Source organism: Streptomyces sp. NPDC057939, from assembly GCF_042887545.1.
Taxonomy (GTDB): domain Bacteria; phylum Actinomycetota; class Actinomycetes; order Streptomycetales; family Streptomycetaceae; genus Streptomyces.
The window spans coordinates 70,326-126,179 of record NZ_JBHVPG010000022.1 but is presented as its reverse complement, the minus strand read 5'-3'; the positions used below and the strand labels follow the sequence as shown (position 1 = coordinate 126,179).

Below are 55,854 nucleotides of genomic sequence, written 5' to 3'. Positions count from 1 at the left end.
GGACATGATCCACACAACCGTGGCCGACCTGGGCCCGGCCGGGCTGGCAGCTGCCCAGGGCACCCTGGTCGAGCTGTCCAAGGCGGTGGCGCAGGGACGGTTCGACGACGTGGAACCCCGGTTGGCTCCCGCGCTCGCCCGGGCGGCGAAGGACCTCGCGGACCGTCGACTCGCCGACCCCGAACTGTCCCCGGCGATGCTTGCGCGTGAACTCAACGTCTCCGTCCGTACGCTGCACCGGGCCTTCGCCGCCGTGGGTGAGCAGGTGACCACCTACATCCGCCACCGGCGACTGCACGAGGCCCGCCTCGCCCTTGCCGCGCCGTCAGGGCGCCTGAGCATTTCGGAACTCGCCGCACACTGGCAGTTCGCGGACGGCAGTCACTTCACCCGAGCCTTCAAGAAGCACTACGGTCAGACCCCCTCGGAATACGCCCGCTCGACCGGAGCAGCCTCACTCGCGCCGACCCGGAACCCGCCGGGCCACGGACCGACCGAAAGCGCGTGACCGGATCCGGGGCCGCAGCCCGGCGAGAGCTCGGCGAGCGCCGCGGGGCGGCCGCAGTCCGCCCGCGCGGTCCGGACACGACTTGCCCATCGGGAAAGTCAGGAGTAACTTTCCTCATGGGAAAGTAGTCGGGGTGGAGAGGGCGATGGCCATGAGCATGCCGGTGGATGCCGAACAGGCATGGAAGGATCTCCAGCGCATCCGGGTGCCGCAGGAGCGGGTGTACGACGAGTACGAGCGCTCGGCGTCCGGCGGGCGGGGCACGACCTACGGCACGGCCGCGCTCATGTGGGTGTTCCTTGCGGGCGTCGGCATGGACCTGCCCCAGTGGGGCGTCGGATTGTTCCTGGCCGTCTACATCGGCCTGTTGGGTGTGCTGATCGTGATGAGCGGCCGCAGGAGCCGGATGCAACTGCACCGCACCCGCTGTACCGGGCGCATGTGGGCCGTATTCGGTGCGGCGGGGGTGCTGGTAGGCGGGACGGTCGTGTTGGCGGACCATCTGACCGAGGGACTGGAGCCGATCCACGCCGGCCCCATCCAGGCCACCGCCGCGGTGGCCCTGTATCTGCTCTTCCTCGGCCCCGCCAACCGCTGGGCGGCCGACTCGGTGCGGACCACGGGTGCACCGGTGACCGACAAGGAGGCGGGCCGATGAGCACCCCCGCCGGCTTCGACGAACTGATCCACCCCGCCACCCGGCTGTCGGTGGTCGCGCTGCTCGCCGCCACCGAGTGGGCGGACTTCGCGTTCGTCCGCGACAGCCTCTCGCTCAGCGACTCCGCGCTCTCCAAGCAGCTGCACACCCTGGAGGGGGCCGGATACCTGGCGATCCAGAAGGAAGGCGGCGGCCGCAACCGCCGTACGAAGGTACGGCTGACCGACCGTGGCCGCACCGCCTTCGAGGGGCATGTGGCGGCACTCCGGGCCATCGTCGACAGCGCCGGCCTCGCGACGGGGGCGGCACAACAGCACTCCCGCGCGGAGGCGGGAAGATGACGACGGTCGGGCACGCCGACGACCGGCCCGTGATCCGGGTACGCGATCTGACCATGGCGTACGGCGACATCGACGTCCTGCGCGGCGTCGACCTGGACATCCACCGCGGCGAGGTCTTCGCGCTGCTCGGGCCCAACGGCGCGGGGAAGACCACCACCGTCGAGATCCTGGAAGGCTTCCGGCAGCGCTCCGGCGGGGAGGTGAGCGTCCTCGGTACGGATCCCGACCGGGGCGGCGACGCGTGGCGAGCCCGGATCGGACTGGTCCTGCAGTCCTGGCGCGACCACCGCCGCTGGCGGGTCGCCGAGTTGCTGAACCACTTCGCGACCTACTACCCCGACCCGCGCGACCCGGCCGAACTGCTGTCCCTGGTCGGTCTCACCGACCAGGCCGGCAAACAGGTGGACCGCCTGTCCGGCGGTCAGCGCCGCCGCCTGGACGTCGCGCTCGGCATCATCGGCCGCCCCGAACTCCTTTTCCTCGACGAGCCGACCACCGGCTTCGACCCCCAGGCCAGACAGGAGTTCCATGCCCTGGTCGAACAGCTGGCCCATGACGAGGGCGTCACCGTCCTGATCACCACCCACGACCTGGCCGAGGCCGGGCGGCTCGCCGACCGGATCGCCATGCTGGTCGGCGGCCGCATCCGGGGCTGTGGCACGCCCGCGGAACTGGCGCGGCGAGCCGCCGCCCAGGCCGAGGTCCGCTGGACGGCCGACGACGGGACCCCGCGCCGTGAACGCACGGAGGACCCCTCACGGCTGGTCTGGGAACTGCACCGTCACGGGGGCGGCCCGATCGCCGACCTGGAGGTCCGCCGCCCGAGGCTGGAGGACACCTACCTGCACATGGTGCGCCGGGAGGCCGACGGCGCGGACGAAGCCGACGACGCGGACAGCGACGCGCACGAGGAGATACCGGCCGCATGAGGGGGACACACATGACCAACAGTTGGCGTGCCGGGCTCCAGCGCGGCGGAATCGAGCTCCGGCACCTCCTGCGCAACGGCAAGGAGATGTCCGGCCATCTGACCAACGTGGTCGTCGCGTTGCTCGTCGCCCTCTACATCAGCGACGACGTGCCCGGGACCCGAACCCCGATGACACATCTGGTGCTGGCGGGCTTCGCCGCCTACCAGCTCTTCCAGGTCGGGCTGATCAACCTCCCACAGATCCTCGTGACCGAGCGGGAGGAGGGCACCCTGCTGCGGCTGCGCGCCACGCCCGGCGGGATACCTGCCTATCTCGTCGCCAAGTGCCTGCTGGTGGTCGTCCTGGCGATCGGCAACCTGGCGCTGCTCCTGGTCGCCGGGGCGCTGCTCGTGGACGGCCCACTACCGCACGGGCCGGGCGCCTGGGTGACGCTGTTGTGGGTCACCGTACTCGGGCTGCTCGCCGTCGTACCCCTGGGCGCGGCCATAGGCGCCGTACTGCCCAACCCCCGCGAGGCCCTCGCGTTGATCATGCTGCCGACGATGGGGCTGCTGCTCATCTCGGGGGCGGTGTTCCCGATCACCGCGCTGCCCGTGCCGGTCCAGCAGGTGGCCTCGGTCTTTCCGCTCAAATGGATGGCGCAGGGACTGCGTTCGGCGCTGCTCCCGGACTCGGCACGGACCGCTGAGGCGGCCGGCTCCTGGGAACTGCCCATGGTCGCCATGGTCCTCACAGCCTGGGCGGTCCTCGGATTCCTCCTCGCGGTACCGCTCCTGCGCCGCGCCGCCCGCCGCGAGTCCGGCTCGCGGCTGACCGCCCGCCAACGCAAGGCCGCACAGAGCGGCGCACCGGCCGCGTAGCCGGACTCGCGCCTTTCCTCGGTGACCATCCATCGTGGACGGAGAGCCGGTGTCCCGAAGCGGGTTGTTCACCGGGCCTCGGCCGCTGATGGCAACTGCTTCGCGACCTTGTCCCCGAGTGCTTCGAACTCCGACCGCAGGAACGGCTCGGCGAATCTGGCCAGGCCCTTGAAACGCAGCGAAGCGGTGTACGTCATGTGGGTGGCGAGAGCCGATCGGGCCTCGAAACGCATGACGTCGGTGGAGGTCACGGTCTTGTTCACTCCGACGAACACCAGCTCGTGCGCATTCCTGGATTCGAGTCGGTAGACCAAGTCCGTGGTTCGCCCCCGGAAGCGGGAGGTGTTGTGCCAGCGGGCGCCCGGCTCCACCGGCCCGTCATCGATCCGGACACACCGCACGGTGCCGGGGTCCCATTCCTCGGCATGACCGAAGTCTTCCAGGTAGGTGATCAACTCGCCGAGCGGAAGTTCGACGAGGAAACTACGCTCCACCGTGATCACTGGCTCGCTCCTTCAGCTGTCGGAACCGGCCTGTGCCGCTCCCTCACCCCTTCTTCCGCCTCCCGACCGACAACGGATGCCCACACCTCGGCCGGCTTTGCGTCCGTGCGCCTGCCCCGTGACGAAACACCGGTCAGCGTGAGCCCCTGCGCAGTCCTGGCGCTGGGATAACGGGCAGGAGCGCACCGGGGGAGGGTTGGTGCAGCCGGCCGGGAGACCCCAACCGGCCGCTCCCGCAGGGAGGTCGTGATCCGGTCAGATCGTGACCGTGCCGTGGGCGGTGGCGAATTCGACCGAGACCAGGCCCGGTTCCTCATCCTCGACCCAGGTGACGTCGATCTGGTCGAGGGGGTGGTCGGCCGGTTCGCCGAGGAAATCGGCGATGGAGGCGGCGTCGCCGGCGATGGACACGCCGTGGATGGTGGTGGGAGTGCGGGGGTCGGCACTCGGGCGCTCTTCGCCAGGAACCAACCACTGGAGGAAGTAGGGGAGTTGCGGATCCTCCAGCAGTTCCAGCAGGCCGATCTGCTTCCACCTCAGGTCGAACCCGTCAGGGCGGACACGGTGGCCCTCGGCCGACGTGCGGCCGAGGCGGGCCTCGACCGGGGCGAGGTCGTCGACGGAGACCACCCAACCGAGCCAGCCGCCGCCCTCGGCGGCGCGACGCGCGACCGCTTGGCCGAAGGGCGCGCGGTCGGCGGCGGGATGGTCGAGTGTGGTGACGACCTCGACGAAGGTGCCGCCGCTCAGCGGGAGAATGAAATTGCGTGTGCCGAATCTGGGGTGCACGCCCCCGTCGACGAACCCGGCGCCGAGGGCCGATCCGATCCACTGGACGGTCGACACGAAGCTGTCGCGGGCCACTGCGTAGGACACGTGATCAAGTCTCACTGCGCGATCATCACCGGGGAACCCGTGCATATCCCGACGCCACGCCCGCCGCCCGGGGCGTCTCCGGCGTGGATTCAGCCGTGGAGCGGATCGATCGCCGTCATCCCGGCGGGGGAGGCCCCGGTAGAAGCCGCCTGTGGCGCTGTCCGGGCATGACCGTCGAGCTCATGGCGCAGCCATGCCATGAGCGGCGGCCCGGTCAACCGCATGCCAGTGGAACCGGGTGGTACGGGCCGGTGGCGACGGTCGGGGCAGGGGTGGTGGTGTGCGCCGAGTGGTGGAGGATCGGCTTGCCGGGGTCGGGACGCTGGTGAAGGATCAGATTATGGGATACGCCGCTGATATGCCGTCATCCGGTCATTTTCGGCGTGTCGTCCTTCAGCCTGTCTGCTCGACCTCATGAGGAGTGCCATGGAAGACAGCGCGCCGACCCGTCGACGGCTGTTGTGGGGTGCCGCCGGCGCGGCCGGTACGGCCTTGGCCGTTGTCGGGCTGCCCCGGCTGATGGGGCCCGAGGAGAAGGTGAAGGCCGCGCTGCCGAGCACCGTACGCAAGGCCCGCATTGCCGCCGGGCCGCCGGCCACCCCGCGCACGGACCCCTCGGTGGACTACGCCCCCGCCGTCTGGGTCGAAGCCTCCGAGTCCAACTACAGGACCTCCGACCGCCCCGAGACGTATCCCATCGACTACGTGGTCATCCACCTGACGACGGACCCCTTGCCGGTCATGTTCGACAAGTTCATGGACCCCCGGGAGAGGGTGTCGGCGCACTACGTGATCAGCGCGGCGGGCACGCGGATCGCCCAGTGCGTGCGCGAGCGCGACGTGGCCTGGCATTCGGGCAGTGTTTGGTACAACCACCGGAGCATCGGCATCGAGCACGAGGGCTGGACCGATCAGCCCTTCTACACCGACAAGATGTACGAGGCATCAGCCGTGCTCACGGCCACGATCTGCGCGAAGTACGACGTACCGGTCGACCGGGACCACATTCTCGGCCACGTCGAGATCCCGCTGTCCATGCACGAGGACCCCGGGGACGTATGGAACTGGGACACGTACATGAAGCTCGTCGAGGCCGCCCACCGGCGCATCAGCACCTGACACCGGGCCGGGGGCGACCCCGTCATGCGGGCTTGCCGTCCCCGTAGAGCCACGAGTCCCAGATCGAGTCGAGGTCCCGGCCGGCCTTGGCCTCCACGTACGCGGTGAAGTCCTTCGTGGAGGCGTGACCGTGGCGGTGGCGCAGGGCCCAGCCCCGCACCAGCGTGCGGAAGTCCTCGTCGCCCACGGCCTGGCGAATCCTGTGGATCACCATGGCGCCGCGTACGTACACCGGCTGGCCGGAGATGTCGGACGCGGTCGGCGGCTCGGCGGGCGGGAAATTCCACTCGTCGTCGTCCGCGGCCTTGGCGTGGTTGCGGTCGAAGTGGTCCTGGGCGCTCGGCCCACCGTGGTCCTCGGTCCACAGCCACTCCGCGTAGGTCGCGAAGCCCTCGTTGAGCCACATGTCCCGCCAGGTTCGCGGGGTGACGGAGTTGCCGAACCACTGGTGGGAGAGTTCGTGCACCACGTTGGTGGTGTGGAAGATGTCGGCCGGAATGGTCGGCCTCGTCTGGGTCTCCAGGGCGTAGGGCACATCGGCCGCCTGATCGACGATCAGCCCGGCGGCGGAGAAGGGATAGGGGCCGAACCTACCCTCGGCCCATTCCATGATCTCGGGGAACCGGCCGAGGACCGCCCCGTCCTCGTCGACGCTCGCCGTCGTGTCCATCGCCGACACGATCGGGACGCCCGATCGGGTACGGGACGTCTTGATGTCGTAGCTTCCGATGGCAACGGTCGCCACATGGCCGGCCATGGGTTCGACCTGGCGCCAGTGGAAGGTGGTGCGGTCGCCACTGGTGCGCCGGGCGTGCAGCCGCCCGTTGGAGATCGCCTGCACCCCCTTGGGCACCGTGACGGTGATGTCGTACGAGGCCTTGTCCGACGGGTGATGGTTGCCCGGGAACCAGGACATCGATCCCGTCGGCTCACCGAACGCGACCGCTCCGTTGTCCGTCCTCAGCCAGCCTTCGCGCCACCCGTGGTCATGCGTGATCGACTCCGGCACGCCCGCGTAGCGCACGACACTCCGGAAGACGGCGCCCTTCCTGAGGTGATCGCGCGGCCGCAGGGTCAGCTCCTGCCCGTCCCGCCGAACCTGTGCCTTGCCGCCGTCGACGGTGGCGCTCAGCACCTCCATCCCGAGTAGGTCGAGATTGAAGGCGCTGAGGTCCGCAGTGGCCTTGGCGGTGATCTCCGCAGTGCCGTCGAGGCGCCCGCTCCCCGGATCGTAAGCCAGGTCCAGGGCGTAGTGGGTGACGTCGTAGCCGCCATTGCCGAGCACCGGGAAGTACGGGTCACCGGCGCCTGCGGCACCGGGGCGCCCGCCCCGGAACACCGCGGCACCGGGTCCCGTACGAGCCGCGTCCGCGCCGGTACGGGCCCCCGCCCTCGCCTCCGCACCGGCACGGGCACTCGCTCCTCCGCCGTGGCCCTCGGACTCCGAGCACGCGGGGAGGACGACGAGCATGCCCGCCACCGCGAAGGCGGCCAGACGTCCGGAGGTCTTCACGCAGCCGATCATGACCCAGCCCCCGAGCACCCCGACCCCGCCACGCCGTGCCCGTGGCTCGACCGGCGGACACGACCCGGATCCCGCCGGCCACGTCGCGAAGCACCTCGCACGCGAGCAGGGACCGAGCTGCTACCCCAAGCCTTCGCTTCCCGGCGCGGTGGCGCTCGGCGACGGCCGCCTCCAGCGCGAGGACGCTGGATCGCACCGAGACGGCGGGAAGAGGGTTGGGCACTGCGGTGTCAGGTGAGACTGGCGACAGGCGGACTGAGCCGAAACGGGGGCGGGGCCGGCATGCGATGGGTGTTCCGGTGGATCGTAAGGGGATCGGGTGAGACCCGGATTCTGGACGTGTATGACATCGCGTTCCTGGCGGGCGGGGCCCGGCGGGTGGTGGATGCCGCGGTCATCGCGCTGAACCGACGCGGGCTGCTCGTGGTGCACGCCTCGCAGGTGCGTACTGTGGCTGTGGAAGAGCCCCTCCACGCCGTTGAGCGTGCTGTCGCCGCCTTCTGCGGGCGCACCAGGAGCATCGACGCCGTACGCGCCGGTTTGCAACGCTCCCCGGAGGTCGAAGCGATAGGCCGCGGGCTGGCCACCTGGGGCTTGGTGGCGGGCGCGGACCGTCAGGTGACCCGTGCGGGCCGCAGACACCTCCAGCAGGCCGAGTGCGACCCGAGCATGCCGGCGTACGTCTTCGTCGAAAGCAGCGCGCTAGGGGAGGCGCCCGTGCGACGCCCGACCGACCGCGCGCAGCCGGTCCAACCCGGTCGAGGCCCGACACCGGGGCGCGGGGGCCGGAGCAGGACGCCGCGGCGCCGGTTCCCGCGCTTCGACGTCGACTCCGATCCCGGGTCGGGTACGGGCAGCCACTCCGGCGGCGGTCACAGCTGCGGAGGCGGAGGAGGCGGCGGAGGAGGCGGCGAGTGAGGTCTGACAGTCCCTTCGCGCTGCGGGTCGGATTGCCCAGACTTCGATGTCACTGGACGTCTTCGCTCCGTGGGGCCGTCCGGCTCCCGGCCGCGTGTCCGCCCGTCTCGTCGGTGGCCGGGGCATGTTGCGGCACTGCTGTCGGCTGACCTTGCCGACGTCACCGGACCGACCAGGGCGTTGCGCTCCACTCGACACGCTCGCCATCGATGAACGCCGTCAACACCTCCACGGTTGCGTCGGGTTGCTCATCGGGAATGAAGTGTCCGGCCTGTGGGATGACGACACCTGTCGCGTTCTTGACCCACGGGCCGATGGAGGCGGCCATGTCGGGGATCGAGCCGTGGGAGCCGGAGATTCCCAGGACGGGGACCCTCAAGTGCCCCCGTTCGAGAGCGTCATGATTCCTGCGCGCTGATTCCGCTGCGTCGCGGTAGTAGGAGAGGGACGCTGAAAGCCCTCCCTCGGCCGCGATGGCGGCGGCGTAATGGTCGATCTCGGCGTCGTCGAAGGTGTCCGGGGACAGAGTCTTGACCTTCAAGAACCAGCCGACGTAGTCGCGCTCGCGGCCGGTGAGCAGGCTCTCGGGCAGTTCGGGCACCAAGTGGAAAGCGAAGTGCCAGGTCTTCCACGCTCGGTCGGGGTCCGTCGGGACGGATTCCGGGAGGGTGATTCCGGGAATGCCGGCGTCGAGCAGGGCGACACCGTGCAGGCGCTCTTCGCACTTCAGGGCCAGCGAGAAGGCGACCCATGCACCGATGTCGTGGGCGACGAGCCAGTACCTCTGCACGTCGAGTGCGGTCAGCGCGGCCTGGACGCGCGAAGCGACGGTGTGCGTGTCGTAGCTCCCTCGAGGGCGGTCGGAGTGACCCTGACCCGGCAGGTCGATCGCGATCACATGGAACCGCTCGGCAAGACCTGGCATCACCTTTCGCCAGGCCCACCAGGTCTGCGGGAATCCTGCGAGCAGAACGACGGTGGAACCATCCGGCCGTCCGCCTTCCACCGCATGGAGTCGGATCCCTTCTGCTTCGACCCAGCGGTGAGTGAAACCCACGAGGTCGTACAGCGGCAACCCGGGGACCGGGTTCTGGTCGCAGGAGCGGTTCGGAGCTGTCGCGTCGTCGGTCATGCGTCGAGCCTACGGCATCTTGAACTGATCAGTTCAAGATAAGGTGGGGCAGGAGCGGGGCCACGATCGGCTGGTACAAGAACGAGGTGCGTGCGTGATGGCCGGTAAGAAGCAGTTCGACGTGGGCATCGCGCTCGACGCGGCGATGGCCCGGTTCTGGCGGGCGGGATACGCCGACACGTCTCTCGACGACCTCTCCCGGGCGACCGGATTGAACCGCAGCTCCATCTACTCCTCGTTCGGCGACAAGGATTCGCTCTACCTGCGCTGCCTGGACCGCTACGCCGCACGGTACGGAATCAGGTACGACGAGGCGCTTTCATGCGCGTCCGAGGAACCGCTCCGAGCGGTACGGGCGTTCTTCGAGGTCACCCTGCAGCGCATCGCCGACCCTGACGTACCCGACGGATGCCTGGTCGCCCAGACCGCGATGGCGGCGCCGGCGCTCAGCCCCACCATCGCCGCACGTGCGATCGAAGCCCTTGACGCTCAGCATGCGCGGCTGCGGACCGCCCTGAGCGCCGCGCGGTTGGCCGAGGGCGATGCCGACGACTTCGCGGTTCACCTGACGGCCGTCAACCAGTCGCTGGCCGTGATGAGCAGGACCGGGTCGAGCCAGGAGCAGCTCCGCACGGTCATCGACATCAGCATGAGTGCGCTGTCGCACGCCTTGCGCGCCCGGAGCTGACCCAGCCGTTTCGCCTCGGCTCTGTGCCCTACCCTGGCCCGGATCCGTCAGCGCGCCTTCCGGACGCAGCTTCCGCGGACGGGCCGGGTGGATCCGTGTCGAGCCCGTACGTCCCGGCCGCGGGCCCGCACGTCCGCCCGGCACCCGCCCCGCACACCTCGTAGGGCCGTGCCTCCATCGTTTCCAACAGGCAGCAGGCCGGACGCCGGTCCTGACACGCGAACGTGTCCCGGACCTCGCCCGGCGCCAGCCGGCTCTCCAGGAACGCGAACGGGTCCAAGGACTCGATCCGCGCCTGTTCCCGCTCCTGCGCCTCCCGGTCATGGTCCTCCCGTTCCCGCGCCTCCCGGTCACGGTCCTCCCCCTCCCGCTCACGGCCCTCCGGCGCCCATGTCCCACGCTGCTCCTCACACTCGTAAGTCGGGATCCGGACCGCTGACCGCCGTTCCATGCCGCCCCCTCCAGTCGCCCTGCCGACAGGTGCACCCGCTCCTCATGAATCGATGTCCATCAGGAAGGGCGCGCACGCCGGGGAGGGCCGCTCGGAGCCGTTGGATTCCGGGCAGGGCCTCATCGCCGGGGAGTCTCACGGGGCGCGGGGGAGCGCCCGTGCGGTAGTGGGGTCCCGGACGGTCATGGTCGGCCTGGAGTCCTGTGGACGTTCGCGCCTGCCGAGGCCTCCCGGCCCGCGCCGTTGGTGTCCGGTCGTCTTGACCCTGACGCGACGGCACGGTTTCTACTGAAGCCCGGACGGTCCGGGGCGGTCACGTTCCGGTCGACAGGGCACCGAGGGATGAGGAACGTGGAGATGGGCACCGTGACCGAGAAGAACCTGACCCTGCTGCGTACGGCCTATGGGAGGTTGGAGCGAGCAGACGTCGAAGCGTGCGCACAACTGCTCACCGAGGACTTCATCGCCAACGTCCCCGGGATGGCTGACCCCCTCCACGGCCGGGAGGTGTGGAAGCTCGGGGCGCGGGCCATGTGGGATGGATTTCCCGACCTGCGGATCACGGTCGAGGACATGTTCGGGGCCGGGGATCGGGTGGCCGTGCGCGTCCACTTCAGCGGAACGCACCGGGGTTCCTTTCAGGGATTCGCGCCGACGGGCCGGGAGGTCGGTTTCCGGAGCCTGGAGATCTACCGCGTCGAGGACGACCGCATCGCCGAGGAGTGGGTCGCTCCCGACATGATCAGCCTCATGCGGCAGATCGCACCCGAGACCGCCCCCGCCCCACAGTGACGCACCGGTCGGTGTTCCGCTTGTCCGCCTCGGCATCGCCGCACTACGGTGCCGGTGTGGACCTCTTCACCCACTCCTGGACGGCGTTGCGGACGGCGGTCGCGGAGATCCCGGATCCGGACTTCGCGCGGCCGTCGGGCTGTGCCGGCTGGCTCGTGCGGGACCTCGTCTGCCACCTCGTCATCGATGCCCAGGACGTCCTGATCACCCTTGCCACCCCGGCGTCGAATGAGCCTACCGTCGACGCGGTGACCTACTGGCACGTCGAGGAGCGACCTCCGACCGGCGCGGACCCGCTCGACGCCCTCACCGTTCGACTGGCCGCCGCGTACGGCGACCCGCACCTGCTGCGGTTCCACCTGGACGACGTCGGCTCCGCAGCCGGCCGCGCCGCAGAGCTCGCCGATCCGTCGGCCCGAGTGAGCACCCGCGACGAGATCCTCACCGTGAGTGACTACCTCGGTGCGTACGTTCTGGAGTGGACGTTGCACCACCTCGACCTGATCGCCCACCTCCCGGACGCGCGACCCCTCCCGCCCGAGGAGGGGCTGGCACGCTCCCGCGCCTTGCTGGAGCGGATCGCCGGAGCGGCGTTCCCCCCGTCGTTCAGCGATCGGGACGCACTCCTGATCGGCACCGGCCGCATCGCGCCCAGCAAGGCGCAGAGCGCCGAACTGCGCGACACGGCGGCGAGGTTCCCGCTTTTCCTGGGCTGATCGGCCACGGCGGTGGAACGAAGGGGTCGGCCTTCCGTCGCGCTGGTGATCGTTTCGCAGCCGACCTCGGTCGGGACCGAATTCGTTTCCTTGACGCGTCACGGGAGATCGCGAGCATGACGGCGGCCTCTCAGGTCAGGGGACGACCGCATCACCGCGCCTACCCGCTCGCACCACCCCGCTCCGCCCCACCGATGGCGACCGTCTGCCCTGGCTGCGCGGGCTTCTCCACGACTCGGCGGACGAAGAACCACAGGGCGGCTGTGGCCTCCGCGGCGTGCCGGGCAGTGGCCTCGGGGGCCAGTCCGCGCCTGGGTCGGGCCGTCTGGGGCGGCCCGCGTGCCTGCCCGGGCCCCGGCAGCGGATCGGGGTCGCTCCGGGGATCGCCCCGCATCTCGCTCGATCGGACTAAGCGGCGCCGCCCCGCGCTGCCGTTTGCTGGGGGGATGAGCAGCCCCCGGACCCCGCCCCCGTCCCCGCCCCCGTCCCCATCCCCGTTCTCGTCACCGTCACCGTCACCGTCACCGTCTTCGCGCCCGCCCGTGCGGGGGGATCCCGGGGACGACGGCTACAGCAAACGGCTCAGGCCCCGCCACATCACCATGATCGCGATCGGCGGAGCCATCGGCACCGGACTCTTCCTCGGTGCGGGCGGACGCCTCGCCACCGCCGGCCCCTCGCTCGCCCTCGCCTACGCGCTCTGCGGGATCTTCGCCTTCCTCGTCGTCCGCGCACTGGGCGAACTGGTCGTCCACCGCCCCTCCTCCGGCGCCTTCGTGAGCTATGCCCGCGAATTCATGGGAGAGAAGGGCGCCTACGCGGCCGGCTGGACGTACTTCCTGTGCTGGGCCACCACAGGCATGGCCGACATCACCGCAGCCGCCACCTACGCGCGCTTCTGGCCGGTCTTCGCACACGTCCCCCAGTGGGTGCTCGCGCTCGGCGCACTGACCCTGGTCCTCGTCACGAACCTGATCTCGGTGCGCTCCTTCGGCGAGACGGAGTTCTGGTTCTCCGTCGTCAAGGTGGGGGCCCTCACCGCCTTCATGGTCCTCGCCGTCGTCCTGATCGCGACCCGCCACCCCGTCGGCGGACACGTGCCGGGCCTCACGACGATCACGGACCACGGCGGCGTCTTCCCCGCCGGATTCCTGCCCGTGCTGTTGGTCATGCAGGGTGTCGTCTTCGCCTACGCCGGCCTCGAACTGTGCGGAGTCGCCGCCGGAGAGACCAAGGACGCACGCAAGGTCGTCCCCAGGGCGCTCAGGACGATCATGTGGCGGATCGTGTTCTTCTACGTCGGTTCCGTCGTCCTCCTCACGCTCCTCCTGCCGAGCTCCGCCTACTCGGCGGATCAGAGCCCGTTCGTCACCGTCCTCACCCGGCTCGGCATCCCCGGTGCGGCCTCCGTCATGAACCTCGTGGTCCTCACGGCGGCGCTGTCCTCGCTCAACTCCGGTCTGTACGCCACCGGACGCATCCTGCGCTCGATGGCTGTTGCGGGTTCGGCTCCGAGGTTCACCGCCCGTATGAACCGGGGGCGGGTGCCGTACGGCGGCATCCTGCTCACCGCCTCCTTCGGCGTGCTCGGCGTGGTCCTGAACTACTTCGTGCCCGCGCAGTCCTTCGAGGTCGTCATCAACTTCGCGTCGGTCTGTGTCCTCGCCACCTGGGGCATGATCATGATCTCTTCGCTGCTGTTCTGGAACCGGTCCCGGCGCGGGCTGGTCGCCCGCCCCGCCTATCGGATGCCAGGGGCCCCGTACACCCAGGCGGTCACCCTGCTGTTCCTGATCGGCGTGCTCGGCCTCATGAGCGCCGACCACGGGGTGGGGACGATGACCGTGCTCGCCGTACCGGTCGTAGCGGCAGTGCTGACCGGTGGTTGGTTTCTGGTCCGGCGGAGGGTTCGCGGAACGGCTGCGGCGCCTCCGGCCCCCGACCGGCCGATGACTTGAACCGGCCCGATCAGGTCTCGGCCGGGCGGCATACCGGGATATCGGATACCGGATACCGGGTGGTCGCGTCCCGTCGGGCCGTCAGGTGACTCTGGACAGGTTCCGGTGCTGCTGTGATGATCAGTTGCATGACTGAGTTCCGAAAGGCCCATGCCGCGTAGACGGCCCGGCGCGCTGCGCGCGCCACAACGACCGGTGTCACAACAGCCCTATGGATCTGCCCGCCACCAGGGCAAGGGGGATGCCAGGCGTTGGCGTCTGTCCGCACGGACCGTTGCCCTGATGTACAGCGAGGAGTGCCGCCGCCCGCATGACGGGTTGTGGCCCGGAGCGACCGGAGACGCGCTGGCTGCCTACCGCGGCTTCCTCGCTCTTCCGGGCAAATACCTGTATCTGAGATTGTCGATCTGCGGTTGTGATCAACATGAGTTCCTGGACAACGTCGCGGTAGCACGGGACCTCCTCGAAACGGCCGTGTCCAGGCTCCCTCCGCGTCCCCGCAGGGAACTGGAGGGGCTGCTGGCACGACTGGATGACGAACTGTGGCGTAGGACCCTGCCGGACCCGTTCGCATACCGCCAGGCGCATCGCAGGGGCGGTTGGTGGCACTGGCGGCTCTATCACGAGACGAGCCACATGTGACACTCCCGTCGAGAGCGCCAGGTCAGAAGCAGAGTTCAGGAAGCAGGGCACGGGCATTGGACGCGACCCTGTCGAACCGCCAGGTCCGACGTGACCTTTCGAAGACCCGCGGGTGCCACCGTGTGACCATCACATGGTTCTGTTGACCGTCAGCCGTCGTGGCGTCATTCGCAAGGCGGCATCGTCGAGAGGAAAGAGCAGCACATGCGTCGCCGTCCGGTCCGGCCCCTGCTCCGCGCGGCTGTGATGGGCGCGGTGGCCCTCCTCGGGGCCTGCCTGATGATCGGCGGGCCGTTCGATTGGTCGACTCAACCGCTCAGCGAACGCGCTCTGATCGATGCCCTGCCGCGCGGGAAGGACATGCCTGGATATCACGCGCGCCGAGCCGGCGCGGACCTGTCCTTGAGTCCTTCCCAGGAGCATCTGTGTGGCCCCGTCAGCACTGCGCTGATCACGCGTCATCACAAGCCTGCGGGAATGACCCAGGTGATGCTCACGCCCTTGGGGCAGGAAAAGCAGCAGCATCACATCGAGTCCTACAGCTACACGGAGGACGACGCCGAACGGATCATGGGCAGGATTCGTGCAGCCGTACCGACCTGTGCGCACTACAACTCCTTCTACGCGGACCTCTACTCGCGCCACGGCCTGAGGCCGGCGAAGTCCCCGTACCAGGTGGGGGACGAAATGGTCACCTACCGAATGCTCGAACCACCGCCCGGAGACGTTGCGTTGGCGGGTTCCCAAATCCCGATGGAGCCGGGGCCTCTCCAGGAACCCGGCAGGACGATCACGTTCGTCCGGACGGGCGGTGTCATCACCCAATACAAGGATCCTGTCCCGAAAGCCGTGGCCGAAGAACTTCACAGGAGATTCAGGCGGGCCGCGGCATGGACCACGTCGCCCACCGCAAGTGCCGATGACCGGCATGGTTCCCATGACCCTGGCTCGAAGCGTCCCGGGCGCCCGCAGGCTTGACGCCGACCGCCCGGCGCAGTGCCATGAATACGGATCGAGGGGGGTGCGGGATGAGCAACGAGGATGGCGACACCGGGAGCCCGGATGGCGACCGCCCACGGCATTCGATTCGGCCAGGATTCGAAGACCATTTCTGGCTGTTGCCGCTCGCGCTGATCGTGGCCGTGTTCTTCGTGATCGGTCTCGTGGGCGCGGACACCGGAGGCGGGCACGAGGACGGTTGTACCGGGTGGCGCTGAACGGGCGTGGGTGCGGGTGCGGGTGTGGGCGAAGGAGCCGACCGGCCGACCGGTGTTTCGTGGACGGTGGCCGAAGCCGCCGCGGGACGGTCGGACGGCGGGCTGCCGGCCCTGGTTGTCGACGTGGCGGCAGTTGATCAGGCGTCAGGGTCGACTTCTGGGTGCGTGAACCGTACGGGCTTGCCGAGCGACCGGGCGTAGCCGATTTCGGCGCGGGTGCTGTCTCCGATGTAGTCGCCGACCACGAGCACCTCGTCAGCGAGCCGGATCTTCGCCCGGTGCAGAGCATCGAGTCGAACCTTCAGCGCCTCGGCCTCGACGGGATCGGACCAGAGTTCGTGCGGCGACTTCATGTCGCAGCCCGGTTTGACGACGATCCTTCCGTCTTTGGTCTCCCGCAGATCAGCCTCGTTCATCTCGGCCATGAAGCGGGTGGAGCCGCAGATCACGACGATGGGCGGGAGGCTCGACAGCCTCTTCGCGGCGGTGAGCTTCTCCTCGGGGGTCGGCAGTTGCCGTTCCGACACTGGTTCCTCCTGTGTGGTGTGGGGCAGCCGAGCCGGTCGGCGAGGTACGTGACCTCGGCGAGCCCGGGGCCGGCCGAGTCCGCGCGGGCCGCCGGTCGGACCGCACTGCCGCAATCGTCCCTGACCGCCCTTGGCTTCCGGAATCATCGGATCGCCGGCGAGCAGGAGCCTGCTCCGGCCGGCATCGTGGCCGGCCGTCTCGGCGCCGTCGGGTCCGTCTCCGGCGGGTACTTCGAAGGATACGGAGGGGGTGGTGTTGCACCTGACGTAGCGGCATGTGGTGTGGTCGAGGCACGACAGCAGGAAAGGCTCCGTCTCATGTACTCCTTCATCGCGCCGCCCCGCAAGGTCAAGATCGGTGATGCGGCCGCGTTCGCCGGGACCACCCCGCGCGCCATCCGCCACTACCACCAGATCGGCCTGCTGCCGGAGCCGGAGCGAGGGGGAGACGGCCGCCGCCGCTACGGCTACGACGACGTGATCCGCCTGCTGTGGATTCGCAAGATGGCAGAGGTCGGCATCAGCCTGGACGACATGCGGGCCGCGACCGACGAAGCCCGGGGCATCGAGGACGTCCTGAGCCGCCTGGAGGAAACCTTGGCCGCCAGGGAGGCCGAAATCGAGCGTCAGCGCGCGGCTGTGCACCGTTTGCAGGCGGTGGGCAACCCGCTGGGGCTGCTCTCCGAACTGGTCACGGACCGGCTCGGCCACCTGCCCCCGGGCGCACTGCGCCCCTCCGACCTGGACGCCCTGCTGGTCACGGAACGGGTCTTCGGCCCGCTGGGAGCCGCCATCCAAGCGGGCGTCCTCGTCGTGTTGGCCACCCACCCCGACCTGAGGGCCGAGGACGACCGACTCGATGCCGCCGAGGCGGCGCTCGACGACTGCGTCGACCCCCACGACCCACGCGTCGAAGAACTCGCCGTCCGACGATGCGCCCATCAAAGGGCCCTGGAACAGGCCATCGAGGCAGCCGGGCTGGATGCGGCGGATGAGGAGCTCTTCGAGACCTATGACGCCGACTTGAAGGGGGAGGAGGACACGCGGATGAGCGCCTTCGAAGCGATCACCAAAATGCCCTACGACTTCTCTCCCGCCCGAATGCGCTGTACGGAACTCACGGCGCAACTCCTCGCCGCCGCCAACTCCCCGGACCACTGATCGCCTTGACGTTCGTGCCCGCGCTGGGACGCTACCGGCGTCCCCCGAGACCGACCGCCAGCGTCAGTTCGAGGACCAGCTGCGGTGACCCGAGATCGGGAAACAGTTCACGCAGCTGCGACATCCGGTATCGGACGGTCTGGGGATGGACGAACAACGCGGCCGCCACCTCGTCCCGCCGGCCCTGGTGCAGCAGCCACGCCCGTAGTGTCTCCTCGAGCCGCCGCGAGGTCGCGTCGGGCACGGTCCGCAACGGTGCGAGGGCTCGCGTCCGAAGGTCTGCGAACGCGTCCGCGTCGGCGCTCAGGACCAGCTCGGGCAGGTGTTCCTCGGTGTCGCGGATGTCGGGGGAGAGGGAGCGCGCGCGTACGGCTCGTGCGTACGAGGCGGACGCCCGCGTCCACGGCCGGGCCGGGCCGACCACGGCGGTGCGGTCGGGCAGCTGCCTCAGAAGGTGTGCCCGGTCGGCATCGGGGACGAGCAGCACGCCGGAGGCGTCCGGCAGATCGTCGAGGACGAGGGTGCCCGGATCGAGCACGCGGTAGGTGGGCCGGGCCTGGGCGGCGGGCAGCAGGACCGCCGTCAGGGAAATCGGCGGCTGCCACCTGGCCCGTTGAGCGGCGGCGAGGAGTGCGTCCGGGCTCGCGCCGGCCAGGAGGTCGCGGGCCAGCTGTTCCAGGTGGCGCTCGTGCGCCCGGCCCCGGGCGGCCAGTTCGTCGGCGTGACCCGCGGCGCTCGCGGCGGACAGCTCGTCGATGTAGGCGAAGGTCAGCTCGGCGAACTTGGCGACCTCGGCGGCGGGCAGGCCCGCGGGTACGGCGCCTGCGGCCAGGCCCCGCCACGCCACGCGGGCGCCGACCCGGTAGGCGCTGAGCAGGGCGTCCATCGAACGTCCGTCGCGGACCTCGCCGCGGCCCAGCTCGTAGGCCGCGGCGCCGGCGTCGCCGCCCGTGGCGTTCCCGCTCGCCAGGTCCAGGTAGAGGCCCAGGGCGGTGCGGACGGACCGACGGATGGTGGCGCCCATTCGGCCGGAAAGCGCGTTGGCGTACGGAGGGACCTCGTCGATGATCGCCTGGACGACCTCGTCGGCGGTGGTCCTCAGCGCGGCCCGAAGCGCGGTGACCGTCGTCTCATCCAGGACCAATTCACTGGCCCTCCGGATTGCATGGCTCACGTTTTTGTTCCCTGCGAACAATTCCACTGATCAGATTCACGTCCTACGGACAGGACTTTACCCCCGGAAGCGCATCAAGCTGGGGTCATGACGAGTGCAGCCCTCCGCAGTAGGGCGTGGAAACTGCTGGAGATGGTCACGACGCCGCTGCTGCCGTCGGACTACCTCGACCTGGTCGTCCCGCTGCGTGCGGGCGCCGACCTGCGGGGGCGCATCGAGGCCGTGCACCCCGAGACGGGTGACGCCGCGACCATCGTGATCAGACCGGGACGGGGCTGGCGCGGCCACACGGCCGGTCAGTACGTGCGGATCGGGGTCGACGTCGACGGGGTGCGCCTGTGGCGTGCCTACTCCGTCACCTCGCCGACGAACCGCCGCGACGGCCGGATCACGATCACCGTGAAGGCGATCCCGGGCGGCAAGGTCAGCAACCACCTGGTCCGCCGGGCGACACCGGGCACGCTGATCCAGCTCGACCAGGCCACCGGTGATTTCGTGCTGCCGCGGACCAAGCCCGCCAAGGTGCTCTACCTCACGGCCGGCAGCGGCATCACGCCGGTGATGGGCATGCTGCGCGACACCGATCTCGACGACGTCGTCATGGTCCACTCGGCGCCTCGGCCGCACGACGTGATCTTCCGCGACGATCTCCACGACCTGGTCGCGGACGAGAGGCTGCGCCTCACCGAGGTGCACACCGAGACGGACGGCATGCTCGACATCGCCCGTCTCTGTGAACTCGTGCCCGACTGGGCCGAGCGCGAGACCTGGGCGTGCGGGCCCGTGGGCCTGCTCGACGCCGCCGAGGAGCACTGGAGCGGGCACGGCATCCCGGAGCGCCTGCACACCGAACGCTTCCGCGTCAACGCCGTCGTCGCCGGCGACGGTGGCGAGGTGACGTTCGCCGCCACGGGCAGGACCGTCGACGCGGACGGTGCCACGCCGCTGCTGGACGTCGGCGAGGAGGCCGGGGTGCTCATGCCGGCGGGGTGCCGCATGGGCATCTGCTTCGGCTGCGTCACACCGCTCACGGCGGGCGCCGTCCGCGACCTGCGCACCGGGGAGATCACCGAAGCCGGGCCGGGCGTCCTCATCCAGACCTGCGTGTCCGCCGCGGCGGGCCCTTGCGACATCGAACGGTAGGAGCACCTTGACCGCCATCGACCCCACCGCCCACCTGACCGCGGAGCAGATCGAGGAACTCGGCCGCGAGCTGGACGCGATCCGCGACGAGGTGATCGCCGGCCGCGGCGAGAAGGACGCCGCCTACATCCGTAAGGTCATCTCGGCGCAGCGCAAGCTCGAACTGGTCAGCAGGGGCGTCCTACTGTTCTCGATCTTCCCGCCCGCGTGGCTGATCGGCACCGCCGGACTGTCCGTGGCGAAGATCATCGAGAACATGGAGATCGGCCACAACGTCCTGCACGGCCAGTGGGACTGGATGCGGGACCCGAAGATCCACTCCACCACCTGGGACTGGGACCACGTCTCGCCGGCCGACCAGTGGAAGCACTCGCACAACGAGCTGCACCACACGTACACCAACGTGATCGGCAAGGACAACGACCTCGGCTACGGCATCATGCGCGTCGACGAGGACCAGAAGTGGCACCCGTTCCACCTCGGCCAGCCGGTGTGGAACTTCATCAACGCCTGCTTCTTCGAGTACGGCATCGCCGCCTACGACCTGGAGCTCGGGAAGAACCTGCACAAGCGCCGCCGCAAGAACCCGGAGTTCCGTGCGCGCGCCAGGGCCGTGGGCCGCAAGATCCGCAAGCAGGTGCTCAAGGACTACGTGATCCACCCGCTCCTCTCGGGCCCGTCCTTCCTCCCCACGCTCGCCGCCACCTTCACCGCGAACCTGGTCCGCAACATCTGGACCCACTCGGTCATCATGTGCGGGCACTTCCCCGAGGGCGTGCAGGTCTTCGAGCGCCGGTCGATCACGGGCGAGACGCGCGGCCAGTGGTACCTGCGCCAGATGATGGGCTCGGCGAACATCAGCGGCAGCAAGGCCATGCACTTCATGACCGGCAACCTGTCGCACCAGATCGAGCACCACCTGTTCCCGGACCTGCCGAGCAACCGGTACGCCGAGGTCGCGATCAAGGTACGAGCGCTGTTCGAGAAGTACGAGCTCCAGTACGTCACCGGACCCCTGCCCAAGCAGGTGTACTCCGCGTGGCACAAGGTCTTCCGGCTCTCGCTGCCGAACAAGAAGCCCAAGGTCACGACGCCGGACCGCGAGCAGGAGCTCGTCGCCGCCTGACCTCGCCGCGCCGGCCCCGGGCGGTCAACGCCCGGGGATCGGGGTGCGCACCCCGACCTCCCGGGCGGTCACCGAGCGCTACTTCGCCCCACCGCTTCCCAGCGCTTCGAGGGCCTCCTCCATCTCGCGGACCCTGCGGCGCAGCCGCACCAGTTCCTCGCGCTCGGACGTGGTCAGCGTGCCCGCCGGCCCCTGGCCCCGCTCCGCCGCCAGCTCCTCCGCGATCGCCACCGCGAACGCGTCCACGTCGTCCTCGGTGGTGTCGAAGGAGGTCATCCAGCGGACCTCACCGGCCTGCTCGTCCCAGGTGTAGAAACGGAAGCGCTTCTGGAGACGCTCGGTGACGGCCGGTGGCAGGACGGCGAATATCTGGTTGGCCTGCACCGGGCGGGAGATCTCCAGACCCGGCAGGTCGCGCACCGCCTCGTACAGCCGCCGGGTCATCGCGTTGGAGCGGGCCGCCGACCGCAGCCAGAGGTCGCTGCCGAGCAGCGCCTCGAACTGCACCGACATGAAGCGCATCTTGGAGCCCAGCTGCATGCTCGTCTTGCGCAGGTGCGCCATGCCGCGCACCGCGTCCTCGTTGAGCACGATCACCGCCTCGCCGAAGAGCAGCCCGTTCTTGGTGCCGCCGAGCGAGAGGACGTCCACACCGACGTCGGTGGTCATCTCGCGCAGGGACGCGCCGAGGGTGGCCGCGGCGTTGGCGAGCCGGGCGCCGTCCAGGTAGACGAGCATGCCGAGGTCGTGCGCGTGGTCGCAGATCGCACGGATCTCGTCCGGCGTGTAGCAGGTGCCGAGCTCGGTGGACTGCGCGATCGAGACGACCTTGGGCCGGGCCCGGTGCTCGTCCTCGAAGCCCCATGCCTGGCGGTCGATCAGCTCGGGGGTGAGCTTGCCGTCCCACGCGGGCACCGTCAGGAGCTTGATGCCGGCGACCTTCTCGGGCGCCCCGCCCTCGTCGACGTTGACGTGCGCCGACTCGGCGCAGACCACGGCGTCCCACCGGTCGAGCATGGTCTGGAGCGCGACCACGTTCGCGCCGGTGCCGTTGAAGACCGGGTACGTCTGCGCGGTGGGTCCGAAGTGGCCGCGCACCACTTCCTGGAGGCGCTCGGTGTAGACGTCCGCGCCGTAGCTGACCTGGTGGCCGCCGTTGGCCAGTGCGATCGCCGCAAGGACCTCGGGGTGCGCCCCCGCGTAGTTGTCGCTGGCGAAGCCGCGCTCGTCCGGGTCGTGTCGTCGTTGTACGGTCATGGTGCTCGCTGCTCGCTCACTTGTTTCGGTCGTAACGGTGTGACAGATGTGGTTCGGACGGGCGCCCGCAGGTCCAATCAGGCCGGCGCCGGCTCCGTCCGCGCGCGGGCCTTCTCCAGGCCGCGCACCATCGGCGGCGCGGCGAATCCGAGGAGTGCGAAGAGCGCCGCGAGGACCAGCCACCCCGTCGACGCCGCGCCGACGATCAGGGAGGTCATCAGCCACGGCCCGGCGAACTGCTGGAACCCGCGCCCCAGGGAGAACACCGCCTGGTACTCACCCTGCCGGCCCGCGGCGGCGAGCCCGAAGGCCAGGCCCCAGCTCGCCGAAGCCTGGAACAGCTCGCCCAGCACGAGCACCAGCGCGCCGCCCAGCAGGGCCGCGCTGTCCAGGAGCCCGCCGTGGCCCCCGCTCACCGAGAAGACCAGGCAGGAAGCCCCCAGTGCCCAGCCCGCCCAGCGCAGCATACGTGCCGAATCCGCCGGGGTACGCGCACCCCTGCTGACGGTGACCTGGAACAACAACACCAGGACGGTGTCCAGGATCAGCAGCCCGGACACCAGCAGAGCGGGCGCGTCGGTGGCGGTGACGATCCACAGCGGCAGACCGACCGTCAGCAACGGGTGGTACAGCTCCAGCGCACCGCACACCAGCGCGACCGCCACGTAGCGGACGTCCCGCAGGGCGCCGCTGCGCAGCACCCCGCCCGAGGCCTCGGCCGAGGAGGCCCGTGGACCGGCGCCCGCGGGCAGCCGCATCCCGAGCAGCAGGGCGACGCAGACCAACTGGAGGGCGGCGTTGGCGAGGACCGTCGCGTACAGGGCGGCCGAGGTGCCGGCCGCGATGGCGGCTCCGGCCAGCGCGGCGCCGCCGAGGAAGCCCAGGTTGAACAGGCTGCGCATCTGCGCGCTCACCCGGACCCGCTCGGTCTCGCCCACCAGCGCGTCGGTGAGCGACGCCTGGAGCGCGCCCGCCGAGGTTTCCAGGACCGCGATGACGCAGGCGACCGCGAGGAACGCGGCGAAGCCGTCCACCAGGCAGTACGCGGTGAAGCCGACGGCCGCTAGCAGGAAGTTGACGGTGAGCACCCGGCCCGCGCCGAGCCGGTCCGCGAGTCGCCCGATGGGCACGGTGCAGACCAGACCGCAGAGTCCGGCGACCGACAGGGCGAGGCCGACGCGCTGGGCGGGGATCCCGATGGTCCTGGTGAAGAACACGGCGCTCGCGGTGAGGAACACCCCGAGCCCCAGGGACTGGATGAGCGTGAGGACGCCGAGTTTGCGCGCGTTGCCGGCGGCCGGAACCGTCTCCCGGAACCAGGCGCGCAGCACGGCGCCGTACCGGCGTGCCTCAGCCATGCGGCGCGGCTCCGTCGGCCCGCTCGGTCCGCAGTCCGTAGACCTCCATTGAGGCGTGCACGGCAGCCCGCACCTCGGCGGCGCTCCGCCCGCGGAACCGGAAGATTCCGCAGCCCTCGTCGTAACTGCCGGGCCCGGTCATGACCTGGCCGATCGCCGGCAACTCCTCGTGGTAGACCTTGGGGACGGTCGACCGGGGCGAGGTGCGCGCGACGACCCGACCGGGCAGCTCGCGCGGAGCGGGGTAGATGAGCCAGCCGCCCGCCCGCGGGCCGAACGGTTCGGCCGGTTCGGACGGCTGCCACAGCGGGGGCAGGTCCAGGGCCGCGCGGAAGGCCTCGGCGAACAGGTCGATGCCGTGGAGGTCGACGTGCAGGAACGGCACCTGCGCGCCACCCGGCCGCAGCCCGACCTCCAGGAACACCAGCTCGCCGCCCGGCTGCCGGATCGCCTCCAGGTGGAAGGCGCCGTCGCGCAGTCCGAGCGCCCGCAGACACAGGTCGGCGAACGCCGTGAGCTCGTCGTGTTCGGGGCCGGGGTCGAGCAGGACCGATCCGAGCGGGCGGCCGTGCGCGTAGTCCAGGCAGGTGTGGACGTACTGGGAAGCGGTGACGAAGTGGAGGCGGCCGGAGCGGCGGACGCCGTCGACGTGGAAGATGTCGCCGTCGACGTACTCCTCGCACTCGTACGCCGAGACGTCGACGACGCTCGCGAGCGCATCACGCAGTTCCTCGGTGCTGCGGGCGATCGTGACTCCCTGGGAGCCCGCCGCGGCGCGCGGCTTGAGGACCAGGGGCAGACCGCCGAGGGCGTCCACGATGGTCTCCGCCGAGGGCGCGTCGTCGAGGTGCCGGAACCGGGGCACCCGCAGTCCGGCCGCGCCCACCGCGCTCTTCATGGCGGGCTTGTCCTTGAACCGTTCCACGAGGTCGAGTCCGTAGCCGCCGGGGACGCCGAGCGCGGCCGAGAGGCGGGCGGCCGTGAGGATGTCGTACTCGGACTGGCCGAAGACTGCCTCGGGCGTGCCGTGCCGGTCCGCGATCTCCCGTACGAGGGGCAGCAGGTCGTCGTGGGCGAGGCTGTCGCACACATGGACCTCGGTCGCCCCGTCCTGGTCGAGCGCGGGCAGCCCGCCCGGCGTGGTGAGGTACACCATCCGGCAGGGGTGACCGTCGAGGAAACGGTGGTATTCGCCGAACTCGTCGCCGGAGCGGTTGAGGACGACGTACAGGGGTGTGGTCCGGTCGGTCACGCGGTCGCTCCCGGTCGCAGGGTGTCGGGCAGGCAGGCGTCCAGATCGGCGGCGCTCACCCGGTCGAAGCCGGGCGCGGGTTGATCCCGGTGGGCCGGGGTCCTGGCGAGGAAGGCCGCCGCGCGAGGCTCCCCGGCGCCGCCGAGGCGCTGCCAGAGGAGCTCCGCGAGGTCCGGCATCACCGGGAACGCCAGCAGGGACAAGCCCTTGAGCCACCAGTAGGCGCCGTCCTCGGCCGCGTGGGCGACCGTCTCGTCCGCGCACCAGCGGTCGAGCGCCGCGACCGCGCGCCGGGTCGAGACGCGCGTGGCGTCGAGCGCCGCGGACTGCTCGGCGAGCAGGAGTTCCAGGAGGGCGACGACGGCCGGGGCGGGCGCCTGCGGCGGCCCTTCGGGCAGCCGGCTCCAGGCGGCGTCGATCTGCTTGCCGAGGCCGTCGGCCAGCGTGGCGTTCGCGGTCCGGAGGAAGTCCGCCGCCTCGAAGCTCGCCGCCCCGGACTCCAGATCGGCCCCGGCGAGGTGGTACCGGACGGTGTCCACGCCGATGACCGGCGACGCGGCGATGTCCGCCGCCCAGATGGCGTGCCGGGCGCTGGTGGAGAACTTCTGTCCGGCCAACTGGTAGAAGTGGTTGATCAGGCACCGGTCGTACGGCTTCATGTCGCCGTGCAACAGGCTGGTGCCGACGATCGACACCAGGGTGGGGATCACGTTGTCGATCCCCAGGGTGGTGATGGTCGTGACCCCGGAGTCCGGGTCGAAGGCGTTCACACCGCTCCCGGAGAGCCGGCCGTGGACGGCGCCGGCGAGGCGGGCGAACATGAAGATCCCGGCGTAGGGGAAGAGGGCGCGGGGCACGTCCGGCTCGGCAGCGGGCAGCGGAAGCCCCCACGTTTGCGGGGCGCTGAGCCGTACGGTCAGGCCGTCGTGCTCCAGGAAACGCGCCACGGTCGCCCGGTAGCGGTCGGCGATGCCCAGGTCGACGAGCGTGGCGTCCAGGACATCGCGGTCCGGAAGCCGCAGGAACAGGCTGGAGATCTCCCGCCAGGTCAGCGGCCCCTCGTCGAGGAGGGGCAGCGGCTCGACGACCGACTCGGGCAGGAAGTGCGCACTGCACTCCTCACAGAAGTAGCTGGTGATGCCCGCACCGCATTCGGGGCAGCGGCCCCGGAGCCAGCCGCCCACCACCCAGCGGTCCGACGCCGCGCAGTGGGGCACGCGCTCGGTGCGCGCGATCACCGCGCCCCGGGCCGTCAGCCGCTCGACGGAGGCGGCGACCTCCTGCTCGAACTCCTCCTTCCAGGGCTGCTGATCGGGAACGATGAACGCGTCGACATCGATGCGCAGGGCGGCCAGGTCGTCCTGGATACGCCGTCCGTAGCGGGCGGCGACCTCGCCGGGAGTGGAATCCTCGGCGTGTGCCCTGAGCGCCACGTACGACTCGTACACGTCACTGCCGGTGATCACCAACGGCAGGTCGCCGCGGACCCGCAGATGTCGGGCGATCATGTCCGACCACAGGAACGGGCCGCCGATGTGGCCGAGGTGCAGCGGGCCGTTGGGCGTGGCCTCGGGCGGCACAAGCAGGTAGTGCCGGGGTACGTGCGCGTCCCCGGTCAGCAGGCTCATGTTCGCGTTCTCCCGTCGAGCAGGTTCAGTGCGTCCTCGGCCATGGCCGGGGCGAGTCGGAAGCCGGAGCCGGAGCCGCCGATGGCCATGACCACACGGTCGTCGCCGACCGTGGCCACGACCGGCAGATGGCCGGGGGTGAAGCAGTCGCTGAAGACCCGGCCGCCGATCAGGTGCGGCAGGAATCCCGGTACGTGCCGGGCGAGCAGGTCCCGGGCGATGTCCCGGTCGCGGGCATCGATCGTGAGCGGCTCGTCCGGGCCGCGGTCCCAGTCGGGCGAGGTGATGCTGAGGATCCAGTGGCCGCCGGGCCGGTGGGGCAGCAGGAAGGCGTCGGCGTCCTCCATGACGAGTGCCGGGGCGCCCGGCGGGGGCGGCGTCATGATGTGGAACGCCACCACCTTCTTGACCCGGGCCCCGCACTCGCGCGCCGCCGTCGCCACCGGTCCGTCCAGGACCCAGGGGCCCGGCGCGAGGACCGTCCTGGCAGCTGTGATCCGGCTGCCGTCGGCGGCGACCAGTTCGACGGGGCCGCCCGTACGGCGTACTTCGGCCACCCGGAAGCCCTCCAGGAGGGTGTTGCCCGGACGGCCGAGAACCTCGTCGAGGAGCCGGTCGGTGAGCCATTGGGGCTGCCCCGCCGTCATTGCGGTGCTGGACAGCAGGACCTCGTCACCGCGGTGGGCGAGCCCGGGGAACGTCAGGTCGAGCAGGGCCCGCTGCTCCGCGGTGACCGGACGCGTGTGGCCGCCGTCGGCCATGGTCGCGTCGAGCGCGGCCCTGTTCCCACGCGCCACGAGCCAGCGGACTTCGACCGGCGCGCGTCCGGCGTCGCCGAGTTCGGCGGCGAGCTCGGCGAAGAGCGCGGTGCTGCGGGCGGCCAGCGCGCGCCGAGCCGGACTGTGTCCCGTGGTCGTGTCGAACCCGGCCGAGAACCGGGTCGCGCCCGTCCCCCGTCCGGCATGCGTGATCACGGCGACGCGGCGCTCCGGGTTCCGACGTACGGCGTAGTACGCGACGAGGGCGCCGACCGCGCCCGCGCCGACGACGGCGAGGTCGTAGTGAGGGGCCTCACCGGTCCCGGTGGTGCGCTCACTCATCGGGAGCCGACCACCAGAAGGAGTAGATGACCAGTTCCTCGCCCTGGTCGGCGAAGATCTCGTGGCGGGCCTGCGAGGCGAAGCCCACCAACGAGCCGGGCCCGACCTGCGACCGTTCGCCGTCCACCTCCAGGGTGCCCGAACCGGCCTGGACCACCCAGATCTCCTGGACCGCGTGCTGGTCGGGCGAGCTGGTCCCGCCGCGCGGCACGGTGAAGCGGGCCGCCTCGAACGGCACGTGGGGGAAGACCGAACGGGCGAAGTCCGCCTCGGCGACGGTCACTCCGTCGGGCTCCACCTCGGTCGGACCGAAGGGGACGAGAACGCCGCCCGCCTCGGCCTGGAACTGCGGGACCCGGGCCACCTGCGGCAGCTGACGAGTGGTCATACGGGATACCTCGTCTCACCCAGGATGCTGTTGAGGATGACCGCGCTGCGCCAGGCGAGCAGGCTGAGATTGGGGTCGGCGACGCCCCAGGAGTGCCGGGCGCCGTTCTGCAGGTGGATCCGGTTCTCCGCGGGCCCGTCCCAGGCGACCGAGAAGTCCTCGCCGACGACGAGCATCCCGCCGTCCCTCCGCAGCCGCGGGTCCAGCGGAGCCATGAACTCCGGCAGCTCGTAGGCGTATCCGGTGCTCAGGATCACGATGTCGGCGGCGAGTACCGCGGGTGCGTCCGGACCCGAGGACTCGACGACGAGCTTCCACTCCTCGGGGCCGCCCTCGATCGCGGTGACCGCGCAGTCCGCGAGGAAGCGCAACCTGCCGGGGCTGTTCTCGATGAACTCGTCGCGGTAGCTCAACCGGTAGATGTCCTGCAGGACCTGGAGGTCGATGCCGTCACTGGTGTACTTCTGCCGCTCCAGGAGCCGGGCCTTGTGATCGGTGGGCAACGCGTGGAAGCGGCGTACGTACTCGGGCGTGTAGAGGTCGTTGGCGAACGGCGAGTCGTCCATCGGCAGGAACGACGAGCGCCGGCTGACCCAGGTGATGCTCTCGGGGGCCGCGCCGACCGCCAGGTGGCGCACGATCTCCGCGCCGCTCTGGCCGCCGCCGATCACGACGACCCGGCGTCCGGTCACCTCGGGGGCCCGCAGCAGGAACTCCCCGGAGTGGAAGACGGTGGGGCCGAGGAAGGGGCGGAACGGCACGGGGACGGACGGGGCCAGCCCGGTGCCGAGCACGAGATGACGTGACGTCACCTCACCTTGTCCGGTACTGAGATGGAACGCTCCGTCGTGGAAGTCCACACTCCGCACGTCCGCCCCGAACGTCAGGCTCGGCAGCCGCCCGGCGACCCACTGGAGGTACTGGTTGAACTCGGCCCGCAGCACGGCCGGGAAGTCCGCCGCCAGGAACCGGTAGAGCCGACCCTCACTGGCGAGGAACGACAGGAACGAGAAGGGATTGGTCGGATCGACCAGGGTCACCAGGTCCTTGAGCAGCGAGACCTGGAGGGTCGCCTCGGGCAGCAGGAGTCCGGGGTGCCAGGAGAAGCTCTCGCGGCGTTCCAGGTGGACGCCGCGCAGCCCTTCGACCGGATGCGCGAGTGCGGCGAGGCTCATGTTCGCGGGGCCGATGCCGACGGCCGCGTAGTCGAGTATGTGCGCGTTCATGCTGGGATCCGCCGGCTCAGGCCGGGACGACGAGGTCGCCGAGCGCCTGCCAGCGGTCGAGGGCGCCCTGCGGCGAGTCGGCGGTGAACAGCGCGTGGCCGAGGCGCGAGCGGCAGTCCTCGACGTCCGGGATGGTCTCGCCCGGCGCGAAGTACACGGAGGTCTCGGTGACTTGCGGCAGTGCCTCCAGCTCCGACCACCCCGCGAGCTCCCGGTACGAGGAGCGGCCGGCGGCGGAGAAGAAACGAATGCCGGCGCTCTCGGCCTGCGGCCGCGCGAAGGCCCCTGCCGCCTCCGGATCGATGCCGAGCGCCATGGCGACGGCCACCCGGGGCAGGCTGACACCGGTCACGAGCCGCAGCAGCTCCACGATCCGGTCACCCGGCAGCCGGGCACCGATCTCGATGAGCACCGGACCCTCGGCCGCCACGCGCAGTTCGCAGTGGAAGGGGCCGCTGGTGATGCCGACGGCGCGTACGACCTCGCCGACGTACGCCTCGACGGCCTTCAGGGTGACGTCGTCGACGAGGGCCGGGGTGAGGTGGCCCAACTCCACGAAGTCGGGCTCGGGACCGAGCAGCGTACGGCTGAGAGCGACGACGACCACCTCGCCGCCCTCCAGGACGTAGCCGTCGGCACTGAACTCGGGGCCCTGGACGTACTCCTCGACGAGCACCCGGTGCTCGTGCAGCTTGCCCATGTCGGGCTCCGGGTCCGTCACGAGCCGCCGGAACGCGGCGGTGAGCTGGTCGAGGTCGTCGGCGCGGCTCACGTGGATGCTGCCGGAGCAGGCGACGGGCTTCAACACGCAGGGGAATCCGACCCGTTCGGCCGCGGCGCGCAGCTCGGCGTCCGTGGTCGCCTGGGCGAAGCGTGGGGTGCGCAGCCCGGCGTCCGCCACGGCGGCCCGCATGACGCTCTTGTCCCGGACCCGGTCGACCGTCGCCACGGGCAGGCCGGGCAGATCCAGCGCGGCGGCGACGCGCGCGGTCGCCGTCACGTAGATGTCGGAGCCCGGCAGCACGGCCTCGAACGGCTCGGCCCGGTGCAGTTCCAGCGCGGCGGCTTCGAGCGCGGCCTGGTCGTTGGTCTCGACCGTCAGCACCGAGTCGGCCGCAGCGCGCACGGCGTCGGAGAGCCGGCGGTCACCGGAGTCGGCGGTGGCGACGACGACCCGCAGCCCCATCTCGGCCGCGACGCCGATCAAGGTGGCGCCTCCGGAAGAGGCGGGTTCGACCACGAGTACGCGGGCAGGACGAAGTGCATCTGTGTGCGGCAAAGCGAAATCCCCCGGGCAGAGCTGTATGGACCGGACTGGTGATCACGGCCCTGATGACGATCTTTCTATGGGGGCGCCTCGACCCCGGTCAACGGATTACCGCAAGGAATCTCAGCAGGAGCGCCCCGGGCCGCACATTTTCCCGAACAGGATCCCTGCCGCCGCCTGTTCGGCCCTCAGGAGCGGAATGAACGCCTCAGCGGAGATCCTCGGCGGCGCGCCGCCGCCGGCCTGTTGGGGGACCGGCCGTTGTCGAGATCCTCCACCAGCAGGGCCTGATCGCCAATGTCCCGGCCCATCGGGGCCTCCTGGCCGAACGAGGCCCGCACGGGCACCCCTCGGCGGCTCGTCCACCGCAGGAAGCCTTCTTGTGCGTTGGCCGCGGACGGTGTTGGCTCTCTTTGGATCATGGCCGGCTCCGGTGCCGGCCAGATCGAACAGGGGGGAATCCTGATGAGTGCTCACCGCGTTCGCGGACTCGGGTCCGCTGCTGCCGTCGCTGCGTCCGGGTTGGCGATCGGCCTCGCCCTCACGGCCGGCATGGCTCAGGCCGACGCCACGACGCCGGATCCCGTACCGAGCACCAACTGCACGCCGGGCCCGACCCACACGCCGTCCCCCACCCGCAGTCCGGTTCCGGTTCCGAGCGCCTCGGCCACATCCACGCCCACGTCCACGTCGTCGCCGACGCCGCGTCCGACCACCTCGTCGATGCCGACATGGGCTGCGGCGGCGAGGTCCGTGTCGGTACCTGCTGTGAGCTCCGCCTCGACCTCGACCTCGACCTCAGCCTCGACCTCGGCAACCGCATCCGCTCCCGCTGTAACGGAGGTTCCGGAGGCGACCCCCACGTGCGCGCCGACCCCGACGGCTGTGCCGTCCCCGACGTTGGCTCCGAGCACTCCTCCGTCCCCGACGTCAGTCCCGAGCACACCTCCGTCCCCGACGCCGAGGCCCTCCGTGTTCCCGTCGAGTCCCGCACGGTGACGTAGCAGGTGAGCCTCACGCCGCTTTCCGCTCCGGAACCCTAGCGTGGCCCCATGACGAGAAATCAGTACACGGGGCGGCGAGCGGCCGTGGTGCTCTGCGTGACGGCGGTCTTGATGGGACCGGCAAGCCCGGTCGGCGCGGCCACCGGGATCTCGGCAGCCGAGTCGGTCCCGCGGCCCGATGCCCTCGTCTACATCGCCAACCTCAACTCCGACACGGTGTCGGTCGTCCAGTCCCGCACCGGCACGGTGGTGGACACCGTTCCCGTCGGGGACGGACCGGACAGCGTGGCCGTCAGCACGGACGGCTCCCGCGTCTACGTCACCAATTCCGCGGCGGATACCGTATCGGTGATCGACGGTCGCACCAGGACGGTCATCGCCACCGTCGCCGTCGGGGTCGAACCGAGCAGAGTGACCATCTCCCCTGACGACCAGAACGTCTACGTCGCCAACGTCGGGTCGGACACCGTGTCGGTGATCAGCGCCCGCACCCGATCCGTGACGGACACCATCGCGGTGGGCGATGCCCCACTGGGCGTGTCGGTGACTGCCGACGGATGCACCCTGTACGTCGCCAACGCCGCGTCCGGCACCGTATCGGTGGTCCGGACCGCCACCGGAACCGTCGCCGGCACCATCCCCGTCGGCACCGGACCGACCGCCCTGGTGCTCACCCCGGACGGCCGGCACCTGTACGTCTCCAACCTGACCTCGGACGACGTGTCGGTGGTGGACGTTCACGACGGCGCGGAATCGGAGCGCATCCCGGTCGGTGACCGGCCCGCGGGGATCGGGGTGCGACCGGACGGCCGGCAGGTCTACGTGGCCAATGCCGGGTCCGACAGCGTGTCCGTGATCAGCACCCGCAGCCGTTCCGTCACCGACACCGTCGCAGTGGGCGACGGGCCCAACGGTCTGGCCGTCGGTCCGGCCGGCTCCCAGGTCTACGTCAGCAACTTCGACGCGGACACCCTCTCCGTCATCGACACCTCCACGGCCCGCACATCCGACACGGTGGCCGTGGGCGACGGTCCGACCGGCGTGGCGGTGGCACAAGGCAGGAAGACCTGACCAGGGTGCCGAGAGGCGGGACACGCCGGAGTCGGTGGCAGGTCGGCGAAGCTGCGGGGAAGGACGGACAGACCGGAGGGACACCTACGGTGTTCTGCCGGCGGCGGAACACCGACCGGACCGGGACCGTCGATCACTACAGTCCCGTCCCATGACGCCGACTACGACGATCACGACGATCACGACACGTACGGTCGAGTACCCGGCCGACGGTTTGACGATGATCGGGCACCTCGCGCTCCCGGCCGGTGTCGACCGCCGGCCCGCGGTGCTGCTCGGACCGGAGGGCACGGGGCTCAGCGACGTCGAGCGCCGACGGGCCGATGCCCTCGCCGAGCTGGGATACGTCGCGCTGGCCTTCGACCTTCACGGCGGGCGCTATTTGGGTGATCCCGAGGAGATGCTCGCCCGTTGCATGCCACTGCTCGCCGATCCCGACCGGATGCGACACATCGGCCACGCGGCACTCGACGAGTTGCGCGCGGAGCCCCGGACCGACCCCGACCGGATCGCCGCCATCGGCTACGGCACCGGGGGAGCCATCGCGCTGGAACTCGGGCGCGACGGCGCCGACCTGCGCGCGATCGGGACGGTCAACGCGACCACCACGGGCCGACCGGGCGAGGCGGCGCGCATCCGATGCCCGGTGTGGGCCGGGGTCGGATCGGAAGACCCGATCATGTCGCCCGCGCAACGAAACGCGTTCACCACTGAGATGCAGGCCGCAGGTGTCGACTGGCGCCTGACGGTCTACGGCGGCGCCCTGCACGCCTTCCACCACCCAACGGTCGACCACCCCACGGTCCCCGGCGTCGGCCACCACCCACGGCACGCTCAGCGAGCCTGGCGCGACATCGTCGACCTGCTCGCCGAGTGCCTGTCGTGACCGAGGACCTGACCTGAGGGCATGATCCTCGTGACCCGTGGATCGGACCGTGCAACGGGAGGCCGGTGGCTTCACCGGCCTGGTCGATGGAGGAGGAACGAAGTGGCGTCTTCAGTGCCCGAGCTGTACGAACGGATCGCGGAGCGTTTCGGGGAACTGATCCTTGGCTGCCCGCCGGACAGATGGGAGGATCCGTCCCCGTGTCCAGGATGGACGGCTCGGGACGTTGCCGCCCACGTGGTCTCGAACCACCGACGGGCCGTCGCCGGGCTGGACGGGTCAGCCTATTCCGCGCCTGCTCGGGGCGAGGACCTGGCTCACGCATGGGACGAGGCATCTGGGGAGGTCAAGACCGCCTTGCGTGACCCGATGAAGGCCCGTGCTCTCCTGGGAGAGGAATTCGGCTCCATCCCGTTCGAGGAGTTCGTGAGGCGGATGGCGTGTGCCGATACCTTGATCCACGGATGGGACCTGGCGCGGGCGACCGGTCAGGACGAGGCACTGGACTCCGAAGCCGTGGCCGTCGCGACGGAGATTCTGCGTCCGGAAGACGGAGACATTCGGATGCCGAGGGCGTTCGGCGCCAAGGTCTCCTCGGCCGCCGATGCGGACGCCCAGACCAGGTTGCTCAATTTCCTGGGCCGCACGGTGTAGTCGGGATGCCGTTCTCCTGCTCCTCGCGCGCGGCCGATATGCGGAAGGCAGCTGCGAGAGCCGCAGTGTTCGCGTGGTTCACGAGCAGCGGCAGCACCGGGTGGCCGGCGCTCAGTGGCGGTAGGCGGCTGCCGCGATCTCGATGAACGACCGGATCAACGGATTGGCGTCGCCTTCGTTGCACACCGCCACCACTCGGCTCGGCACCATGTCGACCAGCGGCACCACGGTCAGCTCCGCGGGGAGGTCGTGTCCGAGGGGGGCCAGGCCGACCGTGCCGTTCCACAACACGGCGTGCAGGCATTCCTGGACGGCGCGCACGACCGGGCCCTCGCGCGGCGTGCCGCCGTTCCAGTACGACTGCCAGAGGGGGTCGGTGCCCTGCGGGAACTGGAACCAGCGCCGGTCGCTCAGCTCGGCCAGCCACAGCCGCTCGCGCTGGGCCGGCGGATCGTCGGCGCGCAGGACCGCACCGACCGGATCGGTTCGCAGGACACGCACCGTCAGGGCGGTCTCGTCGAAGGGCGCCCGGGTCAGCGCGACGTCGACCAGTCCGGCGCGCAGACCGCAGGTCGGGTCGGTCAGATCGGTGTCGCGGATGCGGATGTCGATGCCGGGGTGGGTTCGGCGGTAGGCGGAGGCCAACCTGGACACTCCCGGGTCGGTGCTGTCGCCCAGGATGCCGACGGTGATGGTCGCCGCGCCGGCTGCCGCGTCGACGCGCACCCGGACGCGGTCGGCGTGGTCCAGCAGGGCCCGCGCCTCGTCGAGCAGCACCGTGCCCACCGGAGTGAGCGTCACACCGGCGTGTGAGCGGCCGAAGAGCAGGGCCCCGACGTCGGCCTCCAACCTCTTGATCGCACGGCTCAGTGGCGGCTGGCTCATGTGCAGTCGGGTGGCGGCCCGGCCGAAGTGGAGTTCCTCGGCGACGGCCACGAAATAGCGCAAGGTCCGTAGGTCCACGCTGCGACGATACCCACAGGGCATCGCCGCAGCGGGATGGGTCTTGGACACGGGCCCGCCCCGGGCGGTGCACTTGTGGGCATGACCGAAGAAGCAGAGCCCCACGCGTCGCACGCCGCCCCCGCGATATCCGTGGTGGGCCCCGGCGACGGCGAGACGATCGTTCTGGGAACCACGCGCATGCGCGTCCTGGAGGACGGCAGCCACACCGGGCACCGCCTCGCGATCGCCGAGTCCGTGCTCGCTCCGCACACCCAGGGGCCGCCGCAGCACCGCCACGCCCGGCAAGACGAGGGCTTCTACGTCCTCTCCGGGACCGTGCGGTTCACCGTCGGTGACGAGGGCCACGACGCCACCACGGGAACGCTCGTGATCGTTCCGCCCGGTACCCCGCACACCTTCGCCAACCCCACCGACCAACCCGCCGTCATGCTCAGCACCTTCACCCCCGACCTGTACGTGCAGTACTTCCGGGACCTGCAGGAAGGACTCGCCGGCGGCCTGCCGTTGACGCCCGAGGCCAATGCCGCCGCGATGAGCCGCTACGCGACGGAGCCTGCCACCGACTTCGCCTGAGGTAGTCGATGCCCCTCGGGCACATCGGCCGGAGCCGGAGCGCTTGCTGTCCATGGAAGCGTTCCGGCACGCTCCGGTGCACCGAAGTGGAGGCTCGATTGATGAGCACGCTTCGCGCCTTGGGAGCCACAATGCCTACCAGGACTCGTCGTCGGGGCAAGCGTGTCATCATGCCCGCCTCGGCACCAAGGGGGACGGCAGTGGTCAGGGTGGTCCCGTAGCGGAAAGGGGCAAGTTGTGAAGGGAGTTGGCCACGGGGGCGCGGCCGGTCCGGGAACCGTGACGACCCGGTTCAGCGACCGGTTGCACGTGACCCGGCCTTGGCCGCGAGAGCTGCGGCCCTACGTGCACAGCTACGACGGATACCGGGTGGCGGCGACGACTGCCTACCGGGTTCGGCTCGTCCCCAGGGGGCGAGCCGTCGTGGTGATCAATCTCGGGGAGCCGTTCGCCCAGGTGTTCCGGCTGAGGGAAACGGGTCCCGCCGTACGTGTGGTCGGGTCGCTGGTCGCGGGGCTCGAAGACGGTCCGCGGGTGTGCGATCACCCGGGTGGCCAGGAGGCGATACGACTCGAACTGACTCCGCTCGGTGCGTACCGACTTTTCGCCGTGCCCATGAAGGAGTTGACGAACGCGGTGTTCGAGCTGCGGGACGTCCTCGGCCCCGGTTCGGACGAGTTGGTGGAGCGGATGTCGGAAACCCCCGATTGGGGCCGGCGGTTCGACCTGCTGGACGCCGCGTTGCTGGCCCGGCTGGACCACGGCCCGGAGCCCTCGCCCGAGGTTGCGCATGCCTGGCGGCTGCTCACGCGGTCGGCGGGCACGATCCCTGTCGCCCGAATAGCGGCCGAAGTGGGTTGGAGTCACGGTCACTTGATTCGACGCTTCACCCACCAGGTCGGCCTGACACCGAAGATGTCCGCCCGGGTGCTGCGCTTCCACCGGTCGGTGGAGTTGCTGTCCGGCAGGTGGAGGGACCTCAGCGAAGTGGCGGCCACCTGTGGCTTCTACGACCAAGCCCACCTCAACCGCGAGTTCCGGGCCCTGGCCGACGTCACACCCGCCGAAATGGCGACCGCACGCCGCGTGGAGGGCGCCCACGAGCTGTGAGGGGCGAGCCGCCGGCGGCCGACTCCGAGCGGCGAGATCAAATTTGTCCAAGCAGGACCGACCTTGTCGTCTCTAAGGTCCCCGGAGAGTACGCAGTCGTTCCGCGCAGTCACAATCAAGGGGATACGCATGTCGGTGCCGAATCCGAGGTCGGGCAACCAGCCCGCACGCCGCGGCCGGTGGGAGCGGTTCAAGTTGACACGCCCGTTCTCGCCCCAGGACCTGGCCGGTCTGTGGGGCTCGATCCTGGGCGTCGTGGCCCTCGCTCTCCTACTCGGGTGGGCCCTCGACATGAAGGGCGGTGTGGTGATCGTCGCGGCGATCCCGTTCATCTCCTCATGGTTCGACTCACGCCGCATCCTGTTCCAGTTCGACGCGGCCGGCGTACGGGTCGACGACGTGATGCTGCCCTGGAACGACGTCACCCAGTTCGTCGTGGCGACGCCCCAGGGCAGTGAGCACGTGCTGATCGGCGTACGGCTGCGCCAGGGGGCGACGGTACCGTCCGGTACGAGGGCAGGCGCGACGCATCCGGCGATGCCGGCGCTGCTGCACGTTCCCGTGCAGCGCGACAAGTTCGACCTGGCGAAAATGCTCACGAAGGCACGGAAGTACGCCCCGTCCCGCGTCCAGACAGTGGTGGCCGAGCCGACGGGAGAACGAGTGGCGTCGTGACACGGGGCAGGGTGCCGGGGGCCCGCTTGCGCCCAGCCCGGCCCCTGCCCAACTCTCCGTGGATGCGGGCCACCGAGTGGAAAGCCCCAGTCTGTCCGCCTTGTTGCCGTCCGGAAAAGCGGGGGGACTGGTCGCGCCTGTCCGTTGCGTCGTCGAGCTCGACCGCTCACTTAGGCGAGGGCCTCGGTGTTTCCCGTGCACGGCCAGGCCCGCGGCGCAGACGCCCATTCGGGGGTTCAGAGGCCGGCCACGAAGGTGCGGATCGCGGTCGCCACTTCCAGGGGGCGTTCCTGATGGGGCAGGTGGCCGGCGTCGGGGATGACGGTGAGCGTGCTGCCTGTGAGCGCGGCGAGTTCCTGCGGAACGGTCACGGGAACAGCGGCATCGAGTGAGCCGTGGACGTACGCGAGGGGTACGGCGATGTCGGCCAGCCACTCGCGCGGGTCGCAGGCGATCTGCTCGTCCATGAGGTTGTCGATGTGCGGGGACGCATCCAGGATCTGGCGTGCCGTCCATGCCCGCATGGCCTCCGACGCCTGCCCGGTGTAGAGGCTGTCGGTGAACGCCGAGATGGCAGCGGCCCGGTCTGCGGCCAGGGCGCCCAGCAGGCCGCGCAGCGGCTCCGGTCCGGCATGGGCCCAGTGGCCCGGTCCGTCGATGACCACGACGCCACCGAATCGGCCGCCGTCCGCACGTGCCGCCCGGCACGCGAACAGGCTGCCCACCGAACTGCCCACCAGCACAGGCCGTTCCAGGCCCAAACGGTCGACGACCACCCGAAGGTCCGCCGCGTTCTGCGCGATCGTGTTGCCCCACCACGTACGGTCGCTGCGCCCGCAGCCGCGCCAGTCGTAGGCAACCACGTGGTGATCGGCCGAGAGGTCGGCGATCACACGGTCCCAGACCCGCAGGCTCGCTCCCCAGCCATGGATGAGGACGACCGCGGCCCCCTCGCCGGCAGTCTCGTAGTACAGCTCGGCCCCATCGACCTCAGCACGCGCCATGCCGCCACTGTGCCACCGTCAAGCCGCTTCGCGAGCACGCACCACTGGCCGTCAAGAGTGAAACCCGGCGCCTCCCGGAGCGCGACCGCCTCCAGGCCACGCCCCGGTCGACGAACCGCGTGCGGTGGCTCGGGGCAGCCTGCTACGCCGCGTAGATCACCAGGGTCTGTCCCGGCCGGCCCGCCACGTGGAACGCCGTGTAGGCGTACGTGGCCACCCCGCCATCCGCGGAGCGGAGTCGCTTTCGACCGCCTCCACGTGCCTGGACCTCGAACCGCGGCCACCACTCCCGAACCTCGGAGCTGCCTTCGTGCAGTTCGTCGACGAGCCTCCCGTGGCGCGTATCCCCGGGACGGGATCCGGCCAGGGTGCGCACCCGTGCGAGCAGCCCCCGGGCCTCCTCTTCCCAGTCGATGAGGACCTCCCGTGCCCGGGGGTCCAGGAACGTCCAGCGCGCCAGGTTCGGAGCCCGCCCGTTCGAGGTGACGAGACCCGGGAACACCCGCTCGGTCGCGGGATTGTGGCTCAGTACCTCGTACGTCTCGTCGATCACGTATGCCGGGTGGGGCTGCAGCAACAGCGGCACGGCGGCCACTTCCGGATCCAGGGGCTCGGGCCCCTCGACGGAGGGTGCCCGTCCGGCGAGCCGGAACAGGTGGTCGCGTTCGTGGGCGTCGAGGCGCAGGACGCCCGCGAGGGCGTCGAGGACCTGGTCGGAGGCGCGGATGTGCCGCCCCTGTTCGAGGTACGTGTACCAGGTCGCGCTCATCCCGGCGAGCAGCGCCAGTTCCTCGCGCCGCAGCCCCGGGGTGCGACGTCGGCCGGTCAGGGGTAGCCCCACCTCCTGCGGGGTGATGCGCGCGCGCCTGCTGCGCAGGAAGGCCGCCAGTTCGTCGCGTCGCTGCTGGGAGTCGGACCCGCGCTCCGGCATGGCACTACCACCTTTGATTCCAGGATAAAGCGGCTCTGGATACCAGGGTAATGCCGCCGCACACTGGTCCTGCCGCAGGTCACGAGCGGCAGGGAGCACAGCGGGCCGAGCGGGCCCGGCCAGTACATCGGAAGGAACCGTCATGTCAGGTATCGAGGGCAAGGTCATCGCCGTCACGGGGGCGAGCAGCGGCATCGGCGAGGCAACCGCACTCCTGTTGGCCGGTCGAGGCGCTCGGATGGTGCTGGGTGCCCGCCGCACGGAACGGCTGGCAAGGCTGACCGAGCGGATCGAGAAGGCGGGCGGCGAGGCGGTTCACCTTCGGACGGACGTGACCCGGATCGCCGATCTGCGTGCGCTGGTCGCTCTGGCGGGCGAGCGTTTCGGACGGCTGGACGTCCTTGTCGGCAATGCGGGCGTCGGCACCATCTCGCCGTTGGACGACCTGCGCGTCGACGAGTGGGACCACATGGTCGACGTCAACATCAAGGGCGTCCTGAACGGCATCGGCGCGGCCCTCCCCGTGTTCCGCGCCCAGGGCCACGGGCACTTCGTCACGACGGCTTCCACCGCCGCGTACCGCGTCGTCCCCGCCATGGCCGTCTACGCCGGGACGAAGGTCGCCGTACGGGCCATTTGCGAAGGCCTGCGACAGGAGGCCGGGCCGAGCCTGCGGGTCACCACCATCTCGCCCGGCGTGATCTCCACCGACTTCGCCGGGGCGTCGAGCAACGCCCGGGTGCGCGGCGACATCACGCGCATGCGCGACGAGGTCGGCATCGAACCCGCCTCGGTGGCGCGGGCCGTCGCCTACGCGATCGATCAACCGGCGGACGTGGACGTCAACGAGATCGTGGTCCGACCGACCGCACAGAGCTGATCCGCGGTCGGGCCGACCGCGCGGAGCTGACCCGCGGGGCGTGCCGGCGCGACGGCGTCGGTGAAGTCGACCGCCTACCGAGGCGACCGGCCGCTCCGGACGGCGTCGGTGGAGTTCCGCATTAGTGGAATTTCCACGTAAGCGGAGTCGACGTACACGGAGCCCACGTCGCGGAGCTCCACGATCCGTCCGGACCGGCAGCGGACCCGACTCCCTCTTTCCGTGGCGTGCCCCACCGCCAGGGCAAGGACCTGGGGGAGGTGCTGGTCCAGGGAGCCCCCAACTGCCCCGATCCCGGTACGGCGGATGCGTGACACCGCGCCTCCGCGCCGATCACGGCTATCGCCCGCCGGGGGCACCAGGGCCGGCGGAGGCTCACCGCTGAACGGCTAGCCGATGCCGACAGCACCCCCGCTCGGCAGCCCTGCTCCATGGCGGCGACCGCCGCCCCCGTGCAGTCAGGGAGGTAGATGCCGTTGAGTTTCCAGTGCCGGATGCTCTGCTGTCGTCTCCGTTTCGATGCCTCCAGCCGAGGCACCGACATTGCTCTCCTCTCAGAGCCTTTGGTGATATCGGAGGTTGGGGCCGGGGCGGTAGCGGCTGAAGGGGGCTGGGCGGTGAGGGCCTTCGATCAGGTTGAGGAGGAAGTCGGTGATGGGGCCTGGAGTTTCGTGCCATTCGCCGTCCTCGGTTTCGATCACGATGCGCCAGTCGGCCGGGTCCGGCTCTTCTGGAAGGAAGTAGTAGAAGGTTCCGTCTTCTTCTCCGCCCCATTCGATGAGGCCGCGGGGCTGAGGTCGGAAGGTGAACGGGTAGCGGTCGGGATCATCGTGGTGGCGGCTTCGCCCTGACATGGGCCAGAGTCGTTCCAGCTCGTCCGGTGTTCCGTCCTCGGGCCGGCCCATGTGGAGGAACCCGTCGAAGGCTCCGGGACCGTACAGGTCGAGGAATGCCTTGTAGTCGGCGGGGAGGAGGAGACCGAGGTGCTCCTCCGCGGCTTCCCAAAGGCGGGGCCGTGCCCAGCCCCAGCACGCTGGTTCGCCGAGCAGTTCCTTCAGTCTTTCCAGGGCGGCTGTCATGTGCTCTCCAGGTTGGCTACGTGGGCAACCCTCACATGGGGGTACGACAGTGTGTAAAGACGGTGGTCCGGGTCCGCGCGGCATCGCCGGTGTTGAGCTGCTGAAACGCGCATGAAGGCGACGTGCTGGTGTGTCGATGAGGGGGGATCGGCTTCAGCCCGGCGTCGGCTTCGTGCTTACTCCGTCGCGGATGTCTTCGTGCGGGTCATGAACGCCCGGGGTTCACCGCTGGATCCCATTGAAGTGGGCGCCCGGCCTTTGGAGGCGGCCTCACTACGTCTGCGTACCGGTCTCCACGCCGCCGGGATGACCGTGCACCACGCCGCTCTACGCGTCTTGCCGTACGGGTGCGGATGAGGCGGTCCGGAGCGCGGGGACGGTGGGTTCGGGCAGGGCGCGGAAGAGGAGCCAGCTCAGGGCGGGCATGGCGATCAGGGGAGTGAGGGCGGCCTTGAGGGAGGTGGTGTCGGCGAGGTGTCCCAGCAGAGGGCTGATGAGGCCGCCGATGCTGACGGTGAGGCCCAGAGTGACACCACCGGCGGTGCCGATGCGCGAGGGCAAGTAGTCCTGGCCGAGGGTTACCTGGAGCGAAAAGGGAACGTACAGGCCGGCCGAGGTGAGGGCCACGAAGAGGAACATGGCCGGGCCGGGCACGCAGATCACTCCGGCGACGGCGATGACGGAGAGCAGGTAGGACCAGCGGCAGACGCGGACGCGGTCGTAACGGTTGGCCAGGGATCCTCCCAGGACCGAGCCGACCGCGCCGCCCAGGAACAGCAGGAACAGGGCGGTGGTCCCCACGGTGGTGCTGTCCTGCACGCGTTGCCGGGCGTAGAGGGAGATGAACGTGCTCAAGCCGATGAAGACGATGGAACGGAAGACGACCGCCAGGGACAGCTTCACGAACGAGGCCACGTCGTCCGCGCTACGGGGCGCCCGGTCCTTCGCCGCGGCGGCCTGCGGGCGGGCGAGCATCCGCAGAACGGGTACGCACAGCGTGACGCCGACGAGCGCCGGGAGGACGAGGACGGGTGTCCGGTGCAGGGAACCTTGCCCGATCACGACCGCCACCATCAGCGGGGCGAGTGCGAAGCCGATGTTGCCGCCGAGGGAGAACCAGCCCATCGCACTGTGACTGCCCGCACTGGCCAGCCGGGCCACGCGGGCGGACTCCGGGTGATAAGCGGCCACGCCGACGCCCGAGATGGCGACGAACAACAAGGTGAGCCCGTAGGAGCCGCTCAATCCGCTCAGCGCGATGCCCACCCCACCCAGCAGGGTGCTGACCGGCAGCAGCCACGGCATCGCCCACCGGTCGGTGGCCCAGCCGAACACCGGCTGGGCCACCGATGACAGCAGGGACGCTGCCAGCACGATGCCGGAGGCGACCGCGTACGTGTAGTCCCGTTCGGCCACGAAGAACGGGATCAGCGCCGCAACGGCGCCCTGGTAGATGTCAACGCAAGCATGGCTCACGGCCAGCAGGGAGATCGATGTGTTCCTTCGCATTCACCCCATGCTGCGAGAGACATGACGTGTCGCGCTTTCGATAAACTGACAGCTGATGCAGAAAATCCGCCACGAATCCGTTGCGCCGACCCGAACCCAGCGTCTGGCGTCCGGCGGCGAGATCGACGCGCACCGGCACGACGATCACCAGGTCGTCTACGCCGGCCGGGGCACCATCGCGGTGACCACCGACGCCGGTTCCTGGATCGCCCCCGCCACCCGCGCACTCTGGATCCCTGCCGGCACCGTCCACCAGCATCAGGCGCACGGCGAACTCGACCTCCACCTCGTCGGCCTGCCCACCACCGAGAACCCCCTCGGCCTCGACGAACCGGCCGTCCTCAGCGTCAGCCCCCTCCTGCGCGAACTCATCGTCGCCTACACCCGCGACCCCGACAACGACAGCCCACCCCACCTGCGGCTGCGCGCCGTCATGCTCGACCAGCTCGCCCTCTCCCCGGAACAACCCCTGCACCTGCCGATCCCCACCGACCCGCTGCTGCGCGAACTCCACGACATCCTGCGCGCCGACCCGGCCGACAACCGCTCCCTGGACGACCTGGGACGCCGGATCGGAACCAGCGCGCGCACCGTTTCGCGCCGCTTGCGCGACGACCTCGGCCTCACCTACCCGCAGTGGCGCACGCAGATCAGGCTCCACCACGCCCTGATCCTCCTGGCCGACGAGACGCCCGTGACGGCGGTTGCCCACCGCTGCGGCTGGTCATCCGCCAGTACCTTCATCGACGTCTTTCGCCGCACCTTCGGCCACACCCCCGGCACCCGACCCACCATCTGACGCAGGAACCGGCCGCCGCAATGCAGCGACCAAGCAGGCTGAAACTCGTGTGCTGGGCAGAAGAGCGCCGAGCTTTCACGGTTCGGGCAACATGGCGCGGCCCGGGAGGCTACGGTTGCGTCAGCGAGTCCGGGTCCAACCGTTGGTCTTCCAGTGAAGCCTTCCAAGGATCCAGGCTGCTGGTGGACCGCGCGGGATCCGGATGTCCTGCGTGCGTCGTCAGTGGGCCCGAGGATGCGCAGCTCAATAGGCATGGCCATGCCTCATGCAAACGTTCCGAACAGCTTAGAGATCACCAACAACACCTGAGTCTCCAATCACCGGCACGGGAACTCGGTTCAGCCACGCGATGTGGCCGAACTGAGCAGATCCGCGCAGTTCGGCCCTGCATACAAGGGGAGTCGAACGGTGGAATCAGAAATCGTTCTTTGGGTCCTGGCCTGGTCCGGTGCTGCAACGATCGCGGTCTGGGTTGCCCGGGAGTTCTTGACCCAGCTACTGCCACTGATCGACGCCTGGCGCCGGGTGAGGGACGCGGTCCGGCGAGACGACGTTTCCAGCGAGTAGTGGGCGGGCGCCGGGCATCCTGCCCGCCCCGTACAGCGACCTGTGAGTGGCGGAGTTCAAGCGCGGCAAGACTCGGTCGAACGCCGACCCCCGGGCCGCGACCGCCGACCAGAACGGGTTCCGGGAGGGCGCGTACGGCCATGGCCCCCAACCCGTCTGCAACGCAGCCCACCCCTCAGGCCGGCCGGTAGGGGTCAGGACCAGCCGACCGGTGAGCAGCCGAAACGACAGTGGCGACGCGCTGCCCGGCTACGTCGAGCCGGACGTTCGGGCGAGGGCTGCACGCACATACCGACCAGGGGACTGGGGCCGGGCCTTGCACACCATCAGCGAGACGGAGCACGAAGGTCTCCGATCGGACGGGTGGCCCGCCGCACACCGGCGGGCCACCCGAAACCCGTCCCTCCTACCGGACCGTCCCGTGCCGGGTACGGACGCTCTCCCCGGCCTGCACCCTTCTCGCCGCACGCCCACCGCCGGAAGTGGCGCGGGCGTACGACGTCCTGCGCCGCCTTCGGGCGTCGTCAGTAGGCGATCCTGCCGAAGAGGTGGTTGGCAGGGGCGTGCGGGTCGTTGCCGTAGAAGAACTCCGTGAGTGCTTGGTGGAATTCAGCTCGGTCCAGCGCACCGGAGCCGTCCCGGTCCAAGGCGCCGAAGACCGCGGCGCAGTCGTCACCCGGGACGGCGGCGACGCAGTCGAACATCTGCTGGAACTCCGCCTGGTCGATCTTGCCGTCCGCGTTGAGATCGACGAGGTCGAAGAAGCAGTTGGTCACCGGCGCGATCTGTTCCGGGTAAAGGGCCGGGTCGGTCAGGACCCGCTTGAATCCGTCGGTCATCTCGCGTAGATCGACCTTCCCGTCACCGTCCTGGTCCATGGGGGCGATCACGTTCGTCCAGAACCCGTCCATCCCCTCGGTGAGCCGGCGAGCCGTCCCTGAGTCGGGCGTGGTGCCGCGGGCGGCGATGTAGCGTTCGCTCATCATGCGGACGTCCTGCTGGATGATGAACCCGTCGCCGTCGACGTCGGCGCCCTTGAACCACTGGCCGTACTTGAGGTCTTGAAGTGCAGTCACGACTGCGTACGGTATTCATACGGTTACGCAAGCGCAAACGTGCATGCTGTGGGAGAGCCGCGGGGCGGCCAGGGTCGGCTGCTACCCACGTGGCGATGGAGGGCCCCGGAAACAGGCGACCCGAAGGCGCCGGAGGCGTTCGTGTCAGGGTTCGAGGCTGGGTGGTGCAAAGGCGAGCACCTCAGGAGGCGGGTCGGCGTACGGCTCGACCTCGACCAGCGCGCTCAGAGCACTCGGCCCTTGGGACAGGCGCGAGCACGGCCGATCCGCCGTCAGAACGTTCGGATTGCCATGGCGATCGATCGTCCCGCTCAGGCCCGGCCGGACCGGATCCCACCATGCTCCCGTGGACAGCTGTACGACGCCCGGCATGACGTCGTCCGACAGGACCGCGCCCGCCAGACAACTTCCCCGGTCGTTGTGGACGCGTACGACCATGCCGTCCTCGATGCCGCGCGACGCCGCATCCGATGGATTGAGGGTGATGGGTTCACGACCTCGAATCTTTGAACTCAGGCTGTGACCACCGTTGTCGTACTGACTGTGCAGCCGCGAGGCGGGCTGATTCGAGATCAAATGCAGCGGGAATCGGTCAGCCAGTTCAGCGTGAAGCCACTCCACCGGTTCGAACCACGTCGGATGCCCGGCGCAGTCGTCGTAGCCGAACGAGTCGATCTCCTCCGAGAAGATCTCGATCCGGCCCGACGGCGTCGGGATGGGGAAGCGCCGCGGATCCGATCGGAGCGCCTCGAGGCTGCCGGGAAACGGTCCGGTCAGCGCCGGCAGCTCAGCGGTGGAACGCCGCCAGAAGTCGTCGAACCCCGGCAAGGCGGCGGCTTCGTCGCCGAGTCCGGCCCTCGTCTGCTCGTAAAGGTGCCGCACCCATTCGATCTCGGAACGTGACTGTGTGAACTCCTGCCCGTATCCGAGCCGGGAGGCCAAGGCGGCGAAGATGTCGTGGTCGGTGCGCGACTCGCCCTCCGGCTCGCGCACCTTCGGCATCGCGACGAGGTGGGGGTCGGAGAATCCGGCGGCGAAGTCGTCGCGCTCCAAGCTCGTGGCGACGGGCAGGACGATGTCCGCGAACTTGGCCGTGGTGTTCCACCAGGCCTCGTGAACCACCACCGTGTCGGGCCGCTGCCAGGCTCGGCTCAACCGATGCAGGTCCTGGTGATGGTGGAACGGGTTCCCTCCGCACCAGTACACGAGGCGCAGCTCGGGCAAGGTGAGGCGCCGGCCGTCATAGTCGATGGTCTTCCCCGGATGCAGCAGGGTGTCGGCGATCCTCGCGACCGGGATGAAATCCGGAACGGGGTTGGAAACCTCGGGAATCGACGCCACGGAGGGGCGGCCCGGGGCAACGCCGGTCGCGTCCATCGTCGCGTAACCCGCTCCCCAGCCGCAGCCACGCCGACCCATCGAGCCGGCCATGGCGGCCAGCACGACGGACATCCAGATCGGTTGTTCGCCGTGGTCCGCCCGTTGCACCGCGTAGTTGACCATGATGAGCGAGCGCTGGGAGGCGAGGCGGCGAGCGAGGTCGGTGATCGTATCGCGGCTGATGCCCGTGATCCCCGCTGCCCAGACGGCGTCCTTGGGAACCCCGTCGAGCTCGCCGACCAGATAGGAGGCGAAGCGGTCGAACCCGACGCAGCACCGGCGGAGGAAGTCCTCGTCGTGCCACCCGTTGACCAGCATCGTGTGGGCGATCCCGAGCATCGCGGCGGTGTCGGTGTTGGGGATGACGGGCAGCCACTCGGCGTCGAGGAAGGCGGCCGCGTCGCTGCGGATGGGACTGACGTTCACGAACCGCACCCCGGCCTCACGGCACCGGCGCTGCAGGTCCTGCGTCCGGTGCCGGGCCAGCCCACCGGGGTTGATCTGGCTGTTCTTGAGGGCCAGCCCACCGAACGCGACCACGAGCTCACAGTTCTCGGCGATCTCGTCCCACATCGGCATCCGTGACTGGTAGCTCCACGGATGCCCGCCGATCACATGGGGGAGGATGACCTCCAAAGCCGCGGTGCTGTACGTGTTGCGCGAGTCGGTGTATCCCCCTCCCAACGCCAGGAATCGATGGAGTTGCCCCTGCGCGTTGTGGAAGGCGCCCGCACTCGCCCAGCCGTAGGAACCGCCGAACACCGCACTGTCCCCGTGCCGCGAACGCACCCGCCGAAGTTCGTCACCGACCAGCGTGAGTGCGTCGTCCCAGGTGACTTCCACGAAGGCGTCCGTGCCTCTGGCCGTGTCATGGGCGCGGGGCAGGCCCTTCAACCAGCCCTTGCGCACCGCCGGGCGTAAGACGCGCGCGCTGTCGTCGGCGGCCGTCACCATCCCGGGGCCGATGGGGGACGGTGCGGGGTCATCGTCCCTCGGCTCGAGGCGCACCAACCGACCGGAATCGACCACCGCGACAAAACTGCCCCAGTGCGTCGCGACCGACATGCGTCGTTCCACCATGCGTCAACTCCACCCCGGAAGATTCCCGCCCCTGCATCCGTACAGCGGCTGCTGCCCACCTCACAGGGTCCCGTTCAGCCGATGTTCCGCAGGACAGAACTTCCCCAGGGGCCTGCCGGTCAATCCCCGCCCGTCAGTGCTTCGGCGCCGACGCAGGGCGCGTGGAGGCTAGCTTCCACGGGCGTTGCGGCAAGCGGCGACCAGGGACCGGTGCGGGCCCTCGACAGGGCCGGTCCGGCCGACGTGTGCATCGCGAGCCCGCCTCGTCACCGGCGGGCCGGCCTCCGGGCCATCGGCGCGCGGGAGCGCACCGGCCGCCGTCGCTGGGTCTGACGTGAGGTCGCTCGCCCGCAGAATGGCCGCTCGATCGCTGGTTGTAGGCTGCGCGCGTCATGTTGGTCCTGGTTCGCGGCTTCGGCCCACAGCTCGGCGAGTTCAGACCGGTCGGAGACCACGTGGCCCAGGGCGTCGAAGGCGAGGCGTCGAAGGTCCGCAGCCAATGCCGGTAGGGCTCTGAGGGGCCGTGGTTCGGACAGGCCGCATCGCCGTCAGGCTGCCGGCGGCGACCAGGGCTGTGGCGGCCGCTGCACGCTCGCCGTCGTGGATGCCCGGGAAGTCCGTGTGCCCCGGCGGCGCGTTTGAGCACGCACCGGATCAGACCTTCACGTTCGTTGACTGCCACCTCGTCCAGGTCGCCGACGAGGTCGGCGGCGGTGTCATTGCCGAAGGGGCCGACGTCCCAGGTATGTGTTTCTCTCCTTGCGTGGCTGCATGGGAATCGTCGCATCGGCCGCTGACAGCGAGGTGTGCATGCTGGGCAGGCCATGGGCTCGAACCGTGGCGGTCCACTCTGGGAGCCCTTCCCCACCCTGCAAGGGGGTGACCGTCTGTCCGAGAAACCCGACGTGCCCGGCGCGGGCCTCCCGCTCGGCGCGGTGGGCCAAAATGCGCCTCAGGTTCAGTCGTTTCCTCTCCGGCAGGTCGTCTGGGCGTCGGGACGGTCAACCTCCCGGATCGCACCCCGATACGGACGAGCTTTTGCGGAGCATCCCGGGGAACCCGGGAGAAGGCTGAAACGTTTAGCGTGTAATGATCACGACACTGGGCAGTGGCGGTTCATGTCGGACTGTTACAGTGCAGTCCTCCAGAAGCGGCTTGACGTAGATGGATTCTTGTTCATCGGGCGAGACCAATTGTGCGGGGAGTGAGCGATGCATTGTAAGAATGTCTTCGTGCTCTGCGCTGCCCTTGCTGCCTTCTTGGTCGTTTCTGTTTTCACTCTGGGGTTCTTGACCCCGACTCCGCAGACCGCTGAAGCGTCCGGCGGTTCAGCGGCTGCTTCGGCCTTCGGGTGGCAAGACCTTGCTCCTGAAGCACCAACGGACGAGGAAGACGGTGCTCCGGCCCTGAGGCATCGGGCCTCGGACGCCGATGCCTCTCCGGCCTCCCCGCCTTCTCGCGTTGCCGCGGTTGTGCAGGTCTCGCTCGATCGAACGGACCGGGTTCCGGCCTGCTCCCAAGCCGTCGACATGGCGGCCTCCGCTCCTGCTGTTGAGCAAGTTCGTCGCTGCTGAGGGATGAGCGGGCTCCGGAACTTCGGCCGGTCGGCCGGAATGCCGCCGCCCTGCGACAGGACGGACGGCTGCGCGCAATGACCTCCGGCGAGCGCAGTCCATCCATTCCTCAGGCGCTTTCGCTTCCGTTATCCCTCGTCGTTCGTCGACGGGCTCCGGACGGGTAATACGTCTACGCGATCAGAGCGGGTACGGCGCTTCTCGCCTACCTTCTCCCGGAATATCAGTGTGCCGGATTTGTGCAGTCCGCTTGCTGTGCAGGGGCGTCCCACTTTCTCACCCTCGGGATGGTGGAGTGAGCGACGTCCCGGTCTACGGCCTCTTCCAGGCGATGCTGCTGACCCCAGGGGTGTCCCGCTCAGGCGCCGCCACCAGTAGCAGTCTCCTGTTGCGCTGCGCCCGGGAAGCAGTCGTCCGCCACTCCTTGTTCCTGGCGATCGCGAAAAAAGAACCCAGCGCGCCGATATTTCCCGGCGCAGGCGCAGGTCGCACACGCGGCCACCTGATTCCCCATTGAACAGGAGAGCAAATGGCATCGGATCCGACCGGTCCTGCAGGTGGGATTGCCGGCTGGGCCACAAGTCTCGTGGAAACCATGGGCGGGCCCGGCGCGGGTCTCGCCATCGCCTTGGAGAACCTGTTCCCACCCCTCCCCAGCGAGGTCATCCTCCCCCTGACCGGCTTCGCCGTGGGCCAAGGCGCACTGAGCCTGCCGTCCGCATTGTTCTGGACCACAACGGGTTCCGTGACGGGCGCCCTCGCCCTCTATCAGATCGGACGGCTCTTCGGCAGGGAGCGCATGCACGCGCTCTGGGCGCGTTTGCCCCTGGTGAAGCCGGCTGACCTGGAGAAGACCGAACGCTGGTTCGCCAAACACGGCAACAAGGCCGTGTTCTTCGGCCGTATGATCCCGCTGTTCCGAAGCCTCATCAGTGTTCCCGCCGGCCTCGAACGCATGTCTCTACCTCTATTCCTGACCCTCACCGCGCTGGGCAGCTTCGTCTGGAATTTCTGCCTCATCATGGCCGGAAACATTCTGGGGGCCCAGTGGGAGATGGTCGAGCAGTACATCGGAGTTCTCTCGAAGGTCGTCCTCTCGCTCGCCGTCCTGAGCCTGGTCCTCTTCATCACCCGGAAAATCAGGAGCCGCCGAGTTCCACCCGCGAACGTTTCCCCAACGTCTCGGGATTTCGATGGTTGATGGACAGGACCGGGTCGGGAAGTGTCAGGGGCGCCAGGCTCGTGGCCGGTTGTCCAGCAGGCATGCGGGAGTGGACGACGCACGGGCACGCCAGTCGGCCCAAGGCGTCAGCACGCAAGGTGGCCTCGGCCGCGACGCCCGTGCCTCGGCCATTTCGGCATGGGTGGCCGATCCGCCGGCACGGACCGCGCTGATCCTGCTCGCAGGTGCTGCAGCCTTGATGGCCACTGCCGCATATGGCGCCGGACCTCTGCTTCGCCTCGACCGGTCCCTTGCCGTGCAGCTGCACCAACTCGCACTGGACCATCCGTCCTGGACCCGGGCGAACCGAATCCTGACGGACTGGGCGTGGGACCCGTGGACCGTGCGTGCGCTGATCGTCGGCGCGTCCGTGGCGCTGTGGGTCCGAGGCCGGCGGCTGCCGGCGATCTGGATCGCGGGGACCTGCGCAACGGAATGGGCGGTACGTGCCGTACTGCGCCGGCTCATCGGCCGTCCGCGGCCTGTGTGGGAGGAGCCGGTGGACTCGGCAGCCTTCGCCTCCATGCCTTCCGGTCACGCGATGACGATGGCTGCGGGCAGCGTGCTGCTGCTGTGGCTGATCCGTCGGAGTAGGCCGGCACCCCTGTTGTGGATCCTGGCCGTCGTGACCGCGACGATGTCCGTGGCAGGGGTTTGCTTCACACGGATGTTCCTGGGCGTGCACTGGCCCTCCGACACAGTGGCCGGGGTCCTGCTCGGGTCCGGACTGAGCATGGCCTCACTGGCCGGGTTGAAGATCGCGGACTGTGCCCGTCGCACAACAGCAGCACGGGAACCGTGAAATCCAGTCAGGAACCGTCCCCCCGGCACTCCGTCCTGATCCCGCTGGGAGGCCTGGGCACCAGGGGAGCGATGGCTGGAGAACACTGGGCCGCGGGGGCGAGAACCCGCTTGAGGTCCACGCCCTGGCCTCGCATCCCGCGTGGTGCGCGGTGTATTCCGCTCCGAGATCGCAGACGCGTTCGTTTGGCGTCCCCCTGCCAGGCGCACAAGCCTCGACCCGGTCGCGAAGGCTCGGCCCGTCTGATCACCGCCCCACGCTGCTGTGACGCCCGCACCAGGGCGGTTGACGACTTTGCGTAGGGCCGAGGGGACAGTCTCCGCGTTCGTCGTGGCGATGACGTTGGCGTTGGCAGGCCACTGCCCCCCTGGGAAAGCGTGCACGGCCGAGAAGGCTCCGGAGGGGCCCCAGAGGTAGCCGGCGCCCCGCCCGGGGACCACCTGCCAGCCGGGCTCGTCCAGCCGGACGCGGTCGCCAGAGGGCGTATCGCGTGCGGAGGTGTCGGCGTCGGGACGCGGTCCGAGCCGGTCAGGTCCGTGGTGCTTCGGTCGATGTCGCTGGACGACGTCAGGGCCGCTCGCCCGTAGGCGGGACGGCCCTGACGTCTCTTGGTCCTCTCCTGTCGGGCGTTGCCTGCGCAGTGATGGCCGCGGTGGCGTGGAGGGGTTGTGTCCTGCGAGCCATGAAGGGCTCAGGTGATGCCGGAGCTCGCGGACCGTCGCTGCCCCGCCGCTGCTGCGCGCACCGGTCAGGACCGGTGAGGGGGCCTGCTACTTCCGCATGCTGTCTTCGTCTTCGTGGCCGTAGTCGTCGTCGCGGCCGTGGTTGGGCTTGTCGCCGTGGTGGTGGCCGGGCTTGCCGTGGCCGGGCTCGTCGCAGTCCTCGGTCTTGTTGACCTTGATGGTGACGGTGCAGGCGCGGGAAGTGGCGCAGGTGCCACCCGGGGCGGTGGGGGCGGCGGCGTTGACCAGGCGCCGGTCGCCGGTGTCGGGGGCGTTGACCTTCACCTTGTAGGTGACGGTGGCCGTGGCGCCGGGCGCCAGGGTACCGGTCCACGTCAGTGTCTCGTCGGCGACGGTCGCCGATCCGGTGGTGGAGGTGACCGAACCCGGGACGAGGGCGGCGTCGTCCAGGACGTCGCTGAGGTCGTCCGTGAAATTGCCGCTCGCGGCGGTGGTGCCGGTGTTCTTGACGGTGACCTTGTAGGTGATGGTGTCACCCTCGTCGACTGCTCGTCCCGGCTTCGCCGTCTTGGCGATGGTGTAGGCGGGCGTGACGCAGGTCCCGGCGTCCTGGGTGGAGGTGGCGCCGTAGAAGCCGCGGCCGGTCGCCTCGACCGTCGTCACCGGCAGCACCGCGGTCGAAGCGGTGGTGGGCAGACTGTTCAGCAGGTTGATGTCGCCGTTGGAGGCGAACGCGTAGACGCTCCCGGCGGACTTGGCGGCACCGAAGGTCTGGGGGACCGTGCCGATCTGGATGATGGTGTTGTCGGGGCGGATGCGGAACACCGGGGACGGGCTCGTGGAGCTCGCGGCACCGAAGGCCAGGATGTCGCCGTCGTCCAGCGTGATGAAGTCACCCGCCGAGACGACGCCGGCCGGGAAGGAGACGGGGAACAGCGTGGAGACGCCCGTGGTGGGGTCGATCAGGAAGATCTGGCTCGTGTTGAACGAGCCTGCGATCAGCGTTCCGTCCGCGCGGGAGGTCAGACCGTTGACGGCGGGCACCGAGGTGACCGCGGCGAGAGGTCCGGTGATCGGCGCGCTCGCCGTCTCCCCTCCGGTGACGGGGTTGATGGCGTAGAGGGTGGTCGAGCCCGCGGTTCCGGGGAAGTCGACTCCGTAGAGGGTCGACCCGTTGGGGCTGAACGCGATGTCGCCGTAGTCGCGGACGAGCGGAGCGGTGCTGAGGGTGTTGCCCGTGGTGTCGTACTGGATGAGGTTGCGAGCGCCTCCGCCGGTGTTCGCCCACAGCGTCGTGGGCGGGCACACCGCGCGCGCCTTGGCGGCGGCGGTACCGGTGGCGGTCGAGGCCGCACCCGTGCCGGCCTGCGCGAGACCTGCGGGACCCGTCACGGCCAGGACGAGGCCGATCGCAGCACCCGTCAGCACCCGTCGGAGGGCGGGCCGGCGGTGGTTCACCATGGAGTCTCCTCGCTTCTTCCGGCTCCCGTAGGAACCCGGATCGCGCTGCACCGTCGGCCTGGATTCAGCGACGGTCGTATCGATGGCCGGAACCGCTCCGGACGCATGCCACCATCCCCACGGACCCCCGAAGCCGCCACACGGGGAGAGCCGAATCACTCCGTCCGGGGCATGGTCGCCACCCGGACAGACTGCCGACCGGACCTCGGTCCGCCCCACCCTCCGGAGTCGTGGGCCTCCGACGCGCCGCCCTCGACCGCCACCGTCCTCATGACATGCGACCGTGCCGAGCGGCTGCCCGGCGCCGACGCGGTGACACCGGCGAACCGGGATCGCAGCGGCACACGAAGGTGTGGATTCGGACCCACGAGCGCCACGTGCGTCGCGCCCTGTTCCTCTTCGAGGACTTCATTCGTACGGACCGACAATCCGGCTACGCAGGGAACGCCGGCGTGGCCGCAGGTATCGAACGGTCCACCTCGACCGGGACCGATACCACCTCGATGGCACTGGACAGATCTCTGGAAACAACCCGCTCGCGCCGGCACGGGACCTGACCGGGCTCAATGCCCCGTCAGGCATCGTCGTGGAATCAGAGCGCATCAGGCGTTACCTCGCGACAGACCCGCAGGGGGAGCCATCGGTGCGGCCAAGCAGCGCTCGGCGCTCGTTACGCACTACCCGGCCTGGGCTCCGATCCGGCCGAGCCGGAAGTCGATGGAGCGAGCGTGAGGCCGCCCGACCCATGCTGCTCCCGAACCGGGGAACCCGGTGCATCCGGGGCCGGCCGGCCAGGGGCAAGTCACCGCATCTCGTCGAGGTTCCTCCAGGGCAGCTGTGACGTGCACTCATGGATCTCAATGCGCACATCGGATCCAAGGTCTGGTGGCACGAGAGGGGGGTCTTCAAGATTCGGCGGCCAACTCGCCACCGAGCCACTCCTTTCAGAAGCCGTTCCTACCCCCCTTTCCTGACACAAGAACCGCACCACCAGTGACTGGTGACGGCCCATTTCCGAGCAACTGAACTGCGCTGCTTGTCGTTCCTCGGCTTGCGCGGGGAGTTTTCGGCGATGCCACCCCTGCATGTTGTTCGGGTTCTTACTGTTGCCAAGGTCGCGGGTGGCCGGCCCCGGACTGGTGGTCGGTCAACCTGGCCAATAAGAGCGGGGGTTGGGCCGAGCCCGTCATCATGATGCCAAGGCACTTTCGTGACGGGCGCAGGGTCTTCAGCACGGTCGCGCGGTGGCACAGGATGTTGTCCATCGAGGTCGACACCAACTGGCAGGAACCGCACTCCGGGGGAGTCGAAACTCATCCAACTCCCTTCCCTGTTCTGCCCGGTGGACCACGGGTGGGCCAACCCCGGACGGGAGCGGCTCGGGCGGTGCGGGGGCTCGACGGCCCCTCCGACCGCCCCCGCCACCCGGTCACGTATCCACCCGCTCACCACTTCACCGAGGAACCAACATGCTCTCGTCGCTTCGCACGTCCCTGCGCAGAACGTCCTTCGTCGCCGTCCCCCTCGCCCTGGCGACGCTGCTTTCCCCCGCGGCGACCCCCGCCGGCGCCGCCTCCGTCTCCACCTGGGACAAGGTCGCCCAGTGCGAGTCCACCGGCAACTGGAGCTACAACAAGCCCGGCCACCCCCACTTCGGTGGGCTGCAGTTCCTGAAGTCGACCTGGGACGCCTTCGGCGGCCGGCAGTACGCGGCGTACCCGCACCAGGCGACCAAGGAGCAGCAGATCCGCATAGCCGAGAAGGTCCTGGCCACGCAGGGCCAGGGAGCCTGGCCGACCTGCGGCCCGGCCGCCGGTCTGGCTGCGGATCCGGCTGATCCGTACCCGGACGAGCCTCCCGCGCCGCAGTCGAAGATGACCAACCTGACGCAGGTCGGTGACCTCACGGGCGACGGAGTGAACGACCTGATCGCCGTCGAGGCCAAGAGCGGCGACTTGTACCGGTACTCCGGTCCCGCCTACGGAGGCGGCTCACGCGTGAAGCTCGGGTACGGCTGGAACACGATGGACAGCATCACCGGCGTCGGCGACCTCACCGGGGATGGAGTGGCCGACATCCTCGCGGTCGACGCGTCCAACGGGAACCTCTACCGCTACTCCGGCCCGAACTACAAGGGCGCCACCAAGGTTCAGATCGGGTCCAACTGGGACTCCATGACCAACATCGTCGGAGTCGGCGACCTGACGGGCAACGGCAGCCCGGACCTGCTCGCGGTCGAGAAGGCAACCGGCGACCTGTACCGCTACTCAGGACCTTCCTACACCGGCGGCTCGCGCCTCAAGATCGGCACCGGCTGGAACGCGATGAGCAGCATCACCGGCGTCGGCGACCTCACCGGGGATGGAGTGGCCGACATCCTCGCGGTCGACGCGTCCAACGGGAACCTCTACCGCTACTCCGGCCC

At 69.8% G+C, this 55,854-nt stretch carries 53 protein-coding genes and 1 pseudogene (1 of these 54 cut by a window edge); 29 read left to right on the top strand and 25 right to left on the bottom strand.

The genetic code is table 11. The annotated features are described in order from the left end of the window. The 5 genes from ACFVS6_RS23755 to ACFVS6_RS23735 form a co-directional block, all read left to right on the top strand. On the top strand, positions 1 to 508 hold the final stretch of the coding sequence (locus ACFVS6_RS23755; RefSeq protein ID WP_389706629.1) for a helix-turn-helix domain-containing protein. Its footprint begins 527 nt before the window's first position; 508 of the gene's 1,035 nt are visible here — the last part of the coding sequence; its start codon lies off the left edge, out of view; it ends in the stop codon at positions 506 to 508. Positions 509 to 653: 145 nt separating this feature from the next. Beyond that, on the top strand, positions 654 to 1,166 hold the full coding sequence (locus ACFVS6_RS23750; RefSeq protein ID WP_389706627.1) for a hypothetical protein: 513 nt from the start codon (positions 654 to 656) through the stop codon (positions 1,164 to 1,166). Beyond that, positions 1,163 to 1,507 carry a transcriptional regulator gene (locus ACFVS6_RS23745; protein WP_389706625.1) on the top strand — a complete coding sequence of 115 codons (345 nt, stop codon included), beginning with the start codon at positions 1,163 to 1,165 and terminating at the stop codon, positions 1,505 to 1,507. The genes ACFVS6_RS23750 and ACFVS6_RS23745 overlap by 4 nt, the downstream gene beginning before the upstream one ends. Further along, positions 1,504 to 2,436, top strand: a complete 933-nt coding sequence (locus tag ACFVS6_RS23740; RefSeq protein ID WP_389706623.1) for an ABC transporter ATP-binding protein — start codon at positions 1,504 to 1,506, stop codon at positions 2,434 to 2,436. Before ACFVS6_RS23745 ends, ACFVS6_RS23740 begins: the two co-directional genes overlap by 4 nt. An 11-nt stretch (positions 2,437 to 2,447) precedes the next feature. Then, on the top strand, positions 2,448 to 3,299 hold the full coding sequence (locus ACFVS6_RS23735) for an ABC transporter permease (RefSeq protein WP_389706621.1): 852 nt from the start codon (positions 2,448 to 2,450) through the stop codon (positions 3,297 to 3,299). Between the two features lie 68 nt (positions 3,300 to 3,367). On the opposite strand, the gene ACFVS6_RS23730 is transcribed toward ACFVS6_RS23735, so the two are convergent. Beyond that, positions 3,368 to 3,802 carry an SRPBCC family protein gene (locus tag ACFVS6_RS23730; protein WP_389706619.1) on the bottom strand — a complete coding sequence of 145 codons (435 nt, stop codon included), beginning with the start codon at positions 3,800 to 3,802 and terminating at the stop codon, positions 3,368 to 3,370. A gap of 255 nt (positions 3,803 to 4,057) precedes the next feature. Next, a complete protein-coding gene (locus tag ACFVS6_RS23725) occupies positions 4,058 to 4,678 on the bottom strand; it encodes a VOC family protein (RefSeq protein ID WP_389706617.1) in 621 nt (206 codons plus the stop codon). A 426-nt stretch (positions 4,679 to 5,104) separates the two neighbouring features. Here ACFVS6_RS23725 and ACFVS6_RS23720 point away from each other — a divergent pair, with 426 nt between their 5' ends. Then, positions 5,105 to 5,797, top strand: coding sequence for an N-acetylmuramoyl-L-alanine amidase (locus ACFVS6_RS23720; RefSeq protein WP_389706615.1), 693 nt, complete (start codon positions 5,105 to 5,107; stop codon positions 5,795 to 5,797). 22 nt (positions 5,798 to 5,819) lie between these two features. Here ACFVS6_RS23720 and ACFVS6_RS23715 read toward each other — a convergent pair whose 3' ends face one another. Continuing rightward, a complete protein-coding gene (locus ACFVS6_RS23715; protein ID WP_389706639.1) occupies positions 5,820 to 7,268 on the bottom strand; it encodes a M1 family metallopeptidase in 1,449 nt (482 codons plus the stop codon). A 336-nt stretch (positions 7,269 to 7,604) separates the two neighbouring features. Between ACFVS6_RS23715 and ACFVS6_RS23710 the strand changes: the two genes are divergently transcribed. Then, positions 7,605 to 8,240, top strand: a complete 636-nt coding sequence (locus tag ACFVS6_RS23710) for a TIGR04222 domain-containing membrane protein (protein ID WP_389706613.1) — start codon at positions 7,605 to 7,607, stop codon at positions 8,238 to 8,240. Between the two features lie 160 nt (positions 8,241 to 8,400). Here ACFVS6_RS23710 and ACFVS6_RS23705 read toward each other — a convergent pair whose 3' ends face one another. Beyond that, positions 8,401 to 9,372: an alpha/beta fold hydrolase gene (locus tag ACFVS6_RS23705; RefSeq protein WP_389706611.1), complete on the bottom strand. Its 972-nt coding sequence runs from the start codon at positions 9,370 to 9,372 to the stop codon at positions 8,401 to 8,403. A 97-nt stretch (positions 9,373 to 9,469) separates the two neighbouring features. On the opposite strand from ACFVS6_RS23705, the gene ACFVS6_RS23700 reads away from it, so the two are divergent. The 7 genes from ACFVS6_RS23700 to ACFVS6_RS23670 all read left to right on the top strand — a co-directional run bounded on the left by ACFVS6_RS23700 (position 9,470) and on the right by ACFVS6_RS23670 (position 15,836). Further along, positions 9,470 to 10,060 carry a TetR/AcrR family transcriptional regulator gene (locus ACFVS6_RS23700; RefSeq protein ID WP_389706610.1) on the top strand — a complete coding sequence of 197 codons (591 nt, stop codon included), beginning with the start codon at positions 9,470 to 9,472 and terminating at the stop codon, positions 10,058 to 10,060. A gap of 808 nt (positions 10,061 to 10,868) precedes the next feature. Further along, complete coding sequence (locus ACFVS6_RS23695) at positions 10,869 to 11,303, top strand: ester cyclase (RefSeq protein ID WP_389706608.1); 435 nt, start codon at positions 10,869 to 10,871, stop codon at positions 11,301 to 11,303. A gap of 56 nt (positions 11,304 to 11,359) precedes the next feature. Continuing rightward, entirely contained in the window at positions 11,360 to 12,019 is a 660-nt protein-coding gene (locus ACFVS6_RS23690) for a maleylpyruvate isomerase N-terminal domain-containing protein (RefSeq protein WP_389706606.1), read from the top strand. Between the two features lie 542 nt (positions 12,020 to 12,561). Next, the gene (locus tag ACFVS6_RS23685) at positions 12,562 to 13,977 is read left to right on the top strand and encodes an amino acid permease (protein WP_389706605.1); all 1,416 of its coding nucleotides are present in this window, start codon (positions 12,562 to 12,564) and stop codon (positions 13,975 to 13,977) included. A gap of 282 nt (positions 13,978 to 14,259) precedes the next feature. After that, a complete protein-coding gene (locus tag ACFVS6_RS23680; RefSeq protein WP_389706603.1) occupies positions 14,260 to 14,619 on the top strand; it encodes a hypothetical protein in 360 nt (119 codons plus the stop codon). 204 nt (positions 14,620 to 14,823) lie between these two features. Further along, positions 14,824 to 15,597, top strand: a complete 774-nt coding sequence (locus ACFVS6_RS23675; protein ID WP_389706601.1) for a hypothetical protein — start codon at positions 14,824 to 14,826, stop codon at positions 15,595 to 15,597. Positions 15,598 to 15,647: 50 nt separating this feature from the next. Further along, positions 15,648 to 15,836, top strand: a complete 189-nt coding sequence (locus tag ACFVS6_RS23670; protein WP_389706599.1) for a hypothetical protein — start codon at positions 15,648 to 15,650, stop codon at positions 15,834 to 15,836. A 137-nt stretch (positions 15,837 to 15,973) separates the two neighbouring features. Here ACFVS6_RS23670 and ACFVS6_RS23665 read toward each other — a convergent pair whose 3' ends face one another. After that, entirely contained in the window at positions 15,974 to 16,363 is a 390-nt protein-coding gene (locus tag ACFVS6_RS23665; RefSeq protein WP_389706597.1) for a hypothetical protein, read from the bottom strand. 318 nt (positions 16,364 to 16,681) lie between these two features. Between ACFVS6_RS23665 and ACFVS6_RS23660 the strand changes: the two genes are divergently transcribed. After that, a complete protein-coding gene (locus ACFVS6_RS23660; RefSeq protein ID WP_389706595.1) occupies positions 16,682 to 17,524 on the top strand; it encodes a MerR family transcriptional regulator in 843 nt (280 codons plus the stop codon). A gap of 31 nt (positions 17,525 to 17,555) precedes the next feature. On the opposite strand, the gene ACFVS6_RS23655 is transcribed toward ACFVS6_RS23660, so the two are convergent. Beyond that, positions 17,556 to 18,698, bottom strand: a complete 1,143-nt coding sequence (locus ACFVS6_RS23655; protein WP_389706593.1) for a PucR family transcriptional regulator — start codon at positions 18,696 to 18,698, stop codon at positions 17,556 to 17,558. An 87-nt stretch (positions 18,699 to 18,785) separates the two neighbouring features. On the opposite strand from ACFVS6_RS23655, the gene ACFVS6_RS23650 reads away from it, so the two are divergent. Together ACFVS6_RS23650 and ACFVS6_RS23645 are read left to right on the top strand one after the other, a co-directional pair. Beyond that, positions 18,786 to 19,841: a ferredoxin reductase gene (locus ACFVS6_RS23650; protein ID WP_389706591.1), complete on the top strand. Its 1,056-nt coding sequence runs from the start codon at positions 18,786 to 18,788 to the stop codon at positions 19,839 to 19,841. A 7-nt stretch (positions 19,842 to 19,848) separates the two neighbouring features. Beyond that, positions 19,849 to 20,967 (top strand): fatty acid desaturase family protein, encoded by a 1,119-nt coding sequence (locus ACFVS6_RS23645; RefSeq protein ID WP_389706589.1) that lies wholly within the window; start codon positions 19,849 to 19,851, stop codon positions 20,965 to 20,967. A 78-nt stretch (positions 20,968 to 21,045) separates the two neighbouring features. Here the strand turns inward: ACFVS6_RS23645 and ACFVS6_RS23640 are convergent, their stop codons facing one another. The 9 genes from ACFVS6_RS23640 to ACFVS6_RS23600 form a co-directional block, all read right to left on the bottom strand. Then, positions 21,046 to 22,224: a threonine aldolase family protein gene (locus tag ACFVS6_RS23640; protein ID WP_389706587.1), complete on the bottom strand. Its 1,179-nt coding sequence runs from the start codon at positions 22,222 to 22,224 to the stop codon at positions 21,046 to 21,048. 77 nt (positions 22,225 to 22,301) lie between these two features. Then, positions 22,302 to 23,582: an MFS transporter gene (locus tag ACFVS6_RS23635; RefSeq protein WP_389706585.1), complete on the bottom strand. Its 1,281-nt coding sequence runs from the start codon at positions 23,580 to 23,582 to the stop codon at positions 22,302 to 22,304. Further along, positions 23,575 to 24,834 (bottom strand): acetyl-CoA carboxylase biotin carboxylase subunit family protein, encoded by a 1,260-nt coding sequence (locus tag ACFVS6_RS23630; RefSeq protein ID WP_389706583.1) that lies wholly within the window; start codon positions 24,832 to 24,834, stop codon positions 23,575 to 23,577. Before ACFVS6_RS23630 ends, ACFVS6_RS23635 begins: the two co-directional genes overlap by 8 nt. Next, positions 24,831 to 26,462: a class I tRNA ligase family protein gene (locus ACFVS6_RS23625; RefSeq protein WP_389706581.1), complete on the bottom strand. Its 1,632-nt coding sequence runs from the start codon at positions 26,460 to 26,462 to the stop codon at positions 24,831 to 24,833. Before ACFVS6_RS23625 ends, ACFVS6_RS23630 begins: the two co-directional genes overlap by 4 nt. Further along, positions 26,459 to 27,562 (bottom strand): NAD(P)/FAD-dependent oxidoreductase, encoded by a 1,104-nt coding sequence (locus ACFVS6_RS23620; protein ID WP_389706579.1) that lies wholly within the window; start codon positions 27,560 to 27,562, stop codon positions 26,459 to 26,461. The genes ACFVS6_RS23625 and ACFVS6_RS23620 overlap by 4 nt, the downstream gene beginning before the upstream one ends. Beyond that, entirely contained in the window at positions 27,555 to 27,950 is a 396-nt protein-coding gene (locus ACFVS6_RS23615; protein ID WP_389706578.1) for a cupin domain-containing protein, read from the bottom strand. Before ACFVS6_RS23615 ends, ACFVS6_RS23620 begins: the two co-directional genes overlap by 8 nt. Then, complete coding sequence (locus ACFVS6_RS23610; RefSeq protein ID WP_389706576.1) at positions 27,947 to 29,176, bottom strand: lysine N(6)-hydroxylase/L-ornithine N(5)-oxygenase family protein; 1,230 nt, start codon at positions 29,174 to 29,176, stop codon at positions 27,947 to 27,949. Before ACFVS6_RS23610 ends, ACFVS6_RS23615 begins: the two co-directional genes overlap by 4 nt. Before the next feature lie 16 nt (positions 29,177 to 29,192). Further along, a complete protein-coding gene (locus ACFVS6_RS23605) occupies positions 29,193 to 30,383 on the bottom strand; it encodes an ATP-grasp domain-containing protein (RefSeq protein ID WP_389706574.1) in 1,191 nt (396 codons plus the stop codon). Between the two features lie 617 nt (positions 30,384 to 31,000). Continuing rightward, on the bottom strand, positions 31,001 to 31,387 hold the full coding sequence (locus ACFVS6_RS23600; RefSeq protein WP_389706572.1) for a hypothetical protein: 387 nt from the start codon (positions 31,385 to 31,387) through the stop codon (positions 31,001 to 31,003). A gap of 108 nt (positions 31,388 to 31,495) precedes the next feature. Between ACFVS6_RS23600 and ACFVS6_RS23595 the strand changes: the two genes are divergently transcribed. From ACFVS6_RS23595 to ACFVS6_RS23585, 3 genes are all read left to right on the top strand, one after another. Then, positions 31,496 to 32,518, top strand: a complete 1,023-nt coding sequence (locus ACFVS6_RS23595; protein WP_389706570.1) for a beta-propeller fold lactonase family protein — start codon at positions 31,496 to 31,498, stop codon at positions 32,516 to 32,518. Positions 32,519 to 32,687: 169 nt separating this feature from the next. Continuing rightward, positions 32,688 to 33,404, top strand: a complete 717-nt coding sequence (locus ACFVS6_RS23590; RefSeq protein ID WP_389706637.1) for a dienelactone hydrolase family protein — start codon at positions 32,688 to 32,690, stop codon at positions 33,402 to 33,404. A 21-nt stretch (positions 33,405 to 33,425) separates the two neighbouring features. Continuing rightward, positions 33,426 to 34,058 carry a TIGR03086 family metal-binding protein gene (locus ACFVS6_RS23585; protein ID WP_389706569.1) on the top strand — a complete coding sequence of 211 codons (633 nt, stop codon included), beginning with the start codon at positions 33,426 to 33,428 and terminating at the stop codon, positions 34,056 to 34,058. Positions 34,059 to 34,169: 111 nt separating this feature from the next. Here the strand turns inward: ACFVS6_RS23585 and ACFVS6_RS23580 are convergent, their stop codons facing one another. Continuing rightward, the gene (locus tag ACFVS6_RS23580) at positions 34,170 to 35,045 is read right to left on the bottom strand and encodes a LysR family transcriptional regulator (RefSeq protein WP_389706567.1); all 876 of its coding nucleotides are present in this window, start codon (positions 35,043 to 35,045) and stop codon (positions 34,170 to 34,172) included. A 57-nt stretch (positions 35,046 to 35,102) separates the two neighbouring features. On the opposite strand from ACFVS6_RS23580, the gene ACFVS6_RS23575 reads away from it, so the two are divergent. The 3 genes from ACFVS6_RS23575 (at position 35,103) to ACFVS6_RS23565 (ending at position 37,382) form a co-directional block, all read left to right on the top strand. Beyond that, complete coding sequence (locus ACFVS6_RS23575; protein WP_389706565.1) at positions 35,103 to 35,597, top strand: cupin domain-containing protein; 495 nt, start codon at positions 35,103 to 35,105, stop codon at positions 35,595 to 35,597. A gap of 279 nt (positions 35,598 to 35,876) precedes the next feature. Then, on the top strand, positions 35,877 to 36,707 hold the full coding sequence (locus ACFVS6_RS23570) for a helix-turn-helix domain-containing protein (RefSeq protein WP_389706563.1): 831 nt from the start codon (positions 35,877 to 35,879) through the stop codon (positions 36,705 to 36,707). Between the two features lie 129 nt (positions 36,708 to 36,836). Then, positions 36,837 to 37,382, top strand: a complete 546-nt coding sequence (locus tag ACFVS6_RS23565; protein WP_389706561.1) for a hypothetical protein — start codon at positions 36,837 to 36,839, stop codon at positions 37,380 to 37,382. 236 nt (positions 37,383 to 37,618) lie between these two features. On the opposite strand, the gene ACFVS6_RS23560 is transcribed toward ACFVS6_RS23565, so the two are convergent. Then, positions 37,619 to 38,386, bottom strand: coding sequence for an alpha/beta fold hydrolase (locus ACFVS6_RS23560; RefSeq protein ID WP_389706560.1), 768 nt, complete (start codon positions 38,384 to 38,386; stop codon positions 37,619 to 37,621). Positions 38,387 to 38,528: 142 nt separating this feature from the next. Next, positions 38,529 to 39,317 carry a helix-turn-helix transcriptional regulator gene (locus ACFVS6_RS23555; protein ID WP_389706559.1) on the bottom strand — a complete coding sequence of 263 codons (789 nt, stop codon included), beginning with the start codon at positions 39,315 to 39,317 and terminating at the stop codon, positions 38,529 to 38,531. Positions 39,318 to 39,459: 142 nt separating this feature from the next. Here ACFVS6_RS23555 and ACFVS6_RS23550 point away from each other — a divergent pair, with 142 nt between their 5' ends. Beyond that, positions 39,460 to 40,197, top strand: a complete 738-nt coding sequence (locus ACFVS6_RS23550) for an SDR family oxidoreductase (RefSeq protein WP_389706558.1) — start codon at positions 39,460 to 39,462, stop codon at positions 40,195 to 40,197. A gap of 554 nt (positions 40,198 to 40,751) precedes the next feature. Here ACFVS6_RS23550 and ACFVS6_RS23545 read toward each other — a convergent pair. Further along, positions 40,752 to 41,276, bottom strand: coding sequence for an SMI1/KNR4 family protein (locus ACFVS6_RS23545; protein WP_389706557.1), 525 nt, complete (start codon positions 41,274 to 41,276; stop codon positions 40,752 to 40,754). Between the two features lie 327 nt (positions 41,277 to 41,603). After that, positions 41,604 to 42,785 (bottom strand): MFS transporter, encoded by a 1,182-nt coding sequence (locus tag ACFVS6_RS23540; RefSeq protein WP_389706555.1) that lies wholly within the window; start codon positions 42,783 to 42,785, stop codon positions 41,604 to 41,606. Positions 42,786 to 42,840: 55 nt separating this feature from the next. Here ACFVS6_RS23540 and ACFVS6_RS23535 point away from each other — a divergent pair, with 55 nt between their 5' ends. Then, positions 42,841 to 43,584: an AraC family transcriptional regulator gene (locus ACFVS6_RS23535; protein WP_389706553.1), complete on the top strand. Its 744-nt coding sequence runs from the start codon at positions 42,841 to 42,843 to the stop codon at positions 43,582 to 43,584. A 1,091-nt stretch (positions 43,585 to 44,675) separates the two neighbouring features. On the opposite strand, the gene ACFVS6_RS23530 is transcribed toward ACFVS6_RS23535, so the two are convergent. The 4 genes and pseudogenes from ACFVS6_RS23530 to ACFVS6_RS23515 form a co-directional block, all read right to left on the bottom strand. Next, positions 44,676 to 45,227, bottom strand: coding sequence for an EF-hand domain-containing protein (locus tag ACFVS6_RS23530; RefSeq protein ID WP_389706551.1), 552 nt, complete (start codon positions 45,225 to 45,227; stop codon positions 44,676 to 44,678). 144 nt (positions 45,228 to 45,371) lie between these two features. Next, positions 45,372 to 47,687 (bottom strand): molybdopterin-dependent oxidoreductase, encoded by a 2,316-nt coding sequence (locus ACFVS6_RS23525; protein ID WP_389706549.1) that lies wholly within the window; start codon positions 47,685 to 47,687, stop codon positions 45,372 to 45,374. Positions 47,688 to 47,953: 266 nt separating this feature from the next. Then, entirely contained in the window at positions 47,954 to 48,187 is a 234-nt protein-coding gene (locus ACFVS6_RS23520; protein ID WP_389706547.1) for a DUF4259 domain-containing protein, read from the bottom strand. Positions 48,188 to 48,327: 140 nt separating this feature from the next. After that, positions 48,328 to 48,474: pseudogene (locus ACFVS6_RS23515) on the bottom strand (DUF4259 domain-containing protein); the annotation flags it as partial. Between the two features lie 1,013 nt (positions 48,475 to 49,487). Here ACFVS6_RS23515 and ACFVS6_RS23510 point away from each other — a divergent pair. From ACFVS6_RS23510 to ACFVS6_RS23500, 3 genes are all read left to right on the top strand, one after another. Beyond that, positions 49,488 to 49,778 (top strand): undecaprenyl-diphosphate phosphatase, encoded by a 291-nt coding sequence (locus ACFVS6_RS23510; RefSeq protein ID WP_389706545.1) that lies wholly within the window; start codon positions 49,488 to 49,490, stop codon positions 49,776 to 49,778. A 12-nt stretch (positions 49,779 to 49,790) separates the two neighbouring features. After that, on the top strand, positions 49,791 to 50,462 hold the full coding sequence (locus ACFVS6_RS23505; RefSeq protein ID WP_389706543.1) for a DedA family protein: 672 nt from the start codon (positions 49,791 to 49,793) through the stop codon (positions 50,460 to 50,462). A 220-nt stretch (positions 50,463 to 50,682) separates the two neighbouring features. Further along, positions 50,683 to 51,285: a phosphatase PAP2 family protein gene (locus ACFVS6_RS23500; protein WP_389706541.1), complete on the top strand. Its 603-nt coding sequence runs from the start codon at positions 50,683 to 50,685 to the stop codon at positions 51,283 to 51,285. 770 nt (positions 51,286 to 52,055) lie between these two features. Here ACFVS6_RS23500 and ACFVS6_RS23495 read toward each other — a convergent pair. Further along, positions 52,056 to 53,429, bottom strand: coding sequence for an isopeptide-forming domain-containing fimbrial protein (locus tag ACFVS6_RS23495; protein WP_389706539.1), 1,374 nt, complete (start codon positions 53,427 to 53,429; stop codon positions 52,056 to 52,058). Between the two features lie 1,469 nt (positions 53,430 to 54,898). Between ACFVS6_RS23495 and ACFVS6_RS23490 the strand changes: the two genes are divergently transcribed. Further along, on the top strand, positions 54,899 to 55,854 hold a 956-nt coding region (locus tag ACFVS6_RS23490; protein WP_389706537.1), incomplete at its 3' end, for a transglycosylase family protein.

What these genes read in the sequence shown, in the direction of transcription:
- ACFVS6_RS23750 (WP_389706627.1), top strand. Translation starts at nt 654, where the DNA reads ATGGCCATGAGCATGCCGGTGGATGCCGAACAGGCATGGAAGGATCTC.
- ACFVS6_RS23745 (WP_389706625.1), top strand. Translation starts at nt 1,163, where the DNA reads ATGAGCACCCCCGCCGGCTTCGACGAACTGATCCACCCCGCCACCCGG.
- ACFVS6_RS23740 (WP_389706623.1), top strand. Translation starts at nt 1,504, where the DNA reads ATGACGACGGTCGGGCACGCCGACGACCGGCCCGTGATCCGGGTACGC.
- ACFVS6_RS23735 (WP_389706621.1), top strand. Translation starts at nt 2,448, where the DNA reads ATGACCAACAGTTGGCGTGCCGGGCTCCAGCGCGGCGGAATCGAGCTC.
- ACFVS6_RS23720 (WP_389706615.1), top strand. Translation starts at nt 5,105, where the DNA reads ATGGAAGACAGCGCGCCGACCCGTCGACGGCTGTTGTGGGGTGCCGCC.
- ACFVS6_RS23715 (WP_389706639.1), bottom strand. Translation starts at nt 7,268, where the DNA reads ATGCTCGTCGTCCTCCCCGCGTGCTCGGAGTCCGAGGGCCACGGCGGA.
- ACFVS6_RS23710 (WP_389706613.1), top strand. Translation starts at nt 7,605, where the DNA reads ATGCGATGGGTGTTCCGGTGGATCGTAAGGGGATCGGGTGAGACCCGG.
- ACFVS6_RS23705 (WP_389706611.1), bottom strand. Translation starts at nt 9,372, where the DNA reads ATGACCGACGACGCGACAGCTCCGAACCGCTCCTGCGACCAGAACCCG.
- ACFVS6_RS23700 (WP_389706610.1), top strand. Translation starts at nt 9,470, where the DNA reads ATGGCCGGTAAGAAGCAGTTCGACGTGGGCATCGCGCTCGACGCGGCG.
- ACFVS6_RS23695 (WP_389706608.1), top strand. Translation starts at nt 10,869, where the DNA reads ATGGGCACCGTGACCGAGAAGAACCTGACCCTGCTGCGTACGGCCTAT.
- ACFVS6_RS23680 (WP_389706603.1), top strand. Translation starts at nt 14,260, where the DNA reads ATGTACAGCGAGGAGTGCCGCCGCCCGCATGACGGGTTGTGGCCCGGA.
- ACFVS6_RS23675 (WP_389706601.1), top strand. Translation starts at nt 14,824, where the DNA reads ATGCGTCGCCGTCCGGTCCGGCCCCTGCTCCGCGCGGCTGTGATGGGC.
- ACFVS6_RS23670 (WP_389706599.1), top strand. Translation starts at nt 15,648, where the DNA reads ATGAGCAACGAGGATGGCGACACCGGGAGCCCGGATGGCGACCGCCCA.
- ACFVS6_RS23660 (WP_389706595.1), top strand. Translation starts at nt 16,682, where the DNA reads ATGTACTCCTTCATCGCGCCGCCCCGCAAGGTCAAGATCGGTGATGCG.
- ACFVS6_RS23650 (WP_389706591.1), top strand. Translation starts at nt 18,786, where the DNA reads ATGACGAGTGCAGCCCTCCGCAGTAGGGCGTGGAAACTGCTGGAGATG.
- ACFVS6_RS23640 (WP_389706587.1), bottom strand. Translation starts at nt 22,224, where the DNA reads ATGACCGTACAACGACGACACGACCCGGACGAGCGCGGCTTCGCCAGC.
- ACFVS6_RS23635 (WP_389706585.1), bottom strand. Translation starts at nt 23,582, where the DNA reads ATGGCTGAGGCACGCCGGTACGGCGCCGTGCTGCGCGCCTGGTTCCGG.
- ACFVS6_RS23625 (WP_389706581.1), bottom strand. Translation starts at nt 26,462, where the DNA reads ATGAGCCTGCTGACCGGGGACGCGCACGTACCCCGGCACTACCTGCTT.
- ACFVS6_RS23620 (WP_389706579.1), bottom strand. Translation starts at nt 27,562, where the DNA reads ATGAGTGAGCGCACCACCGGGACCGGTGAGGCCCCTCACTACGACCTC.
- ACFVS6_RS23615 (WP_389706578.1), bottom strand. Translation starts at nt 27,950, where the DNA reads ATGACCACTCGTCAGCTGCCGCAGGTGGCCCGGGTCCCGCAGTTCCAG.
- ACFVS6_RS23610 (WP_389706576.1), bottom strand. Translation starts at nt 29,176, where the DNA reads ATGAACGCGCACATACTCGACTACGCGGCCGTCGGCATCGGCCCCGCG.
- ACFVS6_RS23595 (WP_389706570.1), top strand. Translation starts at nt 31,496, where the DNA reads ATGACGAGAAATCAGTACACGGGGCGGCGAGCGGCCGTGGTGCTCTGC.
- ACFVS6_RS23585 (WP_389706569.1), top strand. Translation starts at nt 33,426, where the DNA reads ATGATCCTCGTGACCCGTGGATCGGACCGTGCAACGGGAGGCCGGTGG.
- ACFVS6_RS23580 (WP_389706567.1), bottom strand. Translation starts at nt 35,045, where the DNA reads ATGCCCTGTGGGTATCGTCGCAGCGTGGACCTACGGACCTTGCGCTAT.
- ACFVS6_RS23575 (WP_389706565.1), top strand. Translation starts at nt 35,103, where the DNA reads ATGACCGAAGAAGCAGAGCCCCACGCGTCGCACGCCGCCCCCGCGATA.
- ACFVS6_RS23565 (WP_389706561.1), top strand. Translation starts at nt 36,837, where the DNA reads ATGTCGGTGCCGAATCCGAGGTCGGGCAACCAGCCCGCACGCCGCGGC.
- ACFVS6_RS23560 (WP_389706560.1), bottom strand. Translation starts at nt 38,386, where the DNA reads ATGGCGCGTGCTGAGGTCGATGGGGCCGAGCTGTACTACGAGACTGCC.
- ACFVS6_RS23555 (WP_389706559.1), bottom strand. Translation starts at nt 39,317, where the DNA reads ATGCCGGAGCGCGGGTCCGACTCCCAGCAGCGACGCGACGAACTGGCG.
- ACFVS6_RS23550 (WP_389706558.1), top strand. Translation starts at nt 39,460, where the DNA reads ATGTCAGGTATCGAGGGCAAGGTCATCGCCGTCACGGGGGCGAGCAGC.
- ACFVS6_RS23545 (WP_389706557.1), bottom strand. Translation starts at nt 41,276, where the DNA reads ATGACAGCCGCCCTGGAAAGACTGAAGGAACTGCTCGGCGAACCAGCG.
- ACFVS6_RS23540 (WP_389706555.1), bottom strand. Translation starts at nt 42,785, where the DNA reads ATGCGAAGGAACACATCGATCTCCCTGCTGGCCGTGAGCCATGCTTGC.
- ACFVS6_RS23535 (WP_389706553.1), top strand. Translation starts at nt 42,841, where the DNA reads ATGCAGAAAATCCGCCACGAATCCGTTGCGCCGACCCGAACCCAGCGT.
- ACFVS6_RS23525 (WP_389706549.1), bottom strand. Translation starts at nt 47,687, where the DNA reads ATGGTGGAACGACGCATGTCGGTCGCGACGCACTGGGGCAGTTTTGTC.
- ACFVS6_RS23505 (WP_389706543.1), top strand. Translation starts at nt 49,791, where the DNA reads ATGGCATCGGATCCGACCGGTCCTGCAGGTGGGATTGCCGGCTGGGCC.
- ACFVS6_RS23500 (WP_389706541.1), top strand. Translation starts at nt 50,683, where the DNA reads ATGGCCACTGCCGCATATGGCGCCGGACCTCTGCTTCGCCTCGACCGG.
- ACFVS6_RS23495 (WP_389706539.1), bottom strand. Translation starts at nt 53,429, where the DNA reads ATGGTGAACCACCGCCGGCCCGCCCTCCGACGGGTGCTGACGGGTGCT.